This is a genomic window from Pseudoduganella rivuli, from assembly GCF_009674485.1.
Lineage (GTDB): Bacteria > Pseudomonadota > Gammaproteobacteria > Burkholderiales > Burkholderiaceae_D > Rugamonas > Rugamonas rivuli_B.
Genome location: NZ_WKJJ01000036.1, coordinates 1 through 46,304, shown reverse-complemented (window position 1 = coordinate 46,304; position 46,304 = coordinate 1). Strand labels below are relative to the sequence as shown.

Genomic DNA, 46,304 nt, shown 5'->3' with positions numbered 1-46,304 from the left:
ATCCCGAACAGGACCGTGAAACGACTCTGCGCCGATGATAGTGCTGCAACCAGTGTGAAAGTAGGTTATCGTCAGGCTAGTTATATAGAAAAACCCCGCTGAGTTAGCTCTTGGCGGGGTTTTTTGCTTTCCGAGCGGAATCTTTACGTGGTTTTACACCTTCGTGACCTTCAGAACGCCATATTTAGGCCGAAAATGAGGTGTTACGAAGGAGAAACCATGCCCCGCCGCACCATCCTCATCGCTGTCGTCCTGGCCGCCGTTCGCGCCGCCTATGCCGCCCCAACCATGGGCGATCCCGTTTCTTTCAGTGCGCAAGAGACCGCCCGCCTGGTCAGCACGCTCAATGGCGAACGGGGCAAGTATGGCCTCGACAGCGACCATGGTCTGGCCGTCGCCAGCCAGCATCCCGGTGAGCAGCGCACGGCCATTACCCGCATGAACCACACGTATAAAGGCGTGCGCATTTTTGCGTCGGAATCCGTCGTGGTCACCGACCAGGGCGGCAATATCGTCAGCGAATCCAGCGCCGACCGCCGCGCGGCCCTGAGCAGCAAGCGCATGAACGTCAGCCCGAAACTCCAGCAAAAAGAGGCGATCAATGCCGCCTTGCGCACGGTCGGCGCCTACAGCACGCAAGTCGATGCACCCAGCGCCGAGCTGATCATCTATCCAGTGATGAAGACGGTCCGCGTGGCGGGTGCGGAAAACAAGCTGGAAAGCGAACTCAATGCGCTCGACGTGGCGGAGGTCGTCGATGGCTACAAGCTGGCCTACCTGGTGCAAACCCGCATGGCCAATGGCGACAAGCCGCTTTACCACAACACCATCGTCAGTGCGGAAGATGGCGGCGTGCTGCGGCAATGGAACATGCTGCAGACCGTCGCCGGAACCGGCTACAGCCAATACAACGGGACCGTCGCCATCAACACGTCCCTGAGCGGCACCACGTACCGGATGCTGGACACCAGCCGCGGCACGCGTGGCGTATTCGGCGGCATGGCCATCACCAATGCCAACCACACCACCAGCGCCGGCAGTATCTACACCAGCACTGCCAACATCTGGGGCGACGGCAAGCAATACATCGTCGGCGGCAGCACCACCAATGCCAATGGACAGACTGCCGCCGTCAACGCCTTGTGGGGCTTGATGAACACCTATGACATGCATAAAAACGTCCTGGGCTGGCAGTCGCTGGACGGTAACAACACCGCAACGTACATCGCCGCCCACGTCAACACCGCCTACGACAACGCCTACTACTCGGGCAGCTGCAGGTGCATGTACATCGGCGATGGCGGCACCTATTTCAACAACCTGGGTTCCATCGACGTGATTGGCCATGAGATGGGCCATGGCATCACGGCCGCCACGTCCAACCTGGCATACAGCGGTGAGCCTGGCGGCCTGAACGAGTCGGCTTCCGATATCGCCGGTGAGGCGGTGGAAGCGTATGCGCGCGCCGGCGGCAAGGGCAGCGTGCTGCCGTCTCCGGGGACCAATGACTGGTTGGTCGGCAAGGAAATTTCAAAGAGTGGCCAGCCGCTGCGCTGGATGTACAAACCGAGCAAGGATGGAAGGAGCCCGGATGCGTGGAGCTCGACGCTGGCCAGCCTCGACGTGCATTACAGCAGCGGCCCGAACAACCGCATGTTTTACTTCCTGGCCAGGGGATCCAATGCCAGCGCCACCAGCGAATACTATTCGAAGTACCTGACCAAGGCCCCACTGGCGATGACGGGTATCGGCCTGGACAAGGCTTATCGCATCTGGTTCAGGGCGCTGACCACCAAGTTCACGTCGTCGACCAACTATGCCGATGCGCGCGCCAAAGTGCTGGCTGCCGCACAGGAACTGTACGGCGCCAACAGCGCGGAAGCGAAGGCCGTGCAGCGGGCGTATGCGGCCATCAACGTGGGAACGGACATCGCGGAATAACCCGCCGGCATGCTCCCCGGCGGGCAGGTTGCCGTATCAGTTCGCGCGGCTGATATTCATGCGCTGCGTATGGGTCCAGTTATGGTCCGACGCGCTGACTGCCGATGCATAGGTGCGCCAGGTCTGTCCTTCGCCTGGCCACGGGTTCATGATGTAGACGTAATTCACGCCGTTATACGTTTCATAGCCGCGTCCCACCATGATGTGCCCGCCGCCGCCGGTCCAGCCGTAACGGATGACGAATGGCCGGTTGGCGTTAATGTCCGTCACCACGGTGTTCCACGACAGGTAATTGTTGATGGCGGTATTCGGCACGCCCCAGTTGGACAGGATGTTTTGCACGCTGCCCGGCGTGCCATACATGGAGTTGGGCTGGTTGGCCGCGCTGTTCCAGTCAAACGTGCTGTTGCCGCAGGCGTAGTTCAAACCATAGGCCCAGTTCACGATCTGGCACTGGCTGGGGTAATTGGCCCAGTAATAGCTGAGGATGGCCTTGCTGGAGCCGGCCCAGCACCACTGGCTGTGTTCCTGTGTGGTCAGCGGCACGGACAGCGTGCGCCATTGCGCCATCGCCAACGGCATGGCCAGCGCCAGTACGGCGCCCATTGCGAGCTTCTTGAGTTTCATATGTTCTCCAGGTAGGGGATCAGTGGAACGCGTCCAGGTTGGCTTTGACGGCTGCGCGCAACGGTTGCAGCACTTCGGACGCTTCCATCAGCGACGTATCACCCTGGCCGGTCTTCATGGCGCGTGCCTGCAGCAGCAGTGATTCGCGCGCCGAATGCAGCGGTGCATAGCGGGTGCGGCCATTGCCGGTGACTTCCAGGAAGTCCGAGCGGGCCTGGTAAATCCGGACGAAACGCAGGTTGCTGCGCGCCGCGTTGCCGTGATGGGATGTCAGCGCCTCGACATCTTTTGCCAGCACTGCGCCGCCATATGAAACGGTTTCAAAACGGCCATTGACCTGTTCCACCGTCGCCAGCCCGACGGGTTTACCGCGCACGCTGACGATGAAGCGCCATTGGCCCGTAGGCTTGGCCATGGCCTGCAAATCCGTGCGGCCTGCAACGATGTCCTTGGCTTCGACGGTATGGACAGGAAAGCCGTAGCCGATCACTGCTTCCTTCAAGTCCTGCATGTCGCCGATATCGAGCGGAAAATCAACCGGGGCGATGCCGGGCCGCGTGCGCATCTGGTAGGCGGCAAATTGCGCAAAGTCGCGCTGTGCGGCCGCTTGCGCGGAGGCGCCATCCTTGGCTGCGACAGCGGTGGCGTTTTGCGCCATGGCGGGCAAGCCGGCGAGACCCAGTATCGTGCACAGGGCCAATGGCGCCAGCAATGCGCGCCGGGTGGAACGTTTGTGCTGCATGAGTGTATTTCCTTTCAGGGTGTACGAAGCCCACACCGCAAATGCGGCGCTGAAAACAGGCTGCTGATACGTGTGTTGAATGGAGGGCCATGCGCACAGGATGTACGCACAGCGGATGCCCCCTCTGTTCCGGACCTGAGAGATTCACGGGCGGTAGCGCCGCTTGCTCCTTCGGTGCGCCGGGCCATGCGGCCAGGCGGCTCTTCAGAGTGTGGTCAGCATAATCGGTTCATGGGCCTGAGAGTTTCCGGGGCGGTTGCTCCTTCGGCGCCGGCTTTGGTGGACCGGGCTCTCCCGACTACGCTGCAACCGGCCTTGCGCCCGTTGCTTAATTCAGAATAGCCCAGCCCATGCAAATGATTCAATTGTGCGCAAGTTCTGCGTTGTATCCGTATCGATTACAAAAAAAGCATGGCGCGTTCGACAAAAAATTACAAATTTAGACAAGTGCACACTTTTCGTCGCATTTCCAGAATTTTTTGATCTGGCCTGTCGTGCTTCGGTAACGTTGCGGTCACGAGGGAGCAGCCGCTACCCAGACCAACAACGGAGAGATTATGGCAATTCGCAAGACCCTGATTGCAGCCGCAATTGTTTCGATCGCAAGCACCGCATTCGCAGCGCCCATGATGGGCTCGCCAGTATCGTTTTCCAAGCAAGACCAGGACCGCCTGGTCAGCACGCTGAACGGCGAACGTGGCAAGCATGGCCTGGATACCGACCACGGCTACGCCTTCGGCAACCAGCACCCTGGCGCCAATGGCCAGGCCATCAGCCGCATGCACCACACCTACAAAGGTGTGCGTATCTTTGAATCCGAATCCGTGGTCGTGACTGACAAGAACGGCTCCATCGTCAGCGAAGCCGCGACCGACCGTCGTGGCAGCCTGTCCGCCAAGCGCTTCGATGTGAAACCAACCCTGTCCGGCGCCGATGCGATCGCCAAAGCGATCAAGAGCCTGCCGACTGCCGCGTCGCACATCGACCCGCCATCGGCTGAACTGATCATCTTCCCGGTGATGAAGACGGTGCGTGTTGCCGGCGCCGAGAACAAGGCTGAAGCCGACCTGAACGCGCTGGACGTGAAAGACGTGGTGGACAGCTATCAACTGGCCTACTTGGTAAAAACCCGCATGAGCAAGGGCCAGGAAGCCGTCTTCCACAATACCATCGTGAACGCCAAGGATGGCAGCCTGATGGACCAGTGGAACATGGTGCAGAGCGTGGTCGGTACCGGCCACAGCCAGTACAATGGTGACGTGCCAATCCAGACCACGCTGGTCGGCACCACCTACCAGATGCTCGATTCCACCCGCGGCAGCGGCGGCCAATTCGGCGGCATGGCGATCACCAACGCCAACCACGCTTCGACCTCCAATCCTACCCCGGGCGTAATCTATACCAACAGCACCAACGTGTGGGGCGATGGCCAGAACTACATCAATGGCGGCAGCACCACCAACGCCAACGGCCAGACCGCTGCGGTGAATGCACTGTGGGGCCTGCAGAACACCTACGACACGATGAACAACGTGCTGGGCTGGAAGTCGCTGGACGGTAACAACACCGCGACCTACATCGCCGTACACGTGGGCACTGCTTACGACAACGCCTTCTACACCGACACCTGCAAGTGCATGTACATTGGCGACGGCAGCAGCTTCTACAGCCTGGGCTCGATCGACGTGATCGGCCACGAAATGGGCCACGGCGTGACGGCTGCGACGTCCAACCTGACCTACCGCGGTGAATCGGGCGGCTTGAATGAATCGGCGTCCGACATCAACGGTGAAGCAGTGGAAGCGTATGCCCGCAACGGTGGCACTGGCGCCGTCGTCAATGCAGGCAATGACTGGATGATGGGCAAGGAGATTTCGAAGACCGGCACGCCGCTGCGCTGGATGTACAAGCCAAGCAAGGATGGTTCGTCGCTGGACGCCTGGACCACTTCGCTGAAGCGCCTGGACCCACACTACTCCAGCGGCCCGAACAACCGCATGTTCTACTTCCTGGCAATGGGCTCCAACGCCACCACCACCAGCGACTACTACTCGAAGTACCTGACCCAGTCGCCGAAGAACATGACCGGTATCGGGATCGACAAGGCATACCGCATCTGGTTCAAGGCCAACACCACCAAGCTGACGTCCGGATCGACCTATGCTGACGCACGCGCGGCAGTGATCGCCGCAGCGCAGGAACTGTATGGCGTGGGCAGCAGGGAAGCCAAGGCCGCAACCCGCGCTTACGCCGCCATTAACGTGGGCGCCGACATCGCCGAATAAGCGGCATCAGTAAAGTAAAAACCTCCGCAGGCTTGCGCTTGCGGAGGTTTTTTTTATTGGCTGCAGCTTAGAAACGGTACGACAGCTTCACCACGCCGAAGTCCACGCCGCTGTTCGGCTTCTTGATGCCGCCATTGGAAAAATGCTGGTACTTCAAGGCCACTTCCCAGTTTTTATCGAACACGTAGCCAACGCCGATATGGTCGCCGAACTGGAACGCGGTCGACAGCTTGTCGTCGTTGTTGTCATATTTTTTGGACAGCAGGTGGGCGCCGATACCGGCCTCCGCATAAAACCCCTGGCCGTCGTCGCGCTGGAAGCGGAACACGGGCGTCAGGCCGACGTCCATCAGGTTCTGGTGTGCGCCCGGAACATTGCGCGCCTGGCTGCCGCGCCATGCGCCGGCGCTGACGTCCCAGTAGGCCCGGACGCTGGTGCCATTGGACTGGAACCAGCGCTGATCCCAGTCGGACGTCGCGCCCGCGCGGAGCATGCGGACCTTGGATCCGCCGCCGAATTCCGTATAAACAGTATCAATGCCAGGCGCCGCCTGGGCTGATTGCATCGCAAGCATAGCGCTTGCAATCGCGATAAGTTTGAATGTGTGCATAGGCTCTTTCTTAGTCGATGCCATATCTCGAGTTATATAGCATTCCACCATTGTAGCGACATTCACAAAATCGAGCGGGAGGCGCTAAGATGATTGTATCGTTTTCAATTTTGCTTGGAGCTCCTTATGCAAATCACTTTTCTCGGCATCGGTTTGATGGGGGAACCCATGGTGCGGCGCCTGCTCAACGCGGGCTACGCTGTCACCGTCTGGAACCGTACGGCCAGTAAAGCGGAGCCGTTGGCCGAGTTTGGCGCGATGCCGGTGGCGGACCTGGGCGATGCCGTGTCGTCGGCCGATATCGTGATTTCCATGCTGGAGGCCGGCCCGGTGGTGGGGATGGTGATCGATGCGGCGCTGCCGTCGTTGCGGAACAATGCGCTGTGGATCGACATGAGTTCCACACGCCAGTCGGAAGCCCAGGCGTTCAGCCGGAGCCTGACCGCGGCGGGTTGCCGCTTTATCGATGCCCCGGTGTCGGGTGGCGTGGGCGGCGCGCAGGCGGGAACGCTGGCGATCATGGCGGGTGGCAGCGAAGCCGATTACGTGCAGGCGCAACCGGTGTTTGCCGCCATGGGCCGCGCCACGCGTGTGGGCCCTGCCGGGGCGGGACAAGTGTCTAAACTGTGCAACCAGCTGATCGTGGGTGGCACCATCAATATCGTGGCCGAAGCGCTGTTGCTGGCGCAGGCGGCGGGCGCCGACCCGGCCGCCGTGCGCGATGCGATCCGCGGCGGCTTCGCGGAAAGCCGCGTGCTGGAAGTGCATGGCTTGCGCATGCTGGAGCGGAATTTCATGCCGGGCGGGCAGGTGAAGACCCAGTTGAAAGACCAGCACAATATCCTGGCGGCGGCGGCCGATGCGGGTGTGGAATTGCCGGTCACGGACCTGGTGACGCAGCGCTATGAATCGATCGAGAAGGTGTTCCCGCATGCGGACCACTCGGCGGCCCTGCTGGCGCTGGAGCAGTTGAATACCGGGCATCGCGTGGGGAACGGGGTGGACCAGTTGCCGTAACAGTGTGCGGGCAATGGCGGTTTGCGTTGGTGGCGCTTATCCCGCCTTCGGCAATGCCGCCTCCACCAGCTTGACCCAGAAACTCGCGCCGATCGGCAGCAGGTCGTCATTGAAGTCATAGCTGCCGTTATGCAGCACGCATGGCCCCAGCCCGTGGCCGCCGTCGCGGTGATCGCCGTCGCCATTGCCGATAAAGATATAGCAGCCCGGCTTTTCCTGCAGGAAGAACGCGAAATCCTCCGCGCCCATCGTGGGTTCGACCTTGTCGTTGACGCGCTCTTCGCCCACCAGCGATTTCATGACCTCCACCGCAAAGCGGGTTTCTTTCGCATGGTTGATCAGCGGCGGGTAATTGCGGCGGAACGTGAAGTCCACTTCCGCGCCAAAGCCTGCCGCAATGCCTTCGGCCAGCGCACGCATGCGGTTCTCGATCAAATCCAGCACCGGCGTCGTGAAGGTGCGCACCGTGCCCACCAGCTTCGCGTCGTCGGGAATCACATTGGTCGCACTGCCGGCGTGGATTTGCGTGATCGACAGCACGGCTGTATCCAGCGGGCTCTTGTTACGGGTGATGATGGTTTGCCAAGCTTGTGCAATTTGCACGGCCACCATGACGGGATCGATGCCGTTGTGCGGTTGCGCCGCGTGGGCGCCCTTGCCCCGTACCGTCACGTGGAATTCGTTACTGGACGCCATCATCGGGCCTTCCGTCACGCTCAGCGTACCGGTGGCTTCGCCCGGCCAGTTGTGCATGCCGTAAATCGCTTCCATCGGGCAGCGCTCGAACAAGCCATCGTCGATCATGGCGCGTGCGCCGGCGCCGCCTTCTTCGGCCGGCTGGAAGACCAGGTACACGGTGCCGTCGAAATGGCGGTGCTGCGCCAGGTAACGCGCCGCGCCCAGCAGCATGGCGGTGTGGCCATCATGGCCGCACGCGTGCATCTTGCCCGGATGGCGCGACGCATGGGGGAAGGTATTGATTTCCTGCATCGGCAGCGCATCCATATCGGCGCGCAGGCCGATGGCGCGGCCGGATGTGCCGTTCTTGATGATGCCGACCACACCGGTGGTCCCCATGCCGCGGATGACGGGAATACCCCATTCCGCCAGCTTGTCCGCCACCACGTCGGACGTGCGCTGCTCTTCGTAGCAAAGTTCGGGATGCGCGTGGATATCGCGCCGGATTTGTTGCAGTTCGGATTGAAATGCAATGATAGGTTCTACGAGTTTCATGCGTTGTCTCCGCGATGCCAATTGCTATCCTTGCATTGTAGCCGCGCCGGGCGCGGAAGGGCAGCCTGAGAGCACTGCCGAAATGGTTTACGATGGCGGTTTCAAGTCAGTATTTCCAGGGAATTCCATGACCACCACCCATGTCCGTGCTGCCTGCCCGCACGATTGTCCCGATACTTGCGCGCTGATCGTTACCGTCGAAAACGGCGTCGCAACCGAAGTGAAAGGCGATCCCGATCACCCACCGACTGCCGGTGTGCTGTGCACCAAGGTTGCCCGCTATGCGGAGCGCACCTATCACCCGGACCGCTTGCTGTACCCGCTGCGCCGCGTCGGCAAAAAGGGCGAAGGCAAGTTCGAACGCATCAGCTGGGATGAAGCGCTCGACACCATTGCCGCCAAACTCAAGCCGATTGCCGCGCGCGCGCCGGAAGCCATCCTGCCGTACAGCTATGCCGGCACCATGGGCCTGGTGCAGGGCGAATCGATGGCGCAGCGTTTCTTCCACCAGCTGGGCGCATCGCTGCTGGACCGCACCATTTGCGCGACCGCCGGCGCCACCGGCTACCGCTACACGGTGGGGGCGTCGATCGGCACGGACCTGGAACAATTCCAGGATGCCAAACTGATCATCATCTGGGGCGGCAATCCCATCGCGTCGAACCTGCACTTCTGGACTCGCGCCCAGGCAGCCAAGCGCAACGGCGCCAAGCTGATCGCGATTGACCCGTACCGTTCGCTGACGGCGGAAAAATGCCACCAGCACATCGCACCGCTGCCGGGCACCGATGCGGCGCTGGCGCTGGGCCTGATGCACGTGCTGATTGCCGAAGATTTGCTGGACCACGAGTACATTGCCGATTACACCATCGGTTACGAAGAATTGAAACAACGCGCGGCGGAATGGACGCCGGCGCGCACGGCCGAAACCTGCGGCATCATGGAAGACGAAGTGGTGCAACTGGCGCGCCTGTATGGCGGCATGGCGAAAGCGGGCGAACCGGTCGCCATCCGCGTCAATTACGGCGTGCAGCGCGTCAAAGGCGGCGGCATGTCGGTCCGTAACATCGCGTGCCTGCCGGCGCTGGTGGGCGCGTGGCGCCATCCGGCAGGCGGCGTGCAACTGTCGTCGTCCGGTTCCTTCCCCACCAATAAAGCGAAGCTGCAGCGCCCGGACTTGCTGGCGGGCCGTACGCCGCGCACCATCAATATGTCCACCATTGGTGACGACTTGTTAAAACCATCGTCGCCCGAATTCGGGCCGCAGGTGGAAGCGGTGATCGTCTACAACAGCAACCCTGTCGCCGTGGCGCCGGAGTCCCCGAAAGTCGCGCAGGGCTTTGCCCGCGAAGACTTGTTCACCGTGGTGCTGGAACACTTCCAGACCGATACCGCCGATTACGCGGACATCGTGCTGCCCGCCACCACGCAGCTGGAACATGTCGACACGCACACGTCGTATGGCCACCTGTACATGATGGCCAATAACGCTGCCATCGCGCCGATGGGCGAAGCCAAGCCGAATACGGAAATCTTCCGCCTGCTGGCCGCGCGCATGGGCATGGATGATCCGTGCTTCCACGAGTCCGACGATGAACTGGCGGCCCAGGCGTTCAATGCGCAGGACGCGCGCGCCATCCACTTCGACTGGGAATCGCTGAAGCGCAATGGCTGGCAAAAGCTGAACATGCCGGCCGCGCCGTTTGCGCTGGGTGGCTTCCCCACGCCATCGGGCAAATGCGAGTTTTATTCGGCCGCGATGCAGGCCGATGGCCTCGATCCGCTGCCCACGTATATCGCACCGTACGAGTCGGCCGCCAGCAATCCGGAACTGGCAAAACGCTACCCACTTGCCATGATTTCACCACCGGCGCGCAACTTCCTGAACTCGTCCTTTGTCAATGTGTCCAGCCTGCGCGCGACGGAGGGAGAGCCGCATCTGGACATTCATCCAACAGACGCCGCAGCACGAGCGATCGAACACGGTGACATGGTGCGTATATACAACGATCGGGGCAGTTTCGCGTGCAAGGCCCGGGTAACGGACAAAGCCCGTGCCGGCCTAGTGGTGGGGCTGTCGATCTGGTGGAAAAAGCTGGCCGGAGATGGCAAGAACGCCAATGAAGTCACCAGCCAGCGCCTGACTGACATGGGCCGTGCGCCGACTTTTTACGATACACTGGTTCAGGTAGAGAAAGTTTCCTGAAGGTGAGAAATGCGCAATATTGCCCGTCAATTAAGGCGCGTCAGATTCTGGCTGGCGGCGGGCGCGTGCGCATTGATGCTCGTGGGTTGTGCACAGTTCAAGTATTACTTCCAGGCGGCCCAGGGCCAGTACGCGCTCTGGTCCGACGCCCGGCCGATTGAAGACTGGCTGGGCGATCCCACCACCGATCCCAAACTCAAGGCGCGTCTGGAAAAGGCGCTGCTGATCCGCCGCTTTGCCGTCAAGGAACTGGGCTTGCCGGACAATGCCAGCTACAAGAATTACGCGTCGCTGAAGCGTCCCTACGTGCTGTGGAACGTGGTGGCCACGCCGGAATTGTCGCTGCGGCCCATCCAGTGGTGTTTCCCGATTGCAGGCTGCGTCAGCTACCGCGGCTATTACAGCAAGGAGGATGCGGAAGGCTACGCCGACGAATTGCGCAAGGAAGGCAATGACGTGCAGGTCGGCGGCGTGCCCGCATATTCCACCTTGGGCTGGTTCAGCGATCCGCTGCTGTCTTCCTTCATCAATTATTCGGACGTGGAACTGGCGCGCATGGTGTTCCATGAACTGGCGCACCAGGTTGTGTACGCGGAAGGCGATTCCCGCTTCAATGAAGCCTTTGCATCGGCCGTGGAAGAAGCGGGTGTGCACAAGTGGCTGGAAATGTATGGCAATGAAGCCATGCGCGAAGGCTACTTGCGCTACAACGCGCGGCGCCAGGACTTCCTGGAACTGCTGGTCAAGCACCGCCAGATGCTGGCCGACAATTACGCACGCAAGGTCAGCGACAAGAAAAAACGTGAAGAAAAGGCGCGCATCTTCGCGTCGCTGAAGGCGGAATACCAAGCGCTGCGCAATGGCGCGTGGGGCGGGTATGCGGGTTACGACAGGTATTTCGCGGAACATTTAAACAATGCCCACCTTGCCTCTGTTGCAACCTATAATGATTTCCTGCCCGGGTTCCGTGCCCTGCTGGCGCAGGAAAAATCGTTCCCGCGCTTCTATGCTGCAGTGCAGCGCATGAAAAACCTGAGCCAGGCCGAGCGTCAAGCCCAGCTGTTACAACTGGCCCAGCCTCAACCGCCAGCGGCCGATACTGTGGCTACGCAATCGATAGCTTTGCCTGTGCAGTAAATGTGCAGACGGGCTTGCTGCGACGCAGCAAGAACAACACTGTGGCAAGCGTTGGTTTTCCCGTAGAGGAGGCGTTCAAAAAATACAAAACTGCTTGCATACCGGGCGGCAGCCCGATAGCATCATCATAGTATTTGTGTACGAGCGTACTATTTTTCGCTTGCAGCAGCTTTCAACGCCGGCACTGTGCGCCGCGCGCCACATAAAAAAATGACGAGAGACGAGGCACAGCATGGAAAAAATTTGGCTGAAGTCCTATCCCCCCGGCGTTCCCGCGGAGATCGATCCGGACCAATACCGGTCGCTGGTACACCTGCTGGAAGAATCGTTCCAGAAATACGCAAACCGCAACGCCTACGTGTGCATGGACAAGTATCTGACCTATGCCGACGTGGACAAGATGTCGCGCCAGCTGGGCGCGTGGCTGCAAAGCCGTGGCCTGAAAAAAGGCGCGCGCGTGGCCATCATGATGCCGAACGTCCTGCAATACCCGATCTCGATTGCCGCCATCCTGCGCGCCGGTTACACGGTGGTCAACGTCAATCCCCTGTACACGCCCCGCGAACTGGAACACCAGCTCAATGACTCGGGCGCGGAAGCCATCATCATCCTGGAAAACTTCGCCACCACTCTGGAGCAGGTCCTGCCGCGCACCAAGGTCAAGCACATCGTCGTGGCCAGCATGGGCGAATTGCTGGGCGGCCTGAAAGGCGCGATCGTCAACTTCGTCGTGCGTAACGTGAAGAAGATGGTGCCGGCCTTCTCGCTGCCGAACGCGGTGCGCTTCAAATCCGTGCTGGGGCAGGGCGCCGGCATGAAGCTGACGCCGGTCGACCTGAAAGCCACCGACGTGGCCTTCCTGCAATACACGGGCGGAACCACGGGCGTGTCCAAGGGCGCGACCCTGACGCACCGGAATATCGTCGCCAACCTGCTGCAAAACGAAGCGTGGGCGCAGCCGGGCTTGCAAAAGCCGCCGCAGGTGGAACAGCTGACCATCGTCTGCGCGCTGCCGCTGTACCACATCTTTGCGCTGACGGCGTGCGCCATGTGGGGCACGCGCATGGGCGCCCTGAACATCCTGATCCCGAACCCGCGCGATATCGGCGGCTTCATCAAGGAACTGGCCAAGTACAAGTTCAGCATGCTGCCGGCCGTGAATACCTTGTACAACGCGCTGGTCAACCACCCTGAATTTTCCAAGCTGGATTTCTCCGGCCTCAAGATTTGCAACGGCGGCGGCATGGCCGTGCAGCAAGCGGTCAACGACAAATGGCTGAAGGCCACCGGCGTGCCGATCATCGAAGGCTACGGCCTGTCCGAGACGGCGCCGACGGCGACCTGCAACCGTGGCGACAGTACCGCATTCACGGCCACCATCGGCTTGCCGATCTGCTCGACGGACATCGCCATCCTGGACGACGACGGCAAGGAAGTGCCGCTGGGCCAGCCGGGCGAAATCGCCATCCGTGGCCCGCAAGTAATGGCGGGCTACTGGCAGCGGCCGGAAGAAACCGCCAAAGTCATGACGGCCGACGGCTACTTCAAATCCGGCGACGTGGGTGTGATGGACGAGCGGGGTTACGTGAAAATCGTCGACCGCAAGAAAGACATGGTGCTGGTGTCCGGCTTCAATGTCTATCCGAATGAAGTGGAAGGCGTGGTGGCGTCCCATCCGGGCGTGATGGAATGCGCGTGCATTGGCGTGCCGGACGAACACTCGGGTGAAGCCGTCAAAGTGTTCGTGGTGCGCAAGGACCCGAATTTGACGGTGGATACCTTGATGGCGTTCTGCAAGGAAAACCTGACCGGCTACAAGAAACCGAAATACATTGAATTCCGCGATGAATTGCCGAAGACGAACGTCGGCAAGATCCTGCGCCGCGCCTTGCGTGACGAGGGCGACAAGAAAAAAGCGGCTTGACCGCACATTACATTGACACATCCAACACGAGGCTATAGATGGAAAAGATCTGGTTAAAGTCCTATCCCGAAGGCGTGCCGGCGGAGATCGACAATACGCAGTACAGCTCAGTAACGCAATTGCTGGAAGAATCTTTCCGTAACTATGCCGACCGTGATGCGTATGCCTGCATGGACAAGAAGCTGACGTACCGCGACGTCGACACGCTGTCGCAGCACGTCGGCGCCTGGCTGCAAAACAAGGGCCTGCAAAAAGGCGCGCGGGTGGCGATCATGCTGCCGAACGTGCTGCAATATCCGGTCGCCATGGCCGGCATCATGCGCGCGGGCTACGTGGTGGTCAATGTCAATCCGCTGTACACGCCGCGCGAACTGGCGCACCAGTTGAACGACTCCGGCGCGGAAGCCATCATCGTGCTGGAAAACTTCGCCACCACGGTGCAGCAAGTGGTGGGCCAGACCAAGGTCAAGCACGTCATCGTCGGCAGCATGGGCGACTTGCTGGGCGGCCTGAAAGGCATGATCGTCAACTTCGTCGTGCGCAACGTGAAGAAGATGGTGCCGGCGTATTCGCTGCCGAAATCCGTCTCGTTCAAGCAGGTGCTGGCCGAAGGTTCGCGCCTGAAGCTGAAGCCCGTCAAGCAAACGCATGATGACATCGCGTTCCTGCAATATACGGGCGGCACCACGGGCGTGTCGAAAGGCGCCGTGCTGCTGCACCGTAACATCATCTCGAACGTGCTGCAAAACGAAGCGTGGCTGCAATTCAAGCAGAGTTCCGAGCAAATGGTGTTCGTTGGCGCGCTGCCGCTGTACCACATTTATTCGCTGACGATTTCGTGCTTCATGAGCATGCGTATCGGCGGCTTGAACCTGCTGATCCCGAACCCGCGCGACATTCCCGGCTTCGTCAAGGAACTGGCGAAATACCGCGTGTCCGTGTTCCCGGCCGTGAACACGCTGTATAACGCGCTGCTCAATAATCCGGAGTTCGCCAAGCTGGACTTCTCGTCCTACAAGATTTGCAACGGCGGCGGCATGGCCGTGCAACAGGCGGTGGCGGACCGCTGGCTGAAGCTGACCGGCACGCCGATCATCGAAGGCTACGGCTTGTCGGAAACGTCGCCGGTGGCCACGGCCAACCGCGTCGACATCAAGGAATTCACGGGCACCATCGGGGTACCGATTCCATCGACCGAAGTACAGATCCTCGACGACGACGGCAATGTCTTGCCGATCGGCGCCACCGGCGAAATCGCGATCCGCGGCCCGCAAGTGATGGCCGGCTACTGGAACCGTCCGGAAGAAACTGCGAAGTCGATGACGGCCGATGGCTTCTTCAAGACGGGCGACGTCGGCATCATGGATGAACGTGGCTATACCCGCATTGTCGACCGCAAGAAAGACATGATCCTGGTGTCCGGTTTCAACGTGTATCCGAACGAAGTGGAAAACGTGGTGGCGTCGCACCCTGGCGTGCTGGAAGTGGCGTGCATCGGCGTGCCGGACAAGAATTCCGGCGAAGCCGTGAAACTGTTCGTGGTGCGCAAGGATCCGAACCTGACGGCGGAAGCGCTGCAGGAATTCTGCAAGAATGAACTGACCGCGTACAAGAAGCCGAAATACATCGAGTTCCGCGACGAACTGCCGAAGACCAACGTCGGCAAGATCCTGCGCCGCGAACTGCGCGATGAAAAACCGAAGGCGAAAGAAGCCGCGTAAGCTTCGCCGCGACAACGAAAACGGCGCCGTGTGCAGCACATGGCGCCGTTTTTTTATGAGTGAAAGGTCGACATTTTGGGGCCTGGCCCCAAAAGCACTACCGTACGGTTTCAGGCTGGCGCGGCGCCATGCACCACATCCACAGCAAGCCCACGAAATACGCGCACGGGATCAGGGTGAACAGCAGCGAGTAATTTTCATTGCTGACCGTGAGCACGTAGCCGACCAGTTGCGTCATGAACATGCCGCCCACGGCGCCCACCATGCCGCCGAAGCCGAATACGGAACTGACGGCGTTCTTTGGCGACATATCCATCGCCAGGCTCCACATATTGGCCGTCCACGCCTGGTGCGCACCGACCGCGATGGCGATGTACGCGACCGCTTCCCACAGCCCGTCGGCCGACGAGGCCAGCACCACCGGCACGATGCACAGTGCGCACAGGGCCATGCTGCGCAGGCGCGCCATCACCGGCGGCACGCCGCGGCCGATCATCCACGACGACAGCGCGCCGCCGCCCACGCTACCCAGGTCCGCCATCAGGTAAATCACGATCAGCGACATGCCCATCTTGGAAACGCTGATGCCCAGGTTGAATTGCTTGTTCAGGTAAGGCGGCAGCCAGTACAGGTAAAACCAGAACACGGGCGCCGACAGCATGTTGGTCAACGCATAGGCCCAGGTGGCGCGCAGCCGGAGGATTTTCGAATAGGGCAGTTTGGCGGCAGGCGCTTCGTCGCCCTTGTCCGCGATATAGGCCAGCTCCGCCTTGCTGGCGCCTGGATGCGCTTCCGGATCGTAATAATGGCGCAGCCAGAACACCAGCCACAGCACACCGGCCGACCCGACCACGTAGAACACCGCTTGCCAACCCCATACGTTAAGGATGAGCGGCACCAGCAGCGGCGTGAGCATGGCGCCCACGTTGGTGCCCGCATTGAAGATGCCGGCCGCCATGGCCCGTTCGCCGGCAGGGAACCACAGCCGCGTGGTCTTGACGCAGGACGGGTAATTGGCGGCTTCCGCCAGGCCCAGCAGGAAGCGGCACACCATGAAGCCCACGGCGCCCGCCGCCACGCCATGGGCGGCAGCGGCAATGCTCCACAGCGCGACGGCGATGGCGAACGTGCGCTTGACGCCAAAGCTGTCGATCATGCGCCCCTGCACCACGTAGCCCAGCGCATAGCCGACCTGGAACCAGAAATTGATGTTGGCGTAATCCTGCGCCGTCCACTGCATGGCCTGTGACAGCACGGGTTGCAGGACGCCCAGTGCGGCGCGGTCGATGTAATTGAGCGTGGTGGCGAAAAACACCAGCACCAGCATGCCCCAGCGCACGCGGCCCACGGCAAAGGCGCGCCGGATCCTGGCGCTGACGGACTGGCTGTGGAACGGTGCGACCGGTGGCGGAACCCAGTGATTCATCGTTGTCTCCTTGTTTGAATGCTTCCATGATAGAAAGCGGCGGCGCGAAAATACATCGCCTTGATCTTAAAAACGTGCGTTAATCGTACGCATGCGTGCGATAAGCAGACGAAATTCACGATGACGGAAAAAACACTGAAACAGGCCGACTGGATTGCGGGCCTGGACCGCGGCCTGGCGATCCTGGAAGCGTTCGACAAGGATCACCCGCGCATGACGGCGACGGAAGTGGCGCGCCGTACCGGCCTGACGCGCACGGCGGCGCGGCGCTACCTGTGCACGCTGGAGCACCTGGGCTATCTGTACCGCGATGGCATGCAATTCGGGCTGACGCCCCGCGTGCTGCGGGTGGGATGGTCTTACTTCGATTCCGCGGAACTGCCCCGGCTGCTGCGGCCGTTCCTGGAACGGGCCAGCGTGGCGCTCAATGAATTCGTCTATGCCAGCGTGCTCGATGGGTGGGAACTGGTGTTCATCGCCAGGAATGGCAGCAACCGCGTGATGGCGACCGGCTACGTGCTGGGCGCGCGGGCGCCGGCGCAACTGGCGTCGCCCGGGATTGCCATGCTGGCGGCGCTGCCCGAGGAATCGGTGCGGGAATGGCTGGCCGGGTCGACCCTGGTGCCATTCACGCCGTACACCATCACCAGTCCGGCCCAGCTGTACGAGGAAATCGCCGCCGCGCGGCAACATGGCTATGCCGTCATCGAGCAGCAGTTACAGATCGGCATACGGGGCATCGCGGTGCCGCTGCATGACCGCCACGGACGGACCGTGGCGGCGCTCAGCGTCAGCACGCCGATCGGCAGCGAGAGCCGCGAACAGGCACTGGCGCGGGTGTTGCCGGTGTTGCAAGAGGCGGCCAACGCGCTGATCAACCAGCTTTAAGCCATCGGCAGCGAAACCTCTTCCGCCTCGTCATCCTTGTGCGCCTGCTGCCGCGCCCACATTTGCGCATACAGGCCGTCGGCCGCCAGCAGCGCGTGGTGCGTGCCGCGTTCGACGATGCGGCCGTGATCGAGCACGATGATTTGCTGCGCCTCCACCACGGTGGACAGGCGGTGCGCGATCACCATCGTCGTGCGGTTTTTCGCGATGTCTTTCAATTGCGCCTGGATCGCCTGTTCCGCTTTTGAATCCAGCGCGGACGTGGCTTCGTCGAAGATCAGAATGGCGGGATTTTTCAGCAACGTGCGGGCAATCGCCACCCGCTGCTTTTCGCCGCCCGACAGTTTCAAACCCCGTTCGCCCACCACCGTCGCATAGCCGTCCGGCAAGGTAACGATGAAGTCGTGAATCGATGCCGCGCGCGCGGCCGCCACGATGTCATCCTTGGTGGCGCCCGGTTTGCCGTAACCGATGTTGTATTCGATGGTGTCGTTGAACAGCACCGTGTCCTGCGGCACGATGCCGATCGCATCGCGCAGCGAGTGCTGCGTCACCGAGCGGATATCCTGGCCATCGATGGTGATGGCGCCCGAACCCACTTCATAGAAGCGGTACAGCAGCCGTGACAACGTGGATTTGCCGGACCCGCTGTGGCCGACGACGGCCGTGGTGGTGCCGGCGGCAATCGTGAAGTCGACGTCGAACAGGATCTGGCGCTTGGCTTCATAGCTGAAGTCCACGTGCGAAAAATGCACTTGCGCGCCATGCGTGGCCAGCGGTTTCGCGCCGGGCGCATCGTCCACTTCGCGGTTCTGGTCCAGCAGGCCGAACAGGCGCTCCATGTCCGCCAGGCTTTGCTTGATTTCGCGGTAAATCACGCCCAGGAAGTTCAGCGGTATATACAGCTGGATCATGAACGCATTGACCAGCACCAGGTCGCCCAGGGTCATCTTGCCATCGATGACGCCCTGCGTGGCGCGCCACAGGATCAAGGTGACGGCGGTGGCGATGATCAGCGACTGGCCCGTGTTCAGGAACGACAGCGACGTCTGCGATTTGACGGCGGCCGCTTCATAGCGCTGCAAGCCTTCGTCATAGCGCTTCGCTTCGTAATCCTCGTTGCCGAAGTATTTGACGGTTTCGTAATTGATCAGCGAATCGATGGCCTTGGTGTTGGCTTTCGAATCGAGGTCGTTCATCGTGCGGCGGAAGTGCGTGCGCCAGTCCGTCACGATGACCGTGAACGTGATGTAGCTGGCCAGCGCGGCAAACGTGATGGCGGTGAACCAGATATCGTAGTGCGTCACCAGGTAGCCCAGCACCAGCGAGATTTCCACCAGGGTGGGCAGGATGTTGAACAGCGTGTACGAAATCAGCGACCCCACGCCGCGGGTGCCCCGCTCGATGTCGCGCGTCATGCCGCCGGTCTGGCGGTTCAGATGGAAACGCAGCGACAGCGAATGCAAGTGCCGGAACACTTTCAGCGCAATGGTACGCACAGCGCGCTGCGTGACGCGGGCAAACAGGAATTCGCGCAATTCCGTGAACACCGTGGTCGACAGCCGCAGCAATCCATAGGCGACCAGCGCGCCGACCGGCAGCACCAGCAGCGCATGCGGGTGATCGGGCGAGACGGTCATGTCGTCGACCAGCTTCTTCAGCACGACCGGCACGCCCACATTGGCCAGCTTGGCGCCCACCAGCGCCACCAGGGCGGCCAGCACGCGCCATTTGTACACCCACAGGTAGGGCATCAGGGTTTTCAGGGTGGCAAGGTCGCTGCGGGGCGGCTTGCCGGATGGATCCGGCGGGAGGGGGACTTGAGACTGGCGGCGCATGGCAGGGCTGGTTCCTGTAGTTTACAATTTCCCCTCAATTGTAGCCCTTGTGAGAAAAATCCCATGACCACGCCAGAAACGCCCGATACCTCCGCGGAACGCCGCGGCCTGCCTCCAGGAAAAATGCCGGAATTGCGCGTGATGCCTGCGCCGGCCGACGCCAACGTGTATGGCGACGTGTTTGGCGGCTGGATCATGGCCCAGGTCGACATTGCCGGTTCGCTGCCCGCCACCCGCCGCGCCAATGGCCGCGTGGCCACCGTGGCCGTGAATTCGTTCGTGTTCAAGAACCCCGTGTTCATCGGCGACTTGCTGTCGTTCTATGCGGATATCGTCAAGGTCGGCAATACGTCGATCACGGTCAACGTCGAAGTGTATGCGGAGCGCAACCGCCTGCAGGCGTCCATCGTGAAAGTCACGGAAGCCACGCTGACGTACGTTGCCACCGGTCCGGACCGCAAGCCGCGCCAGGTGCCGCCGCTGGAAACGTTCCAGTAATCCGCCATGGCCGCCGATCATGGCCGCTGACGGCGGCCGCCGCGCACTGCTGCTGGCGGCGGCGCGCGTCTCCGCGCTGGCCGGCCTCGCTGCCGCCGGCATGACATCGCCGCCGGCCCGCAGCGCCAATCACAGCGCGAATAACGGCGCCTACCCGTTTGCGCTGGGCGTCGCCTCCGGTTCGCCACTGCCGGATGCCGTCGTCATCTGGACCCGCATCGTGCATGACCCGCTGAATGCGCAGGCGACGCCGCAAGTGGCGCTGCCCGTGCGCTGGGAAATGGCGGCGGACGACGGTTTCCGCACCATCGTCGCGCAAGGCGCCGCCACCGCGTTGCCGGAACTGGCGCACAGCGTGCACGTCGACGTGCGGGGGCTGGCGCCCGCGCGCTGGTACTGGTACCGCTTCATGCTGGGCGGCGCCGTCAGCGCCGTCGGCCGCACACGCACGGCGCCCGCCCCGCAAGACCTGCCTGCTGTGCTGAAACTGGCCGTGGCGTCGTGCCAGCACTGGGAATTCGGCAGCTATGCGGCGCACCGCCATATCGCGGCCGCGGCGCCGGACCTGGTGGCGTTCGTCGGCGATTACATTTACGAGTGGGGGCCGTACCAGCTGCGCCATCCGGCCCATGCGGTGCGCTCCGACGAAAGCTTCACGCTGGCCGAATACCGCGCCCGCTATGCGCAATACAAGAGCGATGCGGATTTGCAGGCGGCGCACCATGCGGCGCCGTGGATCCTCGCATGGGACGACCATGAAGTGGCGAACGATTACGCGGGCTTGCGCGACGAGCGGCTCGATGTGAATTTTGCCGCGCGGCGCGCCGCCGCTTACCAGGCTTATTACGAACACCAGCCGCTGCGCCTGCCCGCGCCGGGCATCCAGAACGGCATGATGCGCATGCACCAGCGCTATGACTGGGGGCGGCTGGCCCGTTTCCACGTGCTCGATAACCGCCAGTACCGCGCGGTGCAGGCATGCACGCCGGGGCGGGGCGGTTCGTCGTCCGTGCGGCCCCGCGATTGCGGCGCCTTGCTCGATCCGCGCCGCACCATGCTGGGCGGCGAACAGGAACAGTGGCTCGAACAGGGATTGAAAACCTCCACTGCGCGCTGGAATATCCTGGCGCAGCAAACCCTGATGGCGCAATGCAGCCAGTTGCCGCTGGCGCTGCAGGGCAACAGCCGCGACGGGCGCTACTGGACCGATGGCTGGGATGGTTATCCTGCCGCGCGGCAGCGGCTGTACGACACCTTGCTGGCAAGCGGCGCCGCCAACCCGCTGGTGCTGTCCGGCGACGTGCATACGTTTTATGCGGCGGAATTGCGGCCCGATCCATTGCGCCCGGCCAGCAGGGGCAATCCGATGGTGGCGACGGAATTCTGCGGCACGTCCGTCACGTCGACATCGCGCCCGCAGGCCCGTACCCAGCAATATGTCGACATGAATGCGCAGCTGAAGTATGGCCGCAGCGACAAGCGCGGCTTCATGCTGCTCGATGTGCGGCCGGAGCGGTGCGTGGTGGATTTCCGGGCGCTCGATGATGCGCGGGATACGGGGAGCGGGATCGCCACGATCGCGCAGTTTTCGGTGAAGGATGGGACGCCGGGACTGGCGTGAATATCAACGCCATGCATGCGCCACCTTGGCGCATGCATGGCAAAACCCTTACGCCGTGCGCGCCCGCTCCAGCAAGCGTTCCATGGCTTCCTTCTGGAAGACCCGGAACTCGTCATTGCCCGTCACATTGCTGAACATCAGCGCTCCCACGCGCTTGTTCACGTCCAGCGCCGCCACGGAATCGGCCCCCACGTCGCCGCCATAATGCATGGCCAAGTGGCCGTTCTGCTCGCGCAGGGTCCAGATCAGCGCCTGCTGCACGTTCTGGTCCACCGCCACCGGTTGCGGTGACAGGAATGTCGCCAGCGTGCCTTGCTGCAGGTAGCGGCGGCCATCGACGGCGCCTTCGCCGCTGAAGATTTCCAGGATGCGGGCGAAGTCGCGCGCCGAGGAACGCAGCAGGCCGGCCGGCCAGCTTGGCGCACCCGCCGGCGCCAGCGCCTTCAGGCCGCGCTCCTGGCGCGCATAGGGTTGCGCCAGCGGCGCCTTGCCCATGGCGGCCAGACTCCAGCCCGTGTTGCGCATGCCCAGCGGGGAAAACAGGCGTTTTTGCGTCAGCACGTCCAGGCCCTGGCGCTCCGCATTGACGCGCCCGGCCAGGTAGCCCAGCAGCGCGATGCCGACATTCGAATACGCCCACGTGCTGCCCGGCCTGGCGTCGTTGAACGAACCGGCTTGCGCATACCAGCGGCCGTTGGGCGACAGGTAGCCGGCCAGGAAGTCGCGCAATTGCAGGGCCGGGTCGCCGCCGGCGGCGAAATCGCCATTGCGGTCGTTGTACACGGTGTCGGCAATGCCGGACGTGTGGCTCAGCAGGTGGCGGAACGTGATCGGGGTGTCCGGGAAGGCCGGGTGCACGACGGCGAAATCCAGGTACGGGGCGATCGGGTCATCCAGGCGGAACGCGCCCTGTTCGTGCAACATCATCATGGCGGTGCCGGTGACGACCTTGCTGACGGACGCGATGTGGAATGCCGTGTCCGGGGTGACGGGAGTGCGCGCCTGCACGTCGGCCAGGCCGAAGCCCCGCACGAACTGGGTACGGCCATTGCGCACGGTGGCCACGCTGACGCCGGCGGTACCGGTCTTGCGCAAGCCATCGATCATGAAGCGGGAAAAATCGTCTTCCCAATTACCGGCTGCCGCCAATGCCTTGGGCGCCATGTATGACGCGGCAAACGATGTGGCGAACAAGCCCAACATACTCCTACGGTCCATCTGTCTCCTCCTGGGTAACAGCGCCGGTTCATTCCCGGGAAAGTCATGCTTTCCTTCTTGACAAACCGTACGCCAAAAAAAAGAGGCTTCCTTGTGGGAAGCCTCCGTTGGTGCCCCGCCTGTTACGGCAGCGGCGAATCCGACAGTTCGCGTTGCAGTGGTTCGACCAGCTCGCCTTCCCACTTCGCGACCACGGCGGCGGCCACGCCGTTGCCGATCACGTTGGTGGCGGAGCGCGCCATGTCGAGGAAGTGGTCGATGCCCAGCAACAGCAGCAAGCCTGCTTCCGGGATGTTGAACTGGCCGAGGGTGGCGGCGATCACCACCAGCGAGGCGCGCGGCACGCCGGCAATGCCTTTGGACGTCAGCATCAGCACGGCCATCATGGTCATTTGCGTGCCCAGCGACATTTCAATGCCATACGCCTGTGCAATGAACACGGTGGCGAACGTGCAATACATCATCGAGCCGTCCAGGTTGAACGAATAGCCGATCGGCAGCACGAACGAGGCGATGCGGTTGCGCACGCCGAAACGCTCCAGGCCTTCCAGCGTTTTCGGGTAGGCCGCTTCGCTCGATGCGGTGGAGAAGGCCAGCAGTGCCGGGCCGCGCAATTCCGCCATCAGCGCAAAGATGCGCTTGCCCAGGAACAACAGGCCGGCAAAGATCAGCAAGCCCCACAGGATCGCAATGCTCAGGTAGAACTCGCCCATGAACATGCCATAGGTGCCCAGCACGCCCAGGCCGCTCTTGGCGATGGTGCCGGCCACGGCGGCAAACACGGCCACCGGTGCGAATTGCATCACGTAGCCCGTCACTTTCAGCATGATGTGGGCCAGGCCGTCGATGGCATCCACCAGCGGTTCCGCTTTCTTGCCGACCGCGGCGGCGGCGGTGCCGAAGAACAGCGAGAACACGACGATTTGCAGGATTTCATTCTTGGCCATGCCGTCGATGATGGAAGCCGGCACCAAGTGGGTGATGAATTCTTTCAGCGACAGGCTGGTGGCGGCAATGCCGGTGGCGGCGGCGGCCGGCAGGTGGCCGACCAGCGCATCGCCCGGACGGAACAGGTTCACCATGATCAGGCCCAGGGTCAGCGACATGACCGACGCGACAAAGAACCAGCCCAGGGTTTTCAGGCCGATACGGCCCACTTCCTTGGCGTCGCCCATGCGCGCAATGCCGACCACCAGGGTGGAAAAGACCAGCGGCGCGATGATCATTTTGATCAGCCGCAGGAAAATCGTCGTCAGCAGCGACATGTAGTCGGCGAACTCGGCCGGCTTGGCCATGTTGGCGTTGGCTGCATAGCCGACCGCGATGCCCAGCACGAGGCTGACCAGGATGTAGGTCGTCAGATTGCTGCGGGAAGATGGTTTGGCGCTGGAGGACGCACTGTTGTCGATTTTCATATGGGTGTTTCCTGTGGTACTGTCCAGCAACACTGTTTTGCAGGGCAGACAGCCAATACCTTTAGAATTGATGAATCTGTAAGCAGGGAAGTCGGGAGTATCGTTGCGGCCTTGATGCATGTCAAGCAACTGTGTGTCGTGCGGAAAACAGTTTGTACCGCCGAATATAAAACGCTGATTTCAACGGGAAAATATGATAGACATCAAGAACCTCAGCAAGTGGTATGGCCATTTCCAGGTGCTCACGGAGTGCAGCACCAGCGTGGCGCGGGGCGATGTCATGGTGATTTGCGGTCCATCCGGTTCTGGCAAGTCGACGCTGATCAAGACCGTCAACGGGCTGGAGCCGTTCCAGCAGGGCGAAATTATCGTTGACGGCACGTCCGTGGGCGCCAAAGGCACGGATTTGCCGGCGTTGCGCGCCCGGATCGGCATGGTGTTCCAGAATTTCGAACTGTTTCCCCATTTATCCGTGTGCGATAACCTGACCCTGGGGCAAATCAAGGTGTTGAAGCGCAGCCGCGACGAAGCCGTCGAGCGGGGCTTGCGCTACCTGGACCGGGTCGGTTTGCTGGGGCAGCAGGATAAATACCCGAACCAGCTGTCCGGCGGCCAGCAGCAGCGGGTGGCGATTGCCCGGGCGCTGTCGATGGACCCGATCGCCATGCTGTTTGACGAACCGACGTCCGCGCTGGACCCTGAAATGATCAATGAAGTGCTGGACGTGATGGTGGGGCTGGCGCAGGAAGGCATGACCATGATGGTGGTCACACACGAAATGGGCTTTGCCCGCAAGGTGGCCAACCGCGTGGTCTTCATGGACAAGGGCCGCATCCTCGAGGATTGCGGCAAGGATGAATTTTTCGGCGCGCCCCGTTCCGAGCGTGCGAAGGACTTTTTGGCGCGTATTATTCATTAGGGTATTTACCACAGCATCACAGGGAGGCGTCATGGCATTGAAAAGGCTGTCCGTACTACTCTTGCTGGCCGTGTCCGCCACGGCATCATCCCAGGAACCCACCGGCACCCTTGCCAAGATCAAGCGCACCGGCACCATCACGCTGGGCGTGCGCGACGGATCGGTACCTTTCTCCTACCTGGACGACAAGCAGCAATACCTGGGGTATTCGGTCGACCTGTGCATGAAAATCGTCACGGCCGCGCAAAAGCAGCTGGGCATGACGGACGTGAAAGTGGTCATGCAGCCCGTGACGCCGGCCAACCGCATCCCCCTGATGGCGAACGGCACCATCGACCTGGAATGCGGTTCCGCCACCAATAACGCGGAGCGGCAAAAGCAGGTGGCGTTTGCACCGACCATGTTCGTGGTGGCCAACAAGCTGCTGGCCAGGAAAGCGTCGAATATCCGCTCGCTGGCGGACATGAAAGGCAAGACGCTGGTGGCGACGGCCGGCACCACGACCCTCAAGCAAATGACGATCCTGAATAATGAAATGGGATTGGGCATGACGATCCTGATCGGCAAGGACCACCCGGAATCGTTCCTGATGCTGGAAACGGGGCGGGCCGTGGCGGAAGCCAATGACGATATCCTGCTGGCGGCCCAGGTGGCCGCATCGAAAAATCCCGCCGATTACGCGATCGCGCAGGAAGCGCTGTCGGTGGAACCATACGGCATCATGCTGCGGCGCGACGACCCGGAATTCAAGAAACTGGCCGACGCCACGTTGACGCGCTTTTACCAGAGCGACGATTACCCGAAAGTCTATGCCAAGTGGTTCCAGAGCCCGATTCCGCCCAAGGGCATCAACCTGAACTTCCCCATGCCGCCGCAATTGAAAGCGGTGCTGGCCAAACCCACCGATTCGCCCGACCCTGCCGCCTATGCGGCGGTGCCGCCGGCGCAGCAGGCGGCTGCGAAAAAGAAGGCGAAGTAATGCGCCCATGGTAACGCGCCCATGAATTACCACTGGAACTGGCGCATCTTCTGGGAAGAATCGCCGGACGGTGTGCGCACCTATGGCGAAACGCTGATCGATGGCTTGCAGTGGACGCTGGCCGCCGCAGGCTGTGGCTGGGTGATTGCGCTGGTGGTCGGCGTGCTGGTAGGGACATTGCGCACCTTGCCGCAGTCGGCGCCCATCGGCCGCTGGCTGCGCCTGGCGGGCAATGCGTATATCGAAGTGTTCCGCAACATCCCGCTGCTGGTGCAAATGTTCCTGTGGTACTTCGTCGCGCCGGAATTGCTGCCTTCGTCGGCCGGTGCGTGGGTCAAGGTATTGCCGAATTTGCCGTTCGTGGCGGCCGTGGTGTCGCTGGGTTTTTATACGTCGGCGCGGGTGGCGGTGCAAGTCACGGCGGGCATCGAGTCGCTGGCTGGCGGGCAATTGCTGGCGGCGCTGGCGGTGGGCCTGTCGCGGCCGCAGGCGTACCGCTACGTGCTGCTGCCGCTGGCGCTGCGCGTCATCATGCCGCCACTGGCCAGCGAAGGGCTGAACATCATCAAGAACAGCGCGGTGGCGCTGACCATCGGGCTGGTGGAATTGATGAACAGCGCCAACGCGATCCAGGAATTCTCGTTCCAGACGTTTGAAGCGTTCACCGCCGCCACCGTCATCTATGTCGCGCTGAACATCATCGTGGTCATGGGCATGCAGTGGCTGGAGCGGCGCCTTGCGCTGCCCGGCACCCTGGCGGAGGGCATGCGCTGATGTTTTCCCAATTCGACTTCGACGTCATCGCCCGCTCGTGGGTCTACCTGTTCCAGGTCGGCATGGTGTTCACCCTGAAGCTGACCGTGCTGTCGATGCTGGGCGGCGTGGTGCTGGGAACCTTGCTGGCGTTGGCGCGGTTGTCGTCCTGGGCGCCATTGGCGTGGCTGGCGGCGGGGTACGTGAATCTGATGCGGGCCGTGCCGCTGCTGCTGGTGATTTTCTGGTTTTACTTCCTGGTGCCGTATATCGGCGCGTGGCTGATCGGCGCTGCCGAACCCGTCAAAGTCGGGGCGTTCTGGTCCGCGCTGGTGACCTTCATCCTGTTCCAGGCCGCGTATTACTGCGAAATCATGCGGGGCGGCATACAGGCGATTCCCCGTGGCCAGTTGCTGGCCGCGCAGGCGCTGGGCATGCATTACTGGCAAGTGATGGGCAACGTCGTGCTGCCGCAGGCATTCCGCAACATGTTGCCGGTATTGCTGACACAAACCATCGTGCTGTTCCAGGATGTGTCGCTGGTCTATGTGCTGTCGGCGCCGGATTTCGTCGGGCTGGCCAGCAAGGTGGCGCAGCGCGACGGGCGGCTGGTGGAAATGTATTTGTTCGTGGCGCTGGTGTATTTCGTCCTGTGCAGCGCGCTATCGTGGCTGGTGCGGCGGCTGCAGCGGCGGGTGGCCATCATCCGCTGAGTGCGCGGCTGGGCAGGCTGGCGGCAGGCATTCAGGCGCAAGTTTCTATATGGAAAGAGTGCCCGTGGCGCCAACGGCTGCCCGGCCAGGCTGCACGCGGTAAAATGGCGGGATTCTTTCCCTGATTTCTACTTCAGACACACCGCGAGCAGCCGCCATGTCCCACATTGAAACTCCCGACAGCATCACCCTCATCCGTCCAGACGACTGGCATTTGCACCTGCGCGACGGCGCCACCCTGGCCAGCGTCCTGCCGCACAGCGCCCGCCAGTTCGGCCGCGCCATCGTCATGCCGAACCTGAAGCCGCCCGTCACCACGGTGGCTGCCGCCGAAGCGTACCGTGGCCGCATCCTGGCCGCGCTGCCGCAGGGCATGGCGTTCGAGCCACTGATGACCTTGTACCTGACCAACAATACGCCGCCCGATGAAATCCGCCGCGCCGTCGACAGCGGTTTCGTGTACGGCGTCAAACTGTACCCGGCCGGCGCCACCACCAATTCCGATGCCGGCGTGACCGACATCGCCAATTGCCACAAGACGCTGGAAGTCATGCAGGAACTGGACTTGCCGCTGCTGGTGCACGGCGAAGTCACGGATCCGGAAGTCGACGTGTTCGACCGCGAAGCCGTGTTCATCGAACGCGTGATGCGCCCGCTGCGCAAGAGTTTCCCGGAACTGAAGGTCGTGTTCGAACACATCACCACCCGTCACGCCGCCGAATACGTGGCCGAAGCGGAAGGCCCGATTGCCGCCACCATCACGGCGCACCACCTGCTGTACAACCGCAATGAAATCTTCAAGGGTGGCATCCGTCCGCACTACTACTGCCTGCCGATCCTGAAGCGCGAAGAACACCGCCTGGCGCTGGTCACGGCCGCCACCAGCGGCGACGAGCGCTTCTTCCTGGGCACCGACTCCGCGCCGCACGCACAGGGCGCCAAGGAAGCCGCCTGCGGCTGCGCCGGCTGCTACACCGCGCTGCACGCGATGGAACTGTATGCGGAAGCGTTCGAGCGCGCCGGCGCGCTGGACAAGCTGGAAGCCTTCTCCAGCCTGAACGGCCCGGCGTTCTACGGCGTGGAACCGAACCAGGACACCATCACGCTGAAACGCGAAGCATGGACCTTGCCGGCCACCTTGCCGCTGGGCGACCAGGAAGTGGTGCCGCTGAACGCGGGCGAAACCATCCACTGGAAGATGGTTTGAGTGTTTTCCAGCATTGACTGGCAGCGTCCCTGGTACGACTCGGTACGGGACGCGGCCGGCGCCGTCGACCTCGATGGCGCCAGTATTATTCCTTCCTTCAGCGCGCAAGCAGCGTCGCGCGAATTGTGCAATCATCAAGGCTTGCCGTTGCAATTCGTGCCGCAAAGCGCGTTGCCGGACGGCGTCGCCTATGAGGAATTCATTGGCGCCACCGGCAACGTCCCGACGCGTGAAAACCTGCATGATTTTTTCAACGCGCTGGTCTGGCTCAGCTTCCCCCGCATCAAGCAGCAATTGAATGCCTTGCAGGCGGCGCAGATCGCGCAGGATGGCGTCGGCAAATCGCGCGGTCCCGCGCGCGATGCCGCCACGCTGTTCGACGAGAATGCGGCGCTGCTGGTGGTGCGGGACGATGAGCCGGGCAGGGCGCTGGTGCAGGCGCTGCGCGGCCATGACTGGCATACGGCGTTCGTCGGGTTGCGGGATTTGTTCGGGCGCGATGCGCAAGTCTGGCTGTTCGGCCATGCGCTGATGGAAAAGCTGGTGGCGCCCTACAAGGCGATCACCGCCCACACGCGCGTGGTGCTGGCCGACGATGGTTATTTCGCGCTGGATGGCGCCGGCCGGCGCGCATGGGTGGACGACAAGGTGGCGCGGGAACTGGCTGCCGAAGGCTTGCATAAAGGTTGCTTCACGCCGCTGCCCATGCTGGGCGTGCCGGACTGGTGGCCGCAACAGGACGAAGCATTTTATGGCGATGCGGCGGTGTTCCGGCCCAAGCGTACGCCGCAACCGAAGGAACGATAAATGGAAAAAATCATCCGCTGGGGCATCCTGGGCACGGGCAAAATAGCTAAGGCCATGGCACACGGTTTGCGCGACACGCCCGGGGCTGAACTGGTAGCGGTCGCATCGCGCACGGCGGCCAGCGCCGCCAGGTTCGGCGCCGAATTCGGCGTGGCGCGCTGCCATGGCAGTTACCAGGCACTGGCGGACGATCCGGAGGTCGACGTGGTGTATATCGCCACACCGCATCCGATGCACCATGAAAACGCGCTGATGTGCCTGAACGGCGGCAAGGCGCTGCTGGTGGAAAAAGCATTCACGTTGACCCGCCGCGAGGCCGAGCACATTGCCGCACTGGCGCAAGAGAAAAAACTGTTCGTCATGGAAGCCATGTGGAGCCGCTTCCTGCCCGCCATCCTGGAAGCAAAGCGCTTGCTGGACAGCGGTGCGATCGGCATTCCCGGCAGCCTGACGGCGGACTTCGGCTTTGCCGCGGTGTTGGACCCGGAGCACAGGCTGTTCAACCCGGAGCTCGGCGGCGGCTCGCTACTGGACCTGGGCATTTATCCGCTGTCGCTGGCCGCCTATTTCCTGGGGCCGGTGGCGGACGTAAAAGCCGTCGGCGAACTGACCGCCACCGGGGTCGACATGCAGGCGTCGTTCGTGCTGCGCCATGAAAGCGGCGCGCTGTCGTCGTGCGGCAGCAGCCTGCGTGCGCATACGCCGAACGAATTGACGATTTCCGGCAGCAAGGGCTTCTTGCGCCTGAATACGCGCTTCTATGCGACCGAGTCGCTGACCCTGGGCCTGAACGATGGCAGCAAGCGCGAATTGTCCGCGCCCCGCATCGGCAACGGCTATGCGCATGAAGCGCTGGAAGTGAACCGCTGCCTGCGCGAAGGGTTGCTGGAAAGCCCCGTCATGCCGCTGGCGGAAACCGTGGCGCTGATGGGGTGGCTGGACACGATGCGCGAACAAGTCGGCGTGCGCTACGCGGCCGACGCATGACGGAGGCGCCCATGTTTACTTCGGACCGCGTACCGTCGCTGAAATCCGTGCTGCTGGCCAGCGGCGTCGTGCTGACCCTGGCGATGGGCGTGCGCCATGGCTTCGGTTTCTGGATGCAGCCGATTTCACAGGCCAATGGCTGGACCCGCGAAACGTATTCGCTGGCGCTGGCCGTGCAAAACCTGATGTGGGGCGCGTTCGGCCCGATCGCCGGCATGGCGGCCGACCGTTACGGCACCATGCGCGTGGTGCTGGTGGGCGCGCTGGCGTACATGGCGGGCTTGCTGTGGATGGCGTTCGTCACGCAACCGATGCTGTTCGTGGCGGGTTCCGGCGTGTTCATCGGCCTGGGGCTGGCGTGCACGGCGTTCGGCGCCGTCAGCGGCATCATTGGTCGCGTGGCGCCGGTGGAGCGGCGCTCGTGGGCCTTCGGCATTTCCGGCGCGGCCAGTTCGTTTGGCCAGTTCCTGATGATGCCGGTCGAGCAATTCCTGATTTCCTCGCTGGGCTGGCAACAGGCGTTTTACCTGCTGGCCGGCGTGCTGGTGCTGGCCATGGTTCCCGCCTCGTTCTGGCTGCGCGAACCGGCCGTCGCCCATGCGGACGGCCCGCGCCAGAGCATCGCCGAAGCATTGGGCGAGGCGCTGGGCAACCGCTCGTTCCTGCTGCTGGTGGCGGGGTACTTCGTGTGCGGGTTCCAGGTGGTGTTCATCGGTGTGCACTTGCCGGCCTACCTGAAGGACAAGGGCATCGCCGATCCGAAAGTCGCCGTGCTGGCGCTGGCGCTGATCGGCCTGTTCAACATCTTTGGCTCGTTCCTGGCCGGTAAATGGGGCGGCAAAGTGCCGAAGCGCTACCTGCTGTCGGGAATTTATTCGCTGCGCTCGGTCGCCATCGTGATGTTCCTGCTGGCGCCGCTGTCGCCGGTCTCCGTGTACCTGTTTGCCGCCGCCATGGGCTTCCTGTGGCTGTCCACCGTGCCGCTGACCAACGGCATCATTGCCGGCGTGTTCGGCGTGCGGCACATGTCGATGCTGGCCGGCGTGGTGTTCTTCTCGCACCAGATCGGCAGCTTCCTCGGCGTTTGGCTGGGGGGCTACCTGTTTGCGCTGCAAGGCAATTACGACGTGGTGTGGGGCATTGCGATTGCGCTGGGCGTGTTTGCGGGGCTGGCCAATTTGCCCGTCGATGAGCGTCCCCTGGTGCGCGGCGGCGCATTGAAAGCCGCATGATGAAACCGTGGCTGGCATGGACGCTGGCCATCGCGGTGATGGCGCTGGCCTTCGCCGCCTATCTGCGGCCGGATTTCATGGTGGATTGGGGGAACCGTATCGCGCTGTGCTTGTAAGGAGCGGCGGCGCGTGAGGTATCGGGATGCATGCATGGCGGCTTTGCCTGCGGCAAAACCGCCCTACGAATTTAACCGTGTTTGGTACGCTTGGAGGATTTGCCGGCGACGGCTTTGGCCTTGACCGGCGCTTTGGCCGTTGCCGCTTTGCCGCCGCCATGGCGGGCATGCTTGCCGTGCTTGCCGGCCTTGGTTTCAAAGCGCGGCGCCGAATATACGGCATCGGCTTCGCCGGCGCGCTTGGCATTCAGGGCCTGGCGCAGTGCATTGTCTTCCAGCGGCTCTTCCAGCAGGTTTTGCGGGTCGATGCGCTTGCCATCCTTGAAGGCTTCCAGGTGCAGGTGCGGGCCGGTCGAGCGGCCCGTCATGCCGGAGTGGCCGATCAGTTCGCCGGCCGACACCATGTCGCCCACGCGGACCAGGCGTTCCTTCAAGTGCGCATACAGCGAACGCAAACCGTTCGGATGTTCGATCACCACCACTTCGCCGTATTTCTTGTCGCCTTCGAAGCGGTTGGTGGATGCCACCACCGTGCCGCCATCGGTGGCCTTGATGGGCGTGCCGGTCGGCGTGGAGAAATCGACGCCGCCGTGGGCGCGTTTGCCGCGCAGTGCGCCAAAGAAACTGCTGACTTTGCCGCCATCGAGCGGCAAGCTCCAGCGCGACGCCGGCGTGTCGGAAGGCTCCGGCGTACCGGAGGCGTGCACCGGCAGACTGGCGGCCAGCAACAGAACGAGCGTAAGTTGGGCAATTTTTGGCATAGCGGACGAGTTTCGCACAGGGTCGGCGATCGCGCAAGGAAATTTAATGCTCAGTTGCAACATTGCTGTTTTTTAATGTTGGCTTACGGGCCGCTCGGGCGCACAATGGCTAATCGGATGCCAAAGGGAGGCAATCATGAAAACAGCAGCGTTTACCAGCCTGGACCAGAGTACACAGGAAGATTGGCTGAACATTGCAGGCGAATTCATGCATTTCGCCCAAGGCTTGCCGGAACGGATCGCCGCCCACCTGGCGTTGCTGAAAGGGGATTTCGGCGGCTTTCCCGTCGACCGCTACACGCATTCGCTGCAAACAGGCACCCGGGCGCTGCGCGACGGGCGCGACGATGAATATGTGGCGTGCGCGCTGCTGCACGACATTGGCGACACGCTGGGTACGTTCAACCACCCGGATATCGCGGCTGCCATGCTGCAACCGTTCGTATCGGATGAAAACCTGTGGATGGTGAAGCATCACGGTATTTTCCAAGGCCATTATTTCTTCCACCACCTCGGCATGGATCGCGACATGCGCGACCAACTGAGAAACCATCCGTGCTATGAACGCACGGCGGAATTCTGCGAGTGCTATGACAACCCGGCATTCGATGGCCGCTATGACACGCTGCCGATTGTTGAATTCATGCCCATCCTGCAGCACGTCTTCGCCACGCCGCTGCGCAGCCTGTACAAGCAGGCGATGGAGCGTCACTAGGAATTGTCCGGGACAGTATTAGTAAATTTGCATCGGCGTACTTGTGTCGCAAGTGCGGTGTTGCATAATGGGAGATCCTCACGAATACGGACCGCGATGCGCACAACACTCGCCGCACTGCCGCTTCTGCTTGCCGGAACCGCAGCAGCTGAAACCAATTTTGTCGACTTGTCGATCGAGGAATTGACACAGATTCGGATCACGTCGGTGTCGCGCAGAGGGGAGGCGCTGTCCCAGGCAGCCGCCTCGGTGTATGTCATCACTGCCGAAGATATCCGCCGCTCAGGCGCCGATTCGTTGCCGGAAATATTGCGGCTGGCGCCCAACCTGCAAGTGGCGCGTACCAACAATTTCACCTATGCGATCACGGCGCGTGGCATGAACGGCACGCAAAACACCACGCCCAACAAGTTGCTGGTCATGATCGACGGACGCTCCACGTATACGCCGTTCTATTCCGGTGTGCTGTGGGATGTGCAGGATACGCTGCTGGAAGATATCGAGCGCATCGAAGTCATCAGCGGGCCTGGCGGCGTGCTGTGGGGCGTGAATGCCATCAATGCGGTGGTCAACATTATTACGCGGCAGCAGGCCACGGGCTTGCTGGCCGTTGCCAACGGCGGCAACCGGAACCGCAGCGTCGCCGTGCGTTATGGCGCCGGGGATTGGCGCGCCTATGCCCGCACCGTGCACCAGCAAGCGACGGAAACCGCTGCCGGGGTCGCCATCAGCGACTATCGGCGCCATAACCAGGCGGGTTTCCGCGGCGATATCGCCATGGGCAACGATCGCCTGACCGTCAACGGCAATGTCTATGACGGCCGCAGCGGCCAGCCCAAGCCGGGTTCGATTGCCGTCTCGGGCGTCACGCTGGTGCTGGGCGACATCGATTCGGCCGGCGCCAACCTGACGGCAAACTGGACCCGCCAGCTTGACGATGGCGGCGCGCTGTCGCTGCAAGCGTATGTTGACCATACCGAACGGACGGTGCCGCCGACCTACATCCAGCGGCTGGACATCCTGGACTTGCAGTTGCTGCATACGCTGCCCGCCGGATCCGGCCTGTTGGCCGCGCACCAGCCCACCTGGGGCGTCAATTACCGGGTCGACCGCGACCGCACCGTCAACAGCGCCACGATCGCCTTCCTGCCGGCCAACGTGTCGCAGAGCTGGGCCAGCGTGTTTGCGCAGGATGAATGGACGCTGCAACCGGGCCTGCGCCTGACGGCAGGGGCGCGCGTCGAACGCAATCCGTATACCGGCACGGAATTCCTGCCCAGCATGCGGCTGGCGTGGATGGCGGCCGACAACACCCTGCTGTGGGGCGGCGCGTCGCGCACGGTGCGGGCGCCGAGCCGGCTCGACGTCGATACGTTCGTCCCTGGCAAGGCGCCGTTCGTGCTCAATGGCGGCAATGCGGTCAAGGCGGAAGTGGCGCGCGTGTATGAAATCGGCTACCGGGGCCAGCCGTATGCCGGCGTGTCCGCCGCCATTACGCTGTTCCAGCACCGTTATGACGACTTGCGCACGCAGGAACTGGCGCCGTCGCGCAGGTTCGTGACGTTTGCCAGCAATATGGAAGGCAAGGCCACCGGGTTTGAAGCGTGGGCCAGTGTGCAATTGACGCCTGCCTGGCGCCTGACGGGCGGCGCGACCGGATTGAGCGAACGGCTGTGGGTCAAGCCGGGCAGCAACGATACGGTGTCGGCCGCGGCGGCGGGGCGCGATCCCCACCACCAGTTGCAACTGCGCTCCAGCCATACGCTGGCGGAAGACATTGAACTCGATATCGCCGTGCGCAGGATCGGCCGGCTGCGCACCCAGACCCAGCCCGTGCCGGCCTATACGGCAGTCGATGCCCGGCTGGGATGGCGCATCAACCCGCAGTGGGAACTGGCGCTGGTGGGCCAGAATCTCAATGGCGCCCATGCCGAATACGGCCCTGTGCTATACCGCGCGGAACTGCCCCGCATGGTGGGCGTGCGGCTGACGTATCAGCAGTAATTAGTCAGACTTTCAGGAATTCTTCCCGCCCGCCCAGCCACCGCTCCAGGTGGCCTTCGACCACGGGCAGGTATTTCTCATCCTTCAGCAGCGCACTGGCCACGTCGCGTGCGCGGTCCACCAGCCAGGTATCGGTTTCCAGGTCGGCGAAGCGCAGCATGGCCTGGCCGGACTGGCGCGAACCGAGGAATTCGCCCGGGCCCCGGATTTCCAGGTCGCGCCGTGCGATTTCAAACCCGTCGGTGGTTTCCCGCATCGTCATCAGGCGCTGCTTGGCGACGCCGCCCAGCGGGCTTTGATATAGCAGCAGGCACACGGACGCCGCCGATCCCCGTCCCACGCGGCCGCGCAACTGGTGCAGCTGCGACAGGCCGAAACGCTCCGCATGTTCGATCACCATCAGCGACGCATTCGGCACGTCGACGCCCACTTCGATCACGGTGGTGGCCACCAGCACTTGCATGTCGTTGGCGGCAAACGCATCCATTACAGCCTGTTTTTCCGCCGGCTTCAATTTGCCGTGTACCAGCCCGACGTGCAGGTCGGGCAGGGCTTCGGCCAGCAGCGCGTGGGTTTCCGTGGCGGTCTGCAATTGCAGTGCTTCGGATTCCTCGATCAGCGGACAGACCCAGTACACTTGCCGCCCTTCCTGCGCGGCCGCGTGCACCCGTTCGATGACTTCGTCGCGCCGGTTCTGGTCGATGGCGCGCGTGACGATGGGACTGCGGCCTGGCGGCAACTCATCGATGACGGACACTTCCAGGTCGGCATAATACGTCATGGCCAGGGTGCGGGGAATCGGCGTGGCCGACATCATCAACTGGTGCGGCACGGCGTTTTCATTGCCCTTGTTGCGCAGCGTGAGGCGCTGGCCCACGCCGAAGCGGTGCTGTTCATCGACGATCACGAGGCCCAGGTTGGCGAATTGCACGGTGTCCTGGATGATCGCATGGGTGCCGATCACGAGGCGCGCCTCGCCCGTCTCCACCAGTTCGGTGGCGGCAGCCTTGTTCTTTTTCGTCAGGCTGCCCGTCAGCCACGCCACCTTGACGCCCAGCGGTTCCATCCACGCGGCGATCTTGCGGAAATGCTGGTCCGCCAGGATTTCCGTCGGCGCCATCAGCGCGGCCTGGTAGCCGCTGTCGATGGCTTGCGCCGCCGCCAGTGCCGCCACCACGGTCTTGCCGGCGCCCACGTCGCCTTGCAGCAGGCGCTGCATCGGGTAGGGCTGGCCGATGTCGGCGCGGATTTCATCGAGCACGCGCTGCTGCGCCCCCGTTAATTTAAACGGCAGCGCTTGCTGGAACTGGGCCGACAAGTCGCCCACCACCGACAGCGGCGGCGAACCCTTGGCGCGGCGCGCCTTCTGCGCCCGCTTCAGTGACAGTTGTTGCGCCAGCAATTCGTCGAATTTCATGCGGGTCCACGCGGGGTGCGAACGGTCCAGCAAGGTGTAGGTATCGACGTCTTGCGGCGGATGGTGCAGCAGGCGCACGGACGGTTCGAAATTGTCGAGTTCCAACCGTTCCAGTAAGCGGGGCGGCAAGGTATCCGTCCAGTCCACCCGCTTCATGGCGTCGGCAATGGCCTTGCGCATCACGTGCTGCGGCAAGCCTTCGCCGGCCGGGTACACGGGCGTCAGCGAGGTCGGCAGCGGGGCGCCCGCATTGACGATCTTGTAGTGCGGATGCACCATTTCCGCGCCAAAAAAGCCGTGTTTCAGTTCGCCCCGGGCCCGTACCCGCGTGCCCTCGGCCAGTTGCTTGACCTGGCTGCCATAGAAATTCATGAAGCGCAGCTGCAAATCCCCGGTGCCGTCCGAAATATGCACCAGCAACTGGCGCCGCGGCTTGAAGGTGATTTCGTTTTTCGTCACGATGCCTTCCACCTGCGACGTTTCGCCGCCATGCAGGCACGCTTCCTGGATGGTGATGACCTGTGTCTCGTCTTCGTAGCGCATCGGCAAGTGCAGCACCAGGTCCATGTCCGTGCGCAAGCCCAGCCGGGCCAGCTTGGCTTCCAGCGAGACGGCTTTCTTGGCGGGGGCTTTGGCGGCGGGCTTGGCTGCCTTGCGTGCCGGTTTGGCTGGCAATTCCGGGGTTTCAGTCAGGGCGGCGGTTGAAGGTGGCGGCATCGGGCGGTAATTCCGGGTGTTTCACTGGCTGGTGTACAATAGAGGGTTGCCCCACAGTTTTATACACGCGTTTTCATGTATTCCTTATCAGACTTCGATTTTAACTTGCCGCCAGAGCGGATAGCGCAATTTCCCCTGCCGGATCGCAGTGCTTCGCGCCTGCTGCACGTGGATGGCGCCGATCTGCACGACCGCCAGTTCACCGACATCCTGGATTTGCTGCAACCCGGCGACTTGCTGGTGATGAACAACACCCGCGTGCTGAAAGCCCGTTTCTTTGGCGCCAAGGAAAGCGGCGGCAAGGTGGAAGCGCTGGTCGAGCGCGTGCTGGACACCCGCACGGTGCTGGCCCAGGTGCGCGCGTCCCGCTCGCCGCTGCCGGGCACGAAATTGCGCCTGGCCGATGCGTTCGACGTGACGGTGGGCGAGCGCGCCGGTGAATTCTTCACGTTGCACTTCGATACGAGCGTAGCAGGCGACGTGTTCGACCTGATCGAAACCTATGGCCGCCTGCCATTGCCGCCGTATATCGAACACACGGCGGACGAATTCGATGAAACCCGCTACCAGACCGTGTTCAACAAGGTGCCGGGCGCCGTGGCCGCACCGACGGCCGGCCTGCACTTCGATGACGCGCTGCTGAAAAAACTCAAGGACAAGGGTGTCAACTTTGCTTACGTGACCTTGCACGTGGGCGCCGGCACGTTCCAGCCGGTGCGGACGGAAAACCTGTCCGAGCACAAGATGCATACCGAGTGGTACACGATGCCGCAGGAAACCGTGGACGCCGTGCGCGCCGCCAAGGCGGCGGGACGCGACGTGGTGGCCGTGGGCACGACCAGTCTGCGCGCACTGGAATCCGCGTCGCAAACGGGCCAGCTGGAGGCGGGCAGTGCCGATACGGCACTGTTCATCACGCCCGGTTATCAATTCAAGACGGTGACACGGCTGATCACCAACTTCCACTTGCCGAAGTCGACCCTGCTGATGCTGGTGTCCGCCTTCGCCGGTTTCGACGAGATCCGCAAGGCCTATGCCCATGCGATCGCCAGCGAATACCGCTTCTTCAGCTATGGCGATGCGATGCTGCTGACGACGCAATCGCGCGCCGCATAAACACGAAAGAGATACATGCTGGAATTTAAACTGATCAAGACCGATACCAGCGGTCTGACCAAGGCGCGCCGCGGCACGGTCAAACTCAACCACGGCGAAGTGCAAACGCCGATTTTCATGCCGGTGGGCACCTACGGTTCCGTGAAGGCCATGTCGCCGCTGGAATTGAAGGAAATCGGCGCGCAGATCATCCTGGGCAATACGTTCCACCTGTGGCTGCGTCCAGGCAACGACATCATGTCGAAGTTTGGCGGCCTGCACGGCTTCATGGGCTGGGACAAGCCGATCCTGACGGATTCGGGCGGCTTCCAGGTGTTTTCGCTGGGCGACATGCGCAAGATTACCGAAGAGGGCGTGCATTTCCAGTCGCCGATCAATGGCGATAAATTGTTCCTGTCGCCGGAAATCTCGATGCAGATCCAGCGCGTGCTGAATTCCGACATCGTCATGCAGTTCGACGAATGCACGCCATATAAAATCAACGACCGTCCCGCCACGCTGGATGAGGCGGCGAAATCCATGCGCATGTCGCTGCGCTGGGCGCAGCGTTCGATGGATGAATTCCAGCGCGGCGAAAACCCGAATGCGCTGTTCGGTATCGTGCAGGGCGGCATGTTTGAAAACCTGCGCGACGAATCGCTGGCCAAGCTGGAGGAAATCGACTTCCCGGGCCTGGCGATCGGCGGCCTGTCGGTGGGCGAGCCGAAAGAAGACATGATGCGCGTGCTGGAGCACGTGGGCCCGCGCCTGCCGGCCAACAAGCCGCACTACCTGATGGGCGTCGGTACGCCGGAAGACCTGGTGGCCGGCGTGTCCAACGGCGTCGACATGTTCGATTGCGTGATGCCGACCCGTAATGCCCGTAACGGCTGGATTTTCACCCGTTTTGGCGACGTGAAAATCAAGAATGCCCGTTACAAGGAAGACAAGGAACCGCTGGATGCGACGTGCGCATGCTACACGTGCCGCAATTTCTCGCGTGCGTACCTGCACCACCTGCATCGCACGCAGGAAATCCTGGGCGCCCGGTTGAACACCATCCACAACCTGCATTACTACCTGGACATCATGCGCCAGATGCGGGAAGCGCTGGACGAAGACCGTTTCCACGCGTGGACCTTGGAATTCCACAAGGATCGCGCCCGGGGCGTGTAAGCGCTCACCAACGCATTACAGGCATCGCCAAGGTGACGGTTGTCGCGCAATTGTCACCTTGTAAAACATTTCATCAACCCCACATGCGACCGGATGTCTTTGCGCCCGGTCACGGGTGCTAGAATACAGCGCTAATTTTTTCACAATCTCACTGGAGTTTACTGTGTTCATTTCCAACGCCTACGCTCAAGCCGCCGCGGATCCGCTCGGCCTGGGTGGCAATCTCACCAGCTTCCTGCCGCTGATCCTGATGTTCGTGGTCATGTATTTCCTGATGATCCGTCCACAGCAAAAACGCGCCAAGGAACAGAAAGCCATGATGGACGCGCTGGCCAAAGGCGATGAAGTGGTGACTGCTGGCGGCATCCTGGGCAAGGTCGCGAAAGTGGGCGACGTCTACGTGACCCTGGAAGTGTCCGCAGGTAACGAAATGGTCGTGCAAAAAGCATCGATCACCACGCTGCTGCCGAAAGGCACGCTCAAAGCGCTGTAATCCCCTGACGGGCCTGTGATCCAGCATCCAGGCCCGTTTAAGCTTCTTCCCGAACGCAGATAACCATGAATCGCTATCCAGTCTGGAAATATATTGTCATTGCCATTACGGTGTTGCTGGGCGCACTGTACACGGCGCCCAACTACTTCGGCGAGTCGCCTGCACTGCAGGTCACCAGCGGCAAGTCCACCGTGAAAGTCACGAGTGACCTGACCGCCAAAGTCGAGCAAGTGCTGAAGCAGGAAAACCTCAAGACGGACGGCGTCACGCTGGACGGCGCCGGCAGCCACGTCTCCGTGCGCGCCCGCTTCCTTGATACCGACACCCAGTTCAAAGCCAAGCTGGCGCTGGAGCGCGCGCTGAACGCGGACCCCAACGATCCGGCCTTCATCGTCACCAATAACCTGACCGCGAATACGCCGGCGTGGATGCAGAAAATCCGCGCGCTGCCGATGTACCTGGGCCTGGACTTGCGCGGTGGCGTGCACTTCCTGATGCAGGTCGACGTGCAGGCGGCGCTGGAAAAGCGCGTGGTCGGCATCCAGACGTCGGTCCGCTCCACGTTGCGTGACAAGAACATCCGCCATGCCGGTATCGAGCGTAAGGGCAATACCGTGGAAGTGAAATTCCGCGATGAAGACACCCGCAAGAAAGCGCGCGCCATCATCTCGGAACAGCAGGATCTGAACATCGCCGATGGCGCCCCGGGCGCCGACGGCACCGACCTGAAACTGGTGCTGAGCCTGAAACCGGCCGCGCTGAAAGAAGCCATGGACAATGGCGTGAAGCAGAATATCGCGACCCTGTCCAAGCGCGTCAACGAACTGGGCGTGGCTGAACCGATCATCCAGCAGCAGGGCGCCGACCGTATCGTCGTGCAGTTGCCAGGCGTGCAGGACGTGGCCCGCGCGAAAGCCCTGATCGGCCGTACCGCTACCCTGGAAGTGCGCATGGTCGACGAGACCATCGTGCCAGGCACGGAACTGCAATCGGCCGTGCCATTCAATTCCGAACTGTTCACCGTCGGCAAAGGCGTGCCGGTCGTGCTGTACAAGGATATCGTGCTGTCCGGCGACTATATCTCCCGCGCCACCGCGTCGTTCGACCAGAATCAGCAGCCTGCCGTGTCGATCGACTTGAACGGCGACGGCGGCCGCAAGATGCGTGAAGCCACGCGCGACCGCGTGGGCAAGAAAATGGCCATCGTGCTGTACGAGCAAAAAGGCAAGCCGGAAGTGCTGTCGGTGGCCACCATCCAGAGTGAACTGGGCAGCACGTTCCAGATCACCGGCATGGGCAATGCTGAAAACTCGGCGGAACTGGCGCTGCTGCTGCGCTCCGGCGCACTGTATGCCCCGATGACCGTGATCGAAGAGCGCACCGTGGGCCCGGCGCTGGGTGCTGAAAACATCCAGAAGGGCAAGATGTCGATGATTTATGGCTTCTCCGCCATTGCCATCTTCATGATTGCTTACTACATGCTGTTCGGCTTCTTCTCCGTGCTGGCGCTGGGCGTCAACCTGTTGCTGCTGATGGCATTGCTGTCGCGCATGCAAGCCACGCTGACCCTGCCGGGTATCGCCGCGATCGCGCTGGCGCTGGGCATGGCGATTGACGCCAACGTGCTGATCAACGAGCGTATCCGTGAAGAGTTGCGTAAAGGTAATTCGCCGCAGGCAGCGATTGCGGACGGTTTCAAACATGCGTGGGATACGATTATCGACTCCAACGTCACCACTCTGATCGTCGGTATTGCACTGTACGTGTTTGGTTCCGGTCCGGTGCGCGGCTTTGCCGTGGTGCACTGCCTGGGCATCCTGACGTCGATGTTCTCCGCCGTATTCGTATCGCGCGGCGTGGTCAACCTGTGGTACGGCCGCAAGAAGAAACTGCAGTCGGTGTCGATCGGCACGGTCTGGGTTCCAGGCCAGTCGAAATAAGCGAGGGGTAAAAAATGGAATTTTTCCGCATTAAAAAAGACATTCCGTTCATGCGCCATGCGTTGATCTTCAACGCGGTGTCGGCGCTGACCTTCGTGGCGGCCGTGTTCTTCCTGTTCCACAAGGGCTTGCACCTGTCGATCGAATTCACGGGCGGCACCGTGATGGAAGTGCAGTACCAGCATGCGGCCGACCTGGAAAAGATACGGGGTACCGTGTCCGGCGTCGGTTACGAACATCCTGAAGTCACCAGCTTCGGCACCGCGCGCGACGTGATGCTGCGCCTGCCGATTTCCGGCGCGGCCGGCAAGGATGCCGCCGGCGCCTCGGCCCGCGTGTTCGAAGCGCTGTGCAAGGCCGATAACGGCAGCATCAAGCGTATCGACACGACGACCGCCAAGGGCGAGCAGGTGGCGAAAGACGCCTGCGTGGACGCCGCCGGCAAGGAAGCGCTGGAATTGCACAAGGTCGAATTCGTCGGCCCGCAAGTGGGTGAAGAGCTGGCGCAAAACGGCTTGAACGCACTGGTGATGGTGGTGATCGGCGTGATGATTTACCTGGCGATACGTTTCGAGTGGAAATACGCCGTGTCGGCCATCATCGCCAACCTGCACGACGTGGTCATCATCCTGGGCTTCTTCGCGTTCTTCCAGTGGGAATTCTCGCTGACCGTGCTGGCCGCCGTGCTGGCCGTGCTGGGTTATTCGGTCAATGAATCGGTGGTGATTTTCGACCGGATCCGCGAAAACTTCCGCAAGCAGCGCAAGGCGTCCGTGCATGAAGTGATCGACAACGCGATCACGTCGACCATCTCGCGTACCATCATCACCCACGGCTGCACGCAGATGATGGTGCTGTCGATGCTGGTCTTCGGCGGCCCGACCCTGCACTACTTCGCGATGGCGCTGACGATCGGTATCTGCTTCGGTATTTACTCGTCCGTGTTCGTGGCGGCCGCCGTGGCCATGTGGCTGGGCGTGAAGCGCGAAGACCTGATCAAGCCTGTCAAGGAAAAAGACGAGACCGACGGCGCTGTGGTGTAAGCGCGTTTGTGTCAAAATGAAAACCGCCATGTCACAAACATGGCGGTTTTTTTTCGCCCCTACTGGAGAGTTTATGAGTCGTGCCGGCCGCCTGTTTCAGTTGATGGATGCCCTGCGGGGCAACCGCCGCCCGGTGACGGCGGCGGCGCTGGCGCAGCAGCTGGGCGTGTCCGAGCGCACCATTTACCGCGACATGCAAACGCTGGCGGAACTGGGCGCGCCGCTGCAAGGGGAGGCCGGCATCGGTTACATGCTGCGCGCCGGCTTTTTCCTGCCGCCGCTGATGTTTGGCGCCGATGAACTGGAAGCGCTGGTGCTGGGTGCGCGCTGGGTCAAGCGCCAGGGCGACGGCGAACTGGCGAAAGCCGCCGCCAGCGCACTGGCCAAGATCGCCACCGCCTCGCCTAAGGATTTGCGCGACAGCATGGCGGAAACCAGCCTGTGGGTGCCGATCGGCATGGATGAACTGCCGGACGAAACGTTCATTACGCCCACGCGGCTGGCCATCCGCCACCAGCACAAGATGCGCATCAGTTACAGCGACGAACGGGGCCGCGTGTCGGAACGGGTGGTGTGGCCGTTTGCACTGGCGTACATGGAAGGCAAGCGGTTGCTGGCCGCCTGGTGCGAAATGCGCGAAGCGCTGCGCCATTTCCGTATCGACCGCATCCAGGCCGCCGACACCATCGCGGAACGCTACCCGACGCCGCGCCATGCGCTGCTCAAGGTCTGGCGGGCGGAAAACCGCATCCGCGAAGATGCGTGAATGTGAGTGAAATGTGAAGCACCGCACAGAATGCTCCGGCTCCCGGGCATAAGATGGACTCGTCTCTTTCAGGACATCCCTAGTTTTGGACTTCACCCCGCTGCTCCCCGGCGGGGTTTTTTTTTTGCGGATCATCGTGTTGTCGCCCATCTGTAAAAGTTCGGGGGGGTGAGAATTCGAGAGTATGTATTGATGTAAGGGATGATAAATTTCCGTACGGAATTATTTTCGCGGGAATTTATGTCACGCCTCATTTACTTCGCACTCTCACGGGTGTTGTACGCGGCGGGCTTATGCATCTGTCTCTGCTCCAGCGCGCTGGCGCAAAACGATTGGCGTCCGCCCGTCAGCGGCTGGTGGGCCATCGGGCCGGTGATTCATGGCGATATGACCGCGGCAGCGGACTATGCCTGCCGTGACACGCTGGGCCTGCATCACCTTGATAACAACAGTATTTACTGCAAGGTATATCAGACAGCGAGCCACCCGGAATATGGCACGGTACCGCTGTATATGGGCATCGTGAAACACGTTTCGGCCTGTGCGGACACCGAGACACCCGGCAGTTATGACCCCGCCAAAAAATGCTATGTCGCAGGCGAAAAGCCTCCGGTATGCGACTGCGTGGGCAACCCGGTCAAATTCGCCAACGGCGAAAAAATCCAGGTCGAGCGGGACTATGTTGCGCCGACAGGGCTGGAATTCACGCGCTATTACTCCAATAAACTGGTCGGCGACCAGGGGGCGTTGAACGCCGGCTGGCGGCATGGCTATGCCAAGAAGCTGCTGCTGTATCAATACAACCCCAATCAGCTTGCCAGCTACACGTGGACCGCTTATCCGGGTGGCGCTGGCCGCTGGTCAGGTCCTTGGGGCGGCATGCCGGAAGCGGCGGGTGCCTATACCGCCAGCATTGTCAATCCGGATGGCTATGGCTACTTTTTCTCATCCAGCGACAACGGTGTCACCTGGGTGGCGGATGCCGATGTCAAGGCACGCCTGAGCGCCACGCGCAACGGGACGGAACTGACACAATTCAGTTTGCAGCTGCCATCGGGCGATACTGAAATCTACGATGGCAATGGCCGCCTGGCGGAAATCCGCTACCGCAACGGCCGCACGCTGGCGTTGGCCTACAGCTGGGTGGCAATGGACAGCGGCACGCCGGCTTATCTGTTGACCGGTGTTGCCAACAGCTTCGGCCAGTCGCTGCAACTGGCCTATAACGGGCAGGGCCGCCTGGTCGGCATGACCGATCCGGCGGGCAATCTGTACCAATACGAGTACGGTCCGAACGGCCTGGCCGCCGTCACGTATCCCGGGGGAGGCCGCCGCCAATACCTGTATAACGAAGCGGCGCTGGTGGCCGGCGCGCCGGCATCCTGGACTCTGCTCACTGGCATTGCCGACGAAATCACCCCGGGCAACGTGGTGCGCTACGGCACGTACGCGTATGACGTCAAGGGCCGGCCGGTCTCGACGTCCCATCCGAACGATGTCGACAAGTACACCTTTAATTACACCAGCAACACCGTCACCGATCCGCTTGGTGCGCAACGCGGTTACGGTTTTTCCACGGTGCGCAACCGCCAGGTGCAGACCGGCATCAGCCAGACCTTTGGCACCACCAAAGTCTGGACGGAGGAATCGTTTGACGCCAATGGCAACCTGCGGTCGACCTACGACTTCAATGGCGTGCGCACGTTGCGCACGTTCGACCTCGTGCGCAACCTGGAATTGACCAGGGTGGACGGATTCGGTACGGCGTCGGCCAGAACCACCACCACCAACTGGCATGCGGCGTACGCCTTGCCGCTCAAGGTGGCGGAGCCGCGCCGCATCACGACCTACACGTACGATGCCACGGGCAATGTGCTGACCATGACGATGCAAGCCACCACTGACGCCAACGGCGCACAGGGTTTCAATGCCACTGCCACGGGAAGTGCCCGCACCTGGACCTACACGTACAACGCCGCAGGCCAGGTGCTGACCGCGCGGGGGCCGCGTACCGATGCGGACGACACCGTGACGTACAGCTACGACGCCAATGGCAACCTGGCGACCGTGGCCAATGCGCTTGGTCACGTGACGACCTTGTCGAACTATGACGCCCA

General features: G+C 62.0%; 37 protein-coding genes and 1 riboswitch. Of the genes, 27 read left to right on the top strand and 10 right to left on the bottom strand.

From position 1 onward, the window contains the following. Positions 1-219: 219 nt before the first annotated feature. Positions 220-1,941, top strand: a complete 1,722-nt coding sequence (locus GJ700_RS33430) for a M4 family metallopeptidase (protein WP_154382311.1) — start codon at positions 220-222, stop codon at positions 1,939-1,941. A gap of 36 nt (positions 1,942-1,977) precedes the next feature. Here the strand turns inward: GJ700_RS33430 and GJ700_RS33425 are convergent, their stop codons facing one another. After that, positions 1,978-2,568 carry a C39 family peptidase gene (locus GJ700_RS33425; protein ID WP_154382309.1) on the bottom strand — a complete coding sequence of 197 codons (591 nt, stop codon included), beginning with the start codon at positions 2,566-2,568 and terminating at the stop codon, positions 1,978-1,980. A 19-nt stretch (positions 2,569-2,587) separates the two neighbouring features. Then, positions 2,588-3,310, bottom strand: a complete 723-nt coding sequence (locus GJ700_RS33420; RefSeq protein WP_154382308.1) for a hypothetical protein — start codon at positions 3,308-3,310, stop codon at positions 2,588-2,590. A 215-nt stretch (positions 3,311-3,525) separates the two neighbouring features. Further along, positions 3,526-3,617: riboswitch (glycine riboswitch) on the bottom strand. A 250-nt stretch (positions 3,618-3,867) separates the two neighbouring features. Between GJ700_RS33420 and GJ700_RS33415 the strand changes: the two genes are divergently transcribed. After that, entirely contained in the window at positions 3,868-5,595 is a 1,728-nt protein-coding gene (locus tag GJ700_RS33415; RefSeq protein WP_154382306.1) for a M4 family metallopeptidase, read from the top strand. A gap of 67 nt (positions 5,596-5,662) precedes the next feature. Here GJ700_RS33415 and GJ700_RS33410 read toward each other — a convergent pair whose 3' ends face one another. Further along, a complete protein-coding gene (locus GJ700_RS33410) occupies positions 5,663-6,169 on the bottom strand; it encodes an acyloxyacyl hydrolase (protein ID WP_308700733.1) in 507 nt (168 codons plus the stop codon). Between the two features lie 162 nt (positions 6,170-6,331). Between GJ700_RS33410 and GJ700_RS33405 the strand changes: the two genes are divergently transcribed. Then, a complete protein-coding gene (locus tag GJ700_RS33405) occupies positions 6,332-7,222 on the top strand; it encodes an NAD(P)-dependent oxidoreductase (protein WP_154382302.1) in 891 nt (296 codons plus the stop codon). Between the two features lie 36 nt (positions 7,223-7,258). Here the strand turns inward: GJ700_RS33405 and GJ700_RS33400 are convergent, their stop codons facing one another. Next, positions 7,259-8,455 (bottom strand): M20 aminoacylase family protein, encoded by a 1,197-nt coding sequence (locus GJ700_RS33400; protein WP_154382300.1) that lies wholly within the window; start codon positions 8,453-8,455, stop codon positions 7,259-7,261. Positions 8,456-8,582: 127 nt separating this feature from the next. Between GJ700_RS33400 and GJ700_RS33395 the strand changes: the two genes are divergently transcribed. From GJ700_RS33395 to GJ700_RS33380, 4 genes are all read left to right on the top strand, one after another. Further along, on the top strand, positions 8,583-10,661 hold the full coding sequence (locus GJ700_RS33395) for a molybdopterin-containing oxidoreductase family protein (RefSeq protein WP_154382298.1): 2,079 nt from the start codon (positions 8,583-8,585) through the stop codon (positions 10,659-10,661). A 9-nt stretch (positions 10,662-10,670) separates the two neighbouring features. After that, on the top strand, positions 10,671-11,798 hold the full coding sequence (locus GJ700_RS33390; RefSeq protein WP_154382295.1) for an aminopeptidase: 1,128 nt from the start codon (positions 10,671-10,673) through the stop codon (positions 11,796-11,798). 232 nt (positions 11,799-12,030) lie between these two features. Then, positions 12,031-13,722 (top strand): long-chain fatty acid--CoA ligase, encoded by a 1,692-nt coding sequence (locus tag GJ700_RS33385; RefSeq protein ID WP_154382293.1) that lies wholly within the window; start codon positions 12,031-12,033, stop codon positions 13,720-13,722. Positions 13,723-13,760: 38 nt separating this feature from the next. Beyond that, positions 13,761-15,443, top strand: coding sequence for a long-chain-fatty-acid--CoA ligase (locus tag GJ700_RS33380; protein ID WP_154382291.1), 1,683 nt, complete (start codon positions 13,761-13,763; stop codon positions 15,441-15,443). 97 nt (positions 15,444-15,540) lie between these two features. On the opposite strand, the gene GJ700_RS33375 is transcribed toward GJ700_RS33380, so the two are convergent. Then, positions 15,541-16,869 carry an MFS transporter gene (locus GJ700_RS33375; RefSeq protein ID WP_154382289.1) on the bottom strand — a complete coding sequence of 443 codons (1,329 nt, stop codon included), beginning with the start codon at positions 16,867-16,869 and terminating at the stop codon, positions 15,541-15,543. A 120-nt stretch (positions 16,870-16,989) separates the two neighbouring features. Between GJ700_RS33375 and GJ700_RS33370 the strand changes: the two genes are divergently transcribed. Continuing rightward, positions 16,990-17,757: an IclR family transcriptional regulator domain-containing protein gene (locus tag GJ700_RS33370; RefSeq protein ID WP_154382288.1), complete on the top strand. Its 768-nt coding sequence runs from the start codon at positions 16,990-16,992 to the stop codon at positions 17,755-17,757. On the opposite strand, the gene GJ700_RS33365 is transcribed toward GJ700_RS33370, so the two are convergent. Then, positions 17,754-19,595 (bottom strand): ABCB family ABC transporter ATP-binding protein/permease, encoded by a 1,842-nt coding sequence (locus GJ700_RS33365; protein ID WP_154382286.1) that lies wholly within the window; start codon positions 19,593-19,595, stop codon positions 17,754-17,756. The genes GJ700_RS33370 and GJ700_RS33365 overlap by 4 nt on opposite strands. Before the next feature lie 63 nt (positions 19,596-19,658). Between GJ700_RS33365 and GJ700_RS33360 the strand changes: the two genes are divergently transcribed. Further along, complete coding sequence (locus tag GJ700_RS33360; protein ID WP_154382284.1) at positions 19,659-20,093, top strand: acyl-CoA thioesterase; 435 nt, start codon at positions 19,659-19,661, stop codon at positions 20,091-20,093. A 19-nt stretch (positions 20,094-20,112) separates the two neighbouring features. Next, positions 20,113-21,714, top strand: a complete 1,602-nt coding sequence (locus GJ700_RS33355) for an alkaline phosphatase D family protein (RefSeq protein ID WP_154382282.1) — start codon at positions 20,113-20,115, stop codon at positions 21,712-21,714. Between the two features lie 48 nt (positions 21,715-21,762). Here GJ700_RS33355 and GJ700_RS33350 read toward each other — a convergent pair whose 3' ends face one another. Both GJ700_RS33350 and GJ700_RS33345 read right to left on the bottom strand, forming a co-directional pair. Further along, positions 21,763-22,932 carry a serine hydrolase domain-containing protein gene (locus tag GJ700_RS33350; RefSeq protein ID WP_154382280.1) on the bottom strand — a complete coding sequence of 390 codons (1,170 nt, stop codon included), beginning with the start codon at positions 22,930-22,932 and terminating at the stop codon, positions 21,763-21,765. A 122-nt stretch (positions 22,933-23,054) separates the two neighbouring features. Continuing rightward, a complete protein-coding gene (locus tag GJ700_RS33345) occupies positions 23,055-24,347 on the bottom strand; it encodes a dicarboxylate/amino acid:cation symporter (protein ID WP_154382278.1) in 1,293 nt (430 codons plus the stop codon). A 193-nt stretch (positions 24,348-24,540) separates the two neighbouring features. On the opposite strand from GJ700_RS33345, the gene GJ700_RS33340 reads away from it, so the two are divergent. The 8 genes from GJ700_RS33340 to GJ700_RS33305 all read left to right on the top strand — a co-directional run bounded on the left by GJ700_RS33340 (position 24,541) and on the right by GJ700_RS33305 (position 31,944). Further along, complete coding sequence (locus GJ700_RS33340) at positions 24,541-25,266, top strand: amino acid ABC transporter ATP-binding protein (RefSeq protein WP_154382276.1); 726 nt, start codon at positions 24,541-24,543, stop codon at positions 25,264-25,266. A 31-nt stretch (positions 25,267-25,297) separates the two neighbouring features. Next, positions 25,298-26,245: an amino acid ABC transporter substrate-binding protein gene (locus GJ700_RS33335; RefSeq protein ID WP_154382274.1), complete on the top strand. Its 948-nt coding sequence runs from the start codon at positions 25,298-25,300 to the stop codon at positions 26,243-26,245. A 21-nt stretch (positions 26,246-26,266) separates the two neighbouring features. Then, positions 26,267-27,019 (top strand): amino acid ABC transporter permease, encoded by a 753-nt coding sequence (locus GJ700_RS33330; protein ID WP_154382272.1) that lies wholly within the window; start codon positions 26,267-26,269, stop codon positions 27,017-27,019. Continuing rightward, on the top strand, positions 27,019-27,711 hold the full coding sequence (locus tag GJ700_RS33325) for an amino acid ABC transporter permease (protein ID WP_154382270.1): 693 nt from the start codon (positions 27,019-27,021) through the stop codon (positions 27,709-27,711). Before GJ700_RS33330 ends, GJ700_RS33325 begins: the two co-directional genes overlap by 1 nt. Before the next feature lie 157 nt (positions 27,712-27,868). Then, positions 27,869-28,918, top strand: a complete 1,050-nt coding sequence (gene pyrC / locus GJ700_RS33320) for a dihydroorotase (protein WP_154382268.1) — start codon at positions 27,869-27,871, stop codon at positions 28,916-28,918. Beyond that, on the top strand, positions 28,919-29,725 hold the full coding sequence (locus tag GJ700_RS33315) for a DUF3025 domain-containing protein (protein ID WP_371868244.1): 807 nt from the start codon (positions 28,919-28,921) through the stop codon (positions 29,723-29,725). Then, positions 29,726-30,712, top strand: coding sequence for a Gfo/Idh/MocA family protein (locus GJ700_RS33310; RefSeq protein ID WP_154382266.1), 987 nt, complete (start codon positions 29,726-29,728; stop codon positions 30,710-30,712). 11 nt (positions 30,713-30,723) lie between these two features. Beyond that, positions 30,724-31,944: an MFS transporter gene (locus tag GJ700_RS33305; protein ID WP_154382264.1), complete on the top strand. Its 1,221-nt coding sequence runs from the start codon at positions 30,724-30,726 to the stop codon at positions 31,942-31,944. Positions 31,945-32,131: 187 nt separating this feature from the next. Here GJ700_RS33305 and GJ700_RS33300 read toward each other — a convergent pair whose 3' ends face one another. After that, positions 32,132-32,821 carry a M23 family metallopeptidase gene (locus GJ700_RS33300; RefSeq protein ID WP_195764093.1) on the bottom strand — a complete coding sequence of 230 codons (690 nt, stop codon included), beginning with the start codon at positions 32,819-32,821 and terminating at the stop codon, positions 32,132-32,134. A 136-nt stretch (positions 32,822-32,957) separates the two neighbouring features. Between GJ700_RS33300 and GJ700_RS33295 the strand changes: the two genes are divergently transcribed. Together GJ700_RS33295 and GJ700_RS33290 are read left to right on the top strand one after the other, a co-directional pair. Further along, positions 32,958-33,536, top strand: a complete 579-nt coding sequence (locus GJ700_RS33295) for an HD domain-containing protein (RefSeq protein ID WP_154382260.1) — start codon at positions 32,958-32,960, stop codon at positions 33,534-33,536. Positions 33,537-33,632: 96 nt separating this feature from the next. After that, positions 33,633-35,540, top strand: coding sequence for a TOL_0244 family TonB-dependent receptor (locus tag GJ700_RS33290; protein WP_154382258.1), 1,908 nt, complete (start codon positions 33,633-33,635; stop codon positions 35,538-35,540). A gap of 4 nt (positions 35,541-35,544) precedes the next feature. On the opposite strand, the gene recG is transcribed toward GJ700_RS33290, so the two are convergent. Beyond that, a complete protein-coding gene (gene recG / locus GJ700_RS33285) occupies positions 35,545-37,674 on the bottom strand; it encodes an ATP-dependent DNA helicase RecG (protein ID WP_154382256.1) in 2,130 nt (709 codons plus the stop codon). Positions 37,675-37,749: 75 nt separating this feature from the next. Between recG and queA the strand changes: the two genes are divergently transcribed. From queA to GJ700_RS33250, 7 genes are all read left to right on the top strand, one after another. Continuing rightward, positions 37,750-38,790, top strand: a complete 1,041-nt coding sequence (gene queA, locus GJ700_RS33280; protein WP_154382254.1) for a tRNA preQ1(34) S-adenosylmethionine ribosyltransferase-isomerase QueA — start codon at positions 37,750-37,752, stop codon at positions 38,788-38,790. 15 nt (positions 38,791-38,805) lie between these two features. Further along, positions 38,806-39,945, top strand: coding sequence for a tRNA guanosine(34) transglycosylase Tgt (gene tgt, locus GJ700_RS33275; RefSeq protein WP_154382252.1), 1,140 nt, complete (start codon positions 38,806-38,808; stop codon positions 39,943-39,945). 163 nt (positions 39,946-40,108) lie between these two features. Beyond that, complete coding sequence (gene yajC / locus GJ700_RS33270; protein WP_371868243.1) at positions 40,109-40,438, top strand: preprotein translocase subunit YajC; 330 nt, start codon at positions 40,109-40,111, stop codon at positions 40,436-40,438. Between the two features lie 65 nt (positions 40,439-40,503). After that, positions 40,504-42,378 (top strand): protein translocase subunit SecD, encoded by a 1,875-nt coding sequence (gene secD / locus GJ700_RS33265; RefSeq protein ID WP_154382250.1) that lies wholly within the window; start codon positions 40,504-40,506, stop codon positions 42,376-42,378. A gap of 14 nt (positions 42,379-42,392) precedes the next feature. Then, positions 42,393-43,421 (top strand): protein translocase subunit SecF, encoded by a 1,029-nt coding sequence (secF, locus tag GJ700_RS33260; RefSeq protein WP_154382248.1) that lies wholly within the window; start codon positions 42,393-42,395, stop codon positions 43,419-43,421. 73 nt (positions 43,422-43,494) lie between these two features. Then, positions 43,495-44,187, top strand: coding sequence for a helix-turn-helix transcriptional regulator (locus GJ700_RS33255; protein WP_195764092.1), 693 nt, complete (start codon positions 43,495-43,497; stop codon positions 44,185-44,187). Between the two features lie 240 nt (positions 44,188-44,427). Continuing rightward, positions 44,428-46,304: RHS repeat domain-containing protein (locus tag GJ700_RS33250; RefSeq protein WP_195764091.1), on the top strand; the 1,877-nt coding region annotated here is incomplete at its 3' end.

Coding starts and splice junctions, on each gene's coding strand:
- GJ700_RS33430 (WP_154382311.1), top strand. CDS start 220: ATGCCCCGCCGCACCATCCTCATCGCTGTCGTCCTGGCCGCCGTTCGC.
- GJ700_RS33425 (WP_154382309.1), bottom strand. CDS start 2,568: ATGAAACTCAAGAAGCTCGCAATGGGCGCCGTACTGGCGCTGGCCATG.
- GJ700_RS33420 (WP_154382308.1), bottom strand. CDS start 3,310: ATGCAGCACAAACGTTCCACCCGGCGCGCATTGCTGGCGCCATTGGCC.
- GJ700_RS33415 (WP_154382306.1), top strand. CDS start 3,868: ATGGCAATTCGCAAGACCCTGATTGCAGCCGCAATTGTTTCGATCGCA.
- GJ700_RS33410 (WP_308700733.1), bottom strand. CDS start 6,169: ATGCTTGCGATGCAATCAGCCCAGGCGGCGCCTGGCATTGATACTGTT.
- GJ700_RS33405 (WP_154382302.1), top strand. CDS start 6,332: ATGCAAATCACTTTTCTCGGCATCGGTTTGATGGGGGAACCCATGGTG.
- GJ700_RS33400 (WP_154382300.1), bottom strand. CDS start 8,455: ATGAAACTCGTAGAACCTATCATTGCATTTCAATCCGAACTGCAACAA.
- GJ700_RS33395 (WP_154382298.1), top strand. CDS start 8,583: ATGACCACCACCCATGTCCGTGCTGCCTGCCCGCACGATTGTCCCGAT.
- GJ700_RS33390 (WP_154382295.1), top strand. CDS start 10,671: ATGCGCAATATTGCCCGTCAATTAAGGCGCGTCAGATTCTGGCTGGCG.
- GJ700_RS33385 (WP_154382293.1), top strand. CDS start 12,031: ATGGAAAAAATTTGGCTGAAGTCCTATCCCCCCGGCGTTCCCGCGGAG.
- GJ700_RS33380 (WP_154382291.1), top strand. CDS start 13,761: ATGGAAAAGATCTGGTTAAAGTCCTATCCCGAAGGCGTGCCGGCGGAG.
- GJ700_RS33375 (WP_154382289.1), bottom strand. CDS start 16,869: ATGAATCACTGGGTTCCGCCACCGGTCGCACCGTTCCACAGCCAGTCC.
- GJ700_RS33370 (WP_154382288.1), top strand. CDS start 16,990: ATGACGGAAAAAACACTGAAACAGGCCGACTGGATTGCGGGCCTGGAC.
- GJ700_RS33365 (WP_154382286.1), bottom strand. CDS start 19,595: ATGCGCCGCCAGTCTCAAGTCCCCCTCCCGCCGGATCCATCCGGCAAG.
- GJ700_RS33360 (WP_154382284.1), top strand. CDS start 19,659: ATGACCACGCCAGAAACGCCCGATACCTCCGCGGAACGCCGCGGCCTG.
- GJ700_RS33355 (WP_154382282.1), top strand. CDS start 20,113: ATGGCCGCTGACGGCGGCCGCCGCGCACTGCTGCTGGCGGCGGCGCGC.
- GJ700_RS33350 (WP_154382280.1), bottom strand. CDS start 22,932: ATGGACCGTAGGAGTATGTTGGGCTTGTTCGCCACATCGTTTGCCGCG.
- GJ700_RS33345 (WP_154382278.1), bottom strand. CDS start 24,347: ATGAAAATCGACAACAGTGCGTCCTCCAGCGCCAAACCATCTTCCCGC.
- GJ700_RS33340 (WP_154382276.1), top strand. CDS start 24,541: ATGATAGACATCAAGAACCTCAGCAAGTGGTATGGCCATTTCCAGGTG.
- GJ700_RS33335 (WP_154382274.1), top strand. CDS start 25,298: ATGGCATTGAAAAGGCTGTCCGTACTACTCTTGCTGGCCGTGTCCGCC.
- GJ700_RS33330 (WP_154382272.1), top strand. CDS start 26,267: ATGAATTACCACTGGAACTGGCGCATCTTCTGGGAAGAATCGCCGGAC.
- GJ700_RS33325 (WP_154382270.1), top strand. CDS start 27,019: ATGTTTTCCCAATTCGACTTCGACGTCATCGCCCGCTCGTGGGTCTAC.
- pyrC (WP_154382268.1), top strand. CDS start 27,869: ATGTCCCACATTGAAACTCCCGACAGCATCACCCTCATCCGTCCAGAC.
- GJ700_RS33310 (WP_154382266.1), top strand. CDS start 29,726: ATGGAAAAAATCATCCGCTGGGGCATCCTGGGCACGGGCAAAATAGCT.
- GJ700_RS33305 (WP_154382264.1), top strand. CDS start 30,724: ATGTTTACTTCGGACCGCGTACCGTCGCTGAAATCCGTGCTGCTGGCC.
- GJ700_RS33300 (WP_195764093.1), bottom strand. CDS start 32,821: ATGCCAAAAATTGCCCAACTTACGCTCGTTCTGTTGCTGGCCGCCAGT.
- GJ700_RS33295 (WP_154382260.1), top strand. CDS start 32,958: ATGAAAACAGCAGCGTTTACCAGCCTGGACCAGAGTACACAGGAAGAT.
- GJ700_RS33290 (WP_154382258.1), top strand. CDS start 33,633: ATGCGCACAACACTCGCCGCACTGCCGCTTCTGCTTGCCGGAACCGCA.
- recG (WP_154382256.1), bottom strand. CDS start 37,674: ATGCCGCCACCTTCAACCGCCGCCCTGACTGAAACCCCGGAATTGCCA.
- queA (WP_154382254.1), top strand. CDS start 37,750: ATGTATTCCTTATCAGACTTCGATTTTAACTTGCCGCCAGAGCGGATA.
- tgt (WP_154382252.1), top strand. CDS start 38,806: ATGCTGGAATTTAAACTGATCAAGACCGATACCAGCGGTCTGACCAAG.
- secD (WP_154382250.1), top strand. CDS start 40,504: ATGAATCGCTATCCAGTCTGGAAATATATTGTCATTGCCATTACGGTG.
- secF (WP_154382248.1), top strand. CDS start 42,393: ATGGAATTTTTCCGCATTAAAAAAGACATTCCGTTCATGCGCCATGCG.
- GJ700_RS33255 (WP_195764092.1), top strand. CDS start 43,495: ATGAGTCGTGCCGGCCGCCTGTTTCAGTTGATGGATGCCCTGCGGGGC.